Origin of the sequence: Paraburkholderia sp. RL17-383-BIF-A, from assembly GCF_046028015.1 — a bacterium.
GTDB lineage: Bacteria > Pseudomonadota > Gammaproteobacteria > Burkholderiales > Burkholderiaceae > Paraburkholderia.
The window spans coordinates 1-42229 of the sequence record NZ_JARESR010000049.1 but is presented as its reverse complement, the minus strand read 5'-3'; the positions used below and the strand labels follow the sequence as shown (position 1 = coordinate 42229).

The 42229-nt window shown below is 62.6% G+C and carries 39 protein-coding genes and 2 pseudogenes; 19 read left to right on the top strand and 22 right to left on the bottom strand.

Annotation, left to right across the window (positions count from 1 at the left end; translation table 11 throughout):
- The 3 genes and pseudogenes from P0D71_RS33870 to P0D71_RS33860 all read right to left on the bottom strand — a co-directional run.
- Positions 1-1012, bottom strand: a pseudogene (locus P0D71_RS33870) (hypothetical protein); the annotation flags it as partial.
- A 243-nt stretch (positions 1013-1255) separates the two neighbouring features.
- Positions 1256-1918, bottom strand: coding sequence for a ligase-associated DNA damage response endonuclease PdeM (gene pdeM, locus P0D71_RS33865; RefSeq protein ID WP_408483687.1), 663 nt, complete (start codon positions 1916-1918; stop codon positions 1256-1258).
- Entirely contained in the window at positions 1915-4557 is a 2643-nt protein-coding gene (locus P0D71_RS33860) for a ligase-associated DNA damage response DEXH box helicase (RefSeq protein WP_408483686.1), read from the bottom strand. The genes pdeM and P0D71_RS33860 overlap by 4 nt, the downstream gene beginning before the upstream one ends.
- 252 nt (positions 4558-4809) lie before the next feature.
- Between P0D71_RS33860 and P0D71_RS33855 the strand changes: the two genes are divergently transcribed.
- Positions 4810-5211 carry an FKBP-type peptidyl-prolyl cis-trans isomerase gene (locus P0D71_RS33855; protein WP_091807104.1) on the top strand — a complete coding sequence of 134 codons (402 nt, stop codon included), beginning with the start codon at positions 4810-4812 and terminating at the stop codon, positions 5209-5211.
- 112 nt (positions 5212-5323) lie between these two features.
- Entirely contained in the window at positions 5324-5785 is a 462-nt protein-coding gene (locus tag P0D71_RS33850; RefSeq protein ID WP_091807106.1) for a DUF488 domain-containing protein, read from the top strand.
- Positions 5786-5833: 48 nt separating this feature from the next.
- Here P0D71_RS33850 and P0D71_RS33845 read toward each other — a convergent pair whose 3' ends face one another.
- The gene (locus P0D71_RS33845) at positions 5834-6064 is read right to left on the bottom strand and encodes a hypothetical protein (protein WP_091807109.1); all 231 of its coding nucleotides are present in this window, start codon (positions 6062-6064) and stop codon (positions 5834-5836) included.
- Between the two features lie 341 nt (positions 6065-6405).
- Between P0D71_RS33845 and P0D71_RS33840 the strand changes: the two genes are divergently transcribed.
- Complete coding sequence (locus P0D71_RS33840) at positions 6406-7479, top strand: DUF6765 family protein (RefSeq protein ID WP_091807111.1); 1074 nt, start codon at positions 6406-6408, stop codon at positions 7477-7479.
- Between the two features lie 25 nt (positions 7480-7504).
- Here P0D71_RS33840 and P0D71_RS33835 read toward each other — a convergent pair whose 3' ends face one another.
- Positions 7505-7741, bottom strand: a complete 237-nt coding sequence (locus P0D71_RS33835) for a hypothetical protein (protein WP_091807113.1) — start codon at positions 7739-7741, stop codon at positions 7505-7507.
- 54 nt (positions 7742-7795) lie between these two features.
- Positions 7796-8086 (bottom strand): hypothetical protein, encoded by a 291-nt coding sequence (locus P0D71_RS33830; RefSeq protein ID WP_091807115.1) that lies wholly within the window; start codon positions 8084-8086, stop codon positions 7796-7798.
- Between the two features lie 509 nt (positions 8087-8595).
- On the opposite strand from P0D71_RS33830, the gene P0D71_RS33825 reads away from it, so the two are divergent.
- From P0D71_RS33825 to cls, 3 genes are all read left to right on the top strand, one after another.
- A complete protein-coding gene (locus P0D71_RS33825; protein WP_408483689.1) occupies positions 8596-9483 on the top strand; it encodes an H-NS family nucleoid-associated regulatory protein in 888 nt (295 codons plus the stop codon).
- 22 nt (positions 9484-9505) lie between these two features.
- Positions 9506-10003: a hypothetical protein gene (locus P0D71_RS33820; protein WP_408483685.1), complete on the top strand. Its 498-nt coding sequence runs from the start codon at positions 9506-9508 to the stop codon at positions 10001-10003.
- Positions 10004-10151: 148 nt separating this feature from the next.
- Positions 10152-11414 (top strand): cardiolipin synthase, encoded by a 1263-nt coding sequence (gene cls / locus P0D71_RS33815; protein ID WP_408185142.1) that lies wholly within the window; start codon positions 10152-10154, stop codon positions 11412-11414.
- Between the two features lie 12 nt (positions 11415-11426).
- Here the strand turns inward: cls and P0D71_RS33810 are convergent, their stop codons facing one another.
- From P0D71_RS33810 to P0D71_RS33780, 7 genes are all read right to left on the bottom strand, one after another.
- Positions 11427-12344, bottom strand: coding sequence for a hypothetical protein (locus P0D71_RS33810; protein ID WP_408483684.1), 918 nt, complete (start codon positions 12342-12344; stop codon positions 11427-11429).
- A gap of 56 nt (positions 12345-12400) precedes the next feature.
- Complete coding sequence (locus P0D71_RS33805; protein WP_408483688.1) at positions 12401-13168, bottom strand: MetQ/NlpA family lipoprotein; 768 nt, start codon at positions 13166-13168, stop codon at positions 12401-12403.
- A gap of 23 nt (positions 13169-13191) precedes the next feature.
- Positions 13192-14274 (bottom strand): formylglycine-generating enzyme family protein, encoded by a 1083-nt coding sequence (locus P0D71_RS33800; RefSeq protein ID WP_408185145.1) that lies wholly within the window; start codon positions 14272-14274, stop codon positions 13192-13194.
- 7 nt (positions 14275-14281) lie between these two features.
- Positions 14282-16228 (bottom strand): arylsulfatase, encoded by a 1947-nt coding sequence (locus P0D71_RS33795; RefSeq protein WP_408483683.1) that lies wholly within the window; start codon positions 16226-16228, stop codon positions 14282-14284.
- Between the two features lie 159 nt (positions 16229-16387).
- On the bottom strand, positions 16388-16930 hold the full coding sequence (locus P0D71_RS33790) for a hypothetical protein (RefSeq protein ID WP_408483682.1): 543 nt from the start codon (positions 16928-16930) through the stop codon (positions 16388-16390).
- A 114-nt stretch (positions 16931-17044) separates the two neighbouring features.
- Positions 17045-17692, bottom strand: coding sequence for a response regulator (locus P0D71_RS33785; protein WP_408483681.1), 648 nt, complete (start codon positions 17690-17692; stop codon positions 17045-17047).
- Between the two features lie 2 nt (positions 17693-17694).
- Positions 17695-19104: a cache domain-containing protein gene (locus P0D71_RS33780; RefSeq protein ID WP_408483680.1), complete on the bottom strand. Its 1410-nt coding sequence runs from the start codon at positions 19102-19104 to the stop codon at positions 17695-17697.
- 259 nt (positions 19105-19363) lie between these two features.
- Between P0D71_RS33780 and P0D71_RS33775 the strand changes: the two genes are divergently transcribed.
- Complete coding sequence (locus P0D71_RS33775) at positions 19364-19561, top strand: DUF3311 domain-containing protein (protein WP_091807142.1); 198 nt, start codon at positions 19364-19366, stop codon at positions 19559-19561.
- Complete coding sequence (mctP, locus tag P0D71_RS33770) at positions 19558-21039, top strand: monocarboxylate uptake permease MctP (protein ID WP_408299980.1); 1482 nt, start codon at positions 19558-19560, stop codon at positions 21037-21039. The genes P0D71_RS33775 and mctP overlap by 4 nt, the downstream gene beginning before the upstream one ends.
- Positions 21040-21197: 158 nt before the next feature.
- Here the strand turns inward: mctP and P0D71_RS33765 are convergent, their stop codons facing one another.
- Complete coding sequence (locus P0D71_RS33765; RefSeq protein WP_091807147.1) at positions 21198-22148, bottom strand: LysR family transcriptional regulator; 951 nt, start codon at positions 22146-22148, stop codon at positions 21198-21200.
- Between the two features lie 310 nt (positions 22149-22458).
- Between P0D71_RS33765 and P0D71_RS33760 the strand changes: the two genes are divergently transcribed.
- Complete coding sequence (locus P0D71_RS33760; RefSeq protein WP_408483679.1) at positions 22459-23904, top strand: putative bifunctional diguanylate cyclase/phosphodiesterase; 1446 nt, start codon at positions 22459-22461, stop codon at positions 23902-23904.
- 55 nt (positions 23905-23959) lie between these two features.
- Here the strand turns inward: P0D71_RS33760 and P0D71_RS33755 are convergent, their stop codons facing one another.
- Positions 23960-25192 (bottom strand): NAD(P)/FAD-dependent oxidoreductase, encoded by a 1233-nt coding sequence (locus P0D71_RS33755; protein ID WP_408483678.1) that lies wholly within the window; start codon positions 25190-25192, stop codon positions 23960-23962.
- 359 nt (positions 25193-25551) lie between these two features.
- On the opposite strand from P0D71_RS33755, the gene P0D71_RS33750 reads away from it, so the two are divergent.
- The 4 genes from P0D71_RS33750 to P0D71_RS33735 are packed head-to-tail and all read left to right on the top strand — an operon-like array spanning position 25552 to position 30283.
- Positions 25552-26349, top strand: a complete 798-nt coding sequence (locus P0D71_RS33750; protein WP_408483677.1) for a DUF3348 domain-containing protein — start codon at positions 25552-25554, stop codon at positions 26347-26349.
- Positions 26350-26359: 10 nt separating this feature from the next.
- On the top strand, positions 26360-28978 hold the full coding sequence (locus P0D71_RS33745) for a DUF802 domain-containing protein (RefSeq protein ID WP_408483676.1): 2619 nt from the start codon (positions 26360-26362) through the stop codon (positions 28976-28978).
- Entirely contained in the window at positions 28975-29622 is a 648-nt protein-coding gene (locus tag P0D71_RS33740; RefSeq protein ID WP_408185156.1) for an OmpA family protein, read from the top strand. Before P0D71_RS33745 ends, P0D71_RS33740 begins: the two co-directional genes overlap by 4 nt.
- Complete coding sequence (locus P0D71_RS33735; protein WP_408483675.1) at positions 29615-30283, top strand: DUF2894 domain-containing protein; 669 nt, start codon at positions 29615-29617, stop codon at positions 30281-30283. The genes P0D71_RS33740 and P0D71_RS33735 overlap by 8 nt, the downstream gene beginning before the upstream one ends.
- 53 nt (positions 30284-30336) lie before the next feature.
- Here P0D71_RS33735 and P0D71_RS33730 read toward each other — a convergent pair whose 3' ends face one another.
- Both P0D71_RS33730 and P0D71_RS33725 read right to left on the bottom strand, forming a co-directional pair.
- Entirely contained in the window at positions 30337-30630 is a 294-nt protein-coding gene (locus tag P0D71_RS33730; RefSeq protein WP_091807162.1) for a TFIIB-type zinc ribbon-containing protein, read from the bottom strand.
- Between the two features lie 84 nt (positions 30631-30714).
- Positions 30715-31467, bottom strand: coding sequence for a TerC family protein (locus P0D71_RS33725; protein ID WP_408185159.1), 753 nt, complete (start codon positions 31465-31467; stop codon positions 30715-30717).
- A gap of 120 nt (positions 31468-31587) precedes the next feature.
- Between P0D71_RS33725 and P0D71_RS33720 the strand changes: the two genes are divergently transcribed.
- Positions 31588-32469: a LysR family transcriptional regulator gene (locus tag P0D71_RS33720; protein WP_091807166.1), complete on the top strand. Its 882-nt coding sequence runs from the start codon at positions 31588-31590 to the stop codon at positions 32467-32469.
- Here P0D71_RS33720 and P0D71_RS33715 read toward each other — a convergent pair.
- The 3 genes from P0D71_RS33715 to P0D71_RS33705 all read right to left on the bottom strand — a co-directional run bounded on the left by P0D71_RS33715 (position 32442) and on the right by P0D71_RS33705 (position 34012).
- On the bottom strand, positions 32442-32903 hold the full coding sequence (locus tag P0D71_RS33715) for a TerB family tellurite resistance protein (RefSeq protein WP_091807168.1): 462 nt from the start codon (positions 32901-32903) through the stop codon (positions 32442-32444). The two genes, P0D71_RS33720 and P0D71_RS33715, sit on opposite strands and share 28 nt — an antisense overlap.
- Positions 32904-33113: 210 nt before the next feature.
- On the bottom strand, positions 33114-33569 hold the full coding sequence (locus tag P0D71_RS33710) for a hypothetical protein (RefSeq protein WP_408483674.1): 456 nt from the start codon (positions 33567-33569) through the stop codon (positions 33114-33116).
- Between the two features lie 122 nt (positions 33570-33691).
- Positions 33692-34012 carry a DUF4148 domain-containing protein gene (locus P0D71_RS33705; protein WP_408299965.1) on the bottom strand — a complete coding sequence of 107 codons (321 nt, stop codon included), beginning with the start codon at positions 34010-34012 and terminating at the stop codon, positions 33692-33694.
- A 186-nt stretch (positions 34013-34198) separates the two neighbouring features.
- Here P0D71_RS33705 and P0D71_RS33700 point away from each other — a divergent pair, with 186 nt between their 5' ends.
- Positions 34199-34390 (top strand): hypothetical protein, encoded by a 192-nt coding sequence (locus P0D71_RS33700; protein ID WP_408299963.1) that lies wholly within the window; start codon positions 34199-34201, stop codon positions 34388-34390.
- A 133-nt stretch (positions 34391-34523) separates the two neighbouring features.
- A complete protein-coding gene (locus P0D71_RS33695) occupies positions 34524-35273 on the top strand; it encodes a hypothetical protein (RefSeq protein ID WP_408300206.1) in 750 nt (249 codons plus the stop codon).
- 93 nt (positions 35274-35366) lie between these two features.
- Here the strand turns inward: P0D71_RS33695 and P0D71_RS33690 are convergent, their stop codons facing one another.
- On the bottom strand, positions 35367-36863 hold the full coding sequence (locus tag P0D71_RS33690; protein WP_408483673.1) for a HAMP domain-containing sensor histidine kinase: 1497 nt from the start codon (positions 36861-36863) through the stop codon (positions 35367-35369).
- Positions 36860-37606, bottom strand: coding sequence for a response regulator transcription factor (locus P0D71_RS33685; RefSeq protein WP_408483672.1), 747 nt, complete (start codon positions 37604-37606; stop codon positions 36860-36862). Before P0D71_RS33685 ends, P0D71_RS33690 begins: the two co-directional genes overlap by 4 nt.
- A 265-nt stretch (positions 37607-37871) precedes the next feature.
- On the opposite strand from P0D71_RS33685, the gene P0D71_RS33680 reads away from it, so the two are divergent.
- The 3 genes and pseudogenes from P0D71_RS33680 to P0D71_RS33670 form a co-directional block, all read left to right on the top strand.
- Positions 37872-39740, top strand: coding sequence for a cytochrome c biogenesis protein DipZ (locus P0D71_RS33680; RefSeq protein WP_408483671.1), 1869 nt, complete (start codon positions 37872-37874; stop codon positions 39738-39740).
- A 53-nt stretch (positions 39741-39793) separates the two neighbouring features.
- Positions 39794-40534: a peptide-methionine (S)-S-oxide reductase MsrA gene (gene msrA, locus P0D71_RS33675; RefSeq protein WP_408483670.1), complete on the top strand. Its 741-nt coding sequence runs from the start codon at positions 39794-39796 to the stop codon at positions 40532-40534.
- A gap of 1212 nt (positions 40535-41746) precedes the next feature.
- Positions 41747-42229, top strand: a pseudogene (locus P0D71_RS33670) (hypothetical protein); the annotation flags it as partial.

Below are 42229 nucleotides of genomic sequence, written 5' to 3'. Positions count from 1 at the left end.
CCATGGTGACGGTGGTCATGGCGATGGCGGCCATGGTGACGGTGGTCATGGCGATGGCGGTCATGGCGATGGCGGCCATGGTGACGGTGGTCATGGCAATGGCGGCCATGGTGATGGTGGCCATGGTGATGGTGGTCACGGCGATAGCGGCCATGGTGACGGTGGTCATGGCGATGGCGGCCATGGAGACGGTGGCCATGGAGACGGTGGCCATGGCGATGGCGGCCATGGAGTCGGCGGCCACGGCGATGGTGGCAAAGGCGGAAGCGGCCCCGGCGCGGGCGGTTCCGGCAACGGTGGCCATGGAGACGGCGGCCACGGCGATGGTGGCAAAGGCGGAAACGGCCCCGGCGCAGGCGGCTCCGGCAATGGTGGTCACGGAGACGGCGGCCACGGTGATGGTGGCAAAGGCGGAAGCGGTCCTGGCGCAGGCGGCTCCGGCAACGGTGGCCACGGAGATGGCGGCCATGGAGACGGCGGCCACGGCGGAAGCGGCCCTGGCGCAGGTGGCTCCGGCAACGGTGGTCACGGCGACGGCGGCCATGGCGGAAACGGCCCCGGCGCAGGCGGCTCCGGCAACGGCGGCCACGGAGACGGCGGCCACGGAGACGGGGGCAAAGGCGGAAACGGCCCTGGCGCAGGCGGCTCCGGCAACGGTGGTCACGGAGACGGCGGCCACGGCGACGGTGGCCACGGCGACGGTGGCAAAGGCGGAAGCGGCCCTGGCGCGGGCGGCCCCGGCAACGGTGGTCACGGAGACGGCGGCCACGGCGACGGTGGCAAAGGCGGAAGCGGCCCTGGCGCGGGCGGCCCCGGCAACGGTGGTCACGGAGACGGCGGCCACGGCGACGGTGGCCACGGCGGAAGCGGCCCTGGCGCAGGCGGCTCCGGCAACGGCGGTCACGGAGACGGCGGCCACGGCGACGGTGGCAAAGGCGGAAACGGCCCGGGCTCCGGCAACGGAGGCCAAGGCCACGGCGGCGGCTTCGGCGGCGGCTTCGGCTCGGGCCACGGCGGCGGCTTCGGCTCAGGCCATGGCGGTGGCTACGGCGGAGGAGGAGGAGGCCACGGCGGCGGCAACGGCGGCAGCAACGGCGGCAGCCACTAACGGCGCTGCATTCGCTCATCGGATGGGGGCCGAGAGTGCGGCCTCCATCCGACACCACGCGGAGCGAGCGAACGGACAACACCCGTCCGCTCGCTCCAACCCGCACCTTCCACGAGCCACCCGCTCAAGAAACCCGAACCCAAAACCTCATCGCACCACTTCGATCAGCCTCTCCTGCACCACCAGAAAAACCTTCTCCCCGGCCACGCGCCCATCTTCACGCGTTCCGCCCGTAAAGCTCCCGAACGCAGGCAACACACCACACTCCACCCCGAACCGGAAACACGGAACCCGCACTGAATCGCGGCGAGTCGCAATCCTGTACACCGGATGCACATGCCCTGCGAGCGCATACGCACCTTCGACTGTCTGCGGGTGATGACACAACGCCCACGGCCCGATTCGCCAAGGCTCCTGAACATACTCGACGCCGAGCGTCGCCGGCAGCGCACCGGCGTGCCGGTCGTGATTCCCCTCGACCAGCACCACCCTCAGCCCGGCATGCCGCGCGCGCCAGCCGTGCAATGCTTCGAGCGTTTCCCGGGCATGCGCCTCGCGCGCATGCAGCAGATCGCCGAGAAACACGAGCGTGGCCGGCTCGAACTCGGCAATCAGAATATCCAGGCGCATCAGATTGTCGGCGGTCGAACCGATCGGCACAGGAATACCGCGTGCGCGAAACACGGCGTCCTTGCCGAAATGCGCATCGGCGACGAAGAGACACCGCAGCGCCGGATCAAAAGCCGCGCGCAAGCTCGACAGCACGAGAGAATGCCCGGCGGTTTCCACCGCCATTGAAGCCGGCTTCATGTGCGGGCCGCCTTCTCGAGTTCGGCCAGCATCCGCTCCACGCGGTCCGCGAGCTTCTCCGTGCTGACCTTTTCCCGCAAGCGTCCGACAATCAACGGAAATGCAAACGGCGTTGGCTTTTTCGGCCGCGTGATGACCACGCGGCTCGCGTTCATGCGTTCGAGCGCGGTTCGAATGCGCCGGGCGTCGAGTTCCTGCAGGAGCACTTCGTCGTCGGCCTGGTTGAGCAGCAGATTGCCGCGATCGTGACTGCGAAAGATTTCATAGAAGAGCCCACTCGACGCCTGCAACTGCCGCGCGCTTTTCTGCTGCCCGGGGTGGCCCTGAAACACGAGTCCCGACACGCGCGCAATCTCGCGAAAGCGGCGCATGGAGAGTTCCGACGAATTGAGACTCGCAAGAATGTCGTGATCCAGATCATCAGGCGAGAGCAGACCGTTTTCGAGTTTCTCCGCCCAATCGAATGGTTGCGCGGACAACAGCTCGAAGCCGTAGTCGTTCATCGAAATGGAAAACGTACCCGGATTTTCACGAGCAATGCGCCATGCGAGCAATGCGCCCAATCCGATGTGCGCCGTTCGCCCCGCAAACGGATAGCAAAATAAATGATGTCCTTCGCGCGATTTCACCAACTCCACCACCAGTACACCCGGCTCGGGCAATGCCGACCACTTTTGCTGCAATTCGAGCAGCGGCCGCACGGCGCGCATTTCGGGTTCGTCGTAGATGCCGCCGGCGGCGCGCGCGAGCATCGTGAGCGTGGCGTCGGCGAGTTCGGAGGAAAGCGGCATGCGACTGCCCGCCCATTGCGGCATGGCTCCGCGCGATGACGTGGCGCGCCGCACCCACGCGGTCATATCCTGTACGCGAATCAATTCGAGTGCGCGTCCGCCAAAGGTGAAAATATCGCCGGGCTTAAGCCGTGAAATAAACGATTCCTCGATCGCGCCGATCCGGCCACCCGAGAGATAGGCGACATTCAAGGTGCCATTCGCGACGATCGTGCCGATGTTGTTGCGATGCCTTCGCACCAGATCCTCGCGCGGCACGCGGTACAGCCCATCGCGTTCGCGCACCACGCGATGGTAGTCGGGATAGGCGCGCAACGCCGTGCCACCGCCTTCCACGAAGCCGAGAGCCCAGTCGAACTCAGCTTGCGTCAATTGCCGGTAGGCGTAGGTGCTGCGAATTTCGCCGTACAGTTCGCGCGCGTCGAATCCACCGCCGATCGCCACGGTGACGAGGTGCTGCACGAGTACGTCGAACGGATTCTCAGGCGTCTCGCGACCTTCTATCTGACGCTTCTCGACCGCCTCGCGCGCGGCGGCGGCTTCGACCAGTTCGAGCGCATGCGTCGGCACGATCGTCACCCGCGAAGGACGGCCCGGCGCGTGACCCGACCGGCCCGCACGCTGCATCAAACGCGCGACACCCTTGGGCGAGCCAATCTGGAACACGCGCTCCACCGGCAGAAAATCGACGCCCAGATCGAGGCTCGATGTACACACAACCACTTTTAGCTGACCGCTCTTGAGGCCATGTTCGACCCATTCACGCACTTCCTGATCGAGCGAGCCGTGATGCAGCGCGATCAGGCCCGCCCACTCCGGCCGTGCTTCGAGCAGCGCCTGATACCACACCTCGCATTGCGAGCGTGTGTTGGTGAACACGAGCGAGGTTCGGGCTTCGCCGATCGCCTCGGCAACGGCGCCGACCTGGCGCATGCCCACGTGGCCGCCCCACGGAAAGCGCTCGATGGTCTCGGGAATGACGGTATCGACGATCAGCGCTTTAGGCAGCGCGCCATGCACACTGGCGCGGGGTGTTTTCACGGGCGCGAGCAAGACATCGGCGGCGAAGGGCAGATTGCCGAGCGTCGCCGACAAGCCCCATACCTGCAATTCAGGCCGCCAATGGGCGAGACGCGCAAGCGCAAGTTGCGTCTGCGTGCCGCGCTTGTTGCCGAGCAACTCATGCCATTCGTCGACGATTACCAGCCGCACGTGCGCCAGCACGTCGCGTGCATCGGGGCGCGTGAGGATGAGCGAAAGGCTTTCCGGCGTCGTGACCAGTGCGGACGGCATGCGCCGATTCTGTCGCGCGCGTTCGGCAGACGACGTATCGCCTGTGCGCAGCCCGACGCTCCACGGCACGGCCAGTTCCGCCGCCGAACTTTGCAAGGCGCGCGCGGTGTCCGCGGCGAGCGCGCGCATTGGCGTAATCCATAACACGGTGAGCGGTTCTGGCTGCGTGCGGGGCGCGCGGCTGCGAGTGCCTGGGGACGCGGCGAAGGCGGCCAGCGCGCCGAACCAGACAGCCCAGGTTTTACCTGCACCGGTGGTGGCGTGCAGCAAACCGCTCGCACCGCGGCCGATTTCCTGCCAGACCTCGCGTTGAAACTCGAATGGCTGCCAGCGGCGCGCCTCGAACCAGGCGGTGAGTTTGTCGGCGAAGGGACGGCGCGCGGCGGTTTCGTCGATGGCAAAAGGTAACGGCTCGAACACCGGCTCGCGCGCGTCGAGCCGCGCCTGCTGTTCGCGGCTGCGCGGAATCCGGCGCGGCCGGGGAGCGCGGCGCCGCTCAGGTGGAGCGGAAGGGGGCGGGATCGCGCTTTTGTCGGAATCAGCCGGCTCGGTCATCGGAAGCGCTCTTTAGCATTGAATCGCGTGTTGGCAAACGGCTCGAATGGGATTTAGTGTGTGGACCGCCGAACCGGGCTGGTGGTTCACAACAGAATCTTCTCAGTTACGCGCCGTTCCGCCCTTGTGCAAATGGCGAGGCTTTGGCTGATTGATGAAGACGCCTTTCGCCGATCATCCGCGCAGTGGTCGTGCTGGTGCGGCAGATGCGATCCGTTACAATGAGGCGCACTACCCATCTGGAGACTCGCTTTGAAATCTATCGTTGCATTGGTCGCAGCAGCTCTTCTGTCTTCAACGGCGATGGCCGCCGCGCCCACCACCGAAAAATTGCCTTCCGGCGTCGTGGTTGAACATCTGACCCAAGGCACCGGCGCCCAGCCTGCCGCCGAAGATGTCGTCAAGGTCAACTACCGCGGCACGCTGGCCAACGGTACCGAGTTCGATAGCTCGGCGAAACATGGCGGCCCAGCCACGTTCCCGCTGAACCGTGTAATTCCGTGCTGGACGCAGGGCGTGCAGAAAATGAAAGTGGGCGAAAAGGCCAAACTGACCTGCCCGGCAGCGACCGCATACGGCGATCGTGGCGTTGGGGTGATTCCGCCGAACAGCGACCTGACGTTCGAGGTCGAACTGGTCGGTATCGTCAAATAAGCACACGACGTGAACCGAGACTGAGCCCCGCTCCGGATACCGCAGCGGGGCTTTTTCTTGCTCGGGGCACTGCGTTTGCCCACTGCGTATGCCCACTGCCAGGTGCCCTGTGATGAAACGCGAAAACAATGCGGTGCCCGTGACCACGATCGGTTTCACCGGCAAAACCGCGCAGGAATTTTTCGATTTGCTGAAAAACGCAGAGGTGCGCACGGTGCTCGACATCCGCCTGAGCAATACGTCGCAATTGGCCGGCTTCGCAAAGAAACAGGACCTGCCTTTCTTTCTCGACAGACTGTGCGGCGCCGCTTACCGGGAAATGCCAGAGCTGGCTCCAGAGCCCGACTTGTTCAAGCGCTACAAGGCCAAAGAGCTGACGTGGGACGATTTCGCGGCCGCTTACGTGGAGTTGATTGCAAAGCGCCGGGTGGAAAACAATCTGGATGTCGATCTATTCCGCTCGGCTTGCCTGCTTTGCAGTGAACATTTACCCCACCACTGCCACCGGCGACTGGCGCTTGAGTACTTGAACTCGCGGTGGAATAGCTGCCTGAAAGTCACCCACTTGTCATAACCGGCGAGCAGACGGCCGCACCTGTGCGCGGCAGGGGACGCCTGGATTTCACTCGGACGGCGCGAAAAGCATCGAGATATATACGATCGTGGACACGACGGTAATACCGACTCCGATGAAAACTTTGGTGCGATTGAATTCCAATCCGCCGTTAATGGCCACGCAGATCCCAACCACGGATGCCAATGTGCCGATCGTGGCCAGTAAGACGTGAATCTTGCTGCGTATCAGCTTGCGGCGCTCCGGACTTGCGCCTTCTTTCCAATTCTCGAGTTTCACAGGACTTGTCCTTTGAGTTAACGTGTAGTGGCCCGAAGCTTTGGACCCGAGCGTGATACGGCCCGGCGTGCCTTTCGCATTACGAATGTTCCCAATGGCACAGAGCATAACCGAGCCGCCAGACCCTGCAAATAACAAATACGAGAAAATGCAGCGCCTGATTGTCACAAGTCTATTTAGTGGCACGGCGCTGTCCGGCCATGAGACAGGATTGCGCGAGTTTTTTTAAAGTTTCATTGAGCCCGGTCGTCTACTATCTACTCATGCGCCGCCGCAATGCCCACCTCGCGCGCAGTCAGGAAGATCCCGTTGTCATTCGCCGCGCGTCAGGAGCGCCAGCCATGAATATCGACTTCCACTACGGTGTGGTCTATATCGCCGCCCGCGTGGCCGGAATGCCGCCCGGCGACGCGCTCACCGTAGCGCATGCCTGCCAATACGTCGACGATGCGACCACAGCGGGCATACTGCGTTTCAAAGGCGGGGAGACATTCGAACGCTTTGCCACCGCGCACAAGTTATTCGACTATGCGACCACGGAGGACGACAAGAACCGCCTCGTGTGGACGCCCTTTCATTTTCTGCCCGCGGCTGAAGGCTCGACCCTCCACGAAAAGGCCGTGTGCCGGCCGGATAGCCCCGTGGCGCGCGAGGTGGTGCGGCGGGCGATTCTGCGGCGGGACACCGAGACCGGATTGCATCGGCTGGGCGTGACACTTCACACTTACGTCGATACATGGGCGCATCAAGGGTTCGCCGGTATCGAAAGTCCGTGGAATCGCGTTCACCTGCTGGAGGCGCAAGACTGCACGCGCAAAGGCTGGCTCGCCCAGCTCAGACTCGCCAGCGAGCATCTGCTCGAGCACCTGGAGGAGGATATTCTGACTGTCGCGCTACCGGTCGGTCATGGCGCCGCGTTGCACTATCCTGACCAGCCGTGGGCGAAATGGCATTACATCGACGGTAGAAACGAGTTTGTCCAGCGGCACAACTTGCCGGAGTTCGTGCAGGCGGCCGAGATGGCGTGCCGCGCGGTGCGTGCCTATCTGACAGGTCGGCAAGATTTCGAGAACGAGGCCGGGTTGCCGGACAATATCAGGGAAGTGCTCACGAATCTACTCGATACCAATCGCCACGAGGACGACGACGAGCGCTTGCGGCACATTTGCCGGGTCGTGAAGGCCGGCGGTATTCCGGGTTTGAAAGAGTCGATTCCGGAATATGTGGCCAAAGGACCGGGCTCCTGGAAGTACCTGGCCACCGGTTTAATGTTCGACGACGACACCGGAGACAAACCCGTATGGTCGGATGCCTTCGAGAAAAGTGATTACCGGTTATTTCACGACGCGGTCAAGCAGCACCGCTTCGTGACTACCCAGGAAGTTCTGCCGACGCACGGACTGCGGATCGCCTGAAAGAGAGCCGCGCGTCGGACCTGGGTTATTCCACTCTGGCTTGCTGACGTTGCGCGGCCTGTTCTTCCGCATGTTTTTTGGCCACGTGCCGACCGACCAGGCAGCCGCCGACCGCGCCGGCCACCGCATGGTGGCCGGCATAGTGTCCCGCCACCCCGCCTACGAGTGCTCCCTTCATGCAGCCGGCCGCGTTTGCCGTGCCGACCGCTGCCGAAGTGAGTGCCACCGCCACGAGGGCGAATTTGATGTAACCCGCTTTCATCTGAAAAGTACCGTCCTATTGAGTGGTTCCAAGCTGGCGCCTTTCGGCGTCATTTCAATACCCGTCCCAGTGGCGTTCACGCCACTCGTGTTCGCGCCAATGCTCGCGCCGCCATTCGTGTTCCCGCCATTCACGACGCTCGCGCCACTCGCGTGCGCGCCAGTCGCCATAACCGCCATAAACAACCGGAACCGGAGCCGGGTCTCGCGCGACATAGACGGGTTGCGCGGCAACCACGCCGACTGGAATGCCGACCCCGACGGCCACATCCACATGTGCCGAGGCCGCCGACGATGCCGCCAGCACTGCCAGACCCAATACCGCGCCCATGATCTTCTTGTTCATCTGCTTTCTCCTTGCGTATCGAAGTGCGATGCATCCGATTGCCTCAGGTCTTGCCCTTACGAATTACCGAGAGCTTTGTTGCTGAGTACGGTTTGGAGTGTAGAAGGCCGGTCCGGACACAGGTGAAACAGCGCTGCGAGATTGGTAACGCGGGATTACGGACGGCAGGTGAGCAAACGGGCTTGAATGACAAAAAAAGTACTGCCGCTCTTTGAATCTTCAAATGCTTGCCTATAGTAGAAGCGGCCAGTGGCGCGATGCACGGCGGGAAATCAACCAGACAGGACGCTTTTGCCGGCCCGGCCGAGATGCAATCGCAGTAGAAGAGAAGGGGGGAGTGGCATACGAAAAGACAGGAAAAGTGTGGCAATGGCGTAATGAACCGAAAAAGTTCGTACTCCACCGCATGCCTGATCGACTCAGGCTCGTGTATATATAGCCACGCCGATCTGCCTTTCTCACGTCATTCGTGGCATAGTTCGATCGATTACCACATAAGGAGCAATCAAATGCCCACGTTAGAGCAAATCCAGGCAAAGCTTAAAAAGCTTCAGGCACAAGCTGACGCCCTTATTGCCAGAAAAGCGCAAGTTGCGGTCGACCAGATTCGCGACCTGATGCTCAAGCATGGCCTGACTACTGAGGATATCGAAGCCCGTGCGAAGGCAAGACGTGCCGCCGGAGGTTTGAACGGTCATGCTGGTAGTGGCAAAGCGAAAGGCGCCAGCGCCGGTAAGGCAATCGCCAAGTATCGGGATCATAAAACCGGTGCGACATGGACGGGCCATGGCCGCGCACCGGGCTGGATTGCCAGCGTGAAAGACCGCACTCAGTTCCTGATCGAAGGCGCGAGCGAACTGAAGTCGGCGGCAAAGGCGGCTGTCACCCATGCGAAAGGCAGCAAAGGTCAGCCGAAAGGCGCGCAGCCGCCCAAGTACATCAATCCTAAAACAGGTGCTACCTGGAGCGGCCGTGGCCCGGCGCCGGCATGGCTCGCCACAGTCAAGGACCGTACGAAGTTCCTGATCGAGAGCGCCTCGGCGGCAGCGGCTGATGTTGGCCACCAGGCTGCAAAGAAAGCGGGCAAAGTGAAGTCGGCGGCGGCTGACGGCGTAGTGAGCAAGAAAGCCGCAGCCCGAAAGGTGGTGGCAAAGAAAGCGGCAACGGCCAAAAAGACGGTTGCGAAGAAAGCTACTTCGGCAGCCGGGAAAGTAGCGGCAAAGAAAGTAGCGGCCAAGAAAGGCGCGGCAAAGCCGGCCGCAAAGAAGAGCGCCGCCACCAAGGCCGCAAGGAAAGCACCGGTCCGCAAGGTCGCGGCTAAAAGCAAAGCCGTCGCGACGAGTGCGACGAGTGCCGCTGCGGCACCGCAAGCCTCACCCGCACCAGCCAGCGCATAAGCGCAACGGAGTTGTGAAGTAGATGACCAGTACGCTCGAATCACCCCAGCAGGAAGACCAGGTCGTCCTGCTGGACGGCGTTCCTCATCCGGCGGAAGATGCCGCCGAACCGTTCATTGTCGCCAGTGCCCGCCGGGTTATTCTCTCTTATCCGATTGCGGAATCCGACTTTGAGCGGTTCGGACCATTCGATGCCGACGACGATCCTTTCTGCACGGTGCTATTTCCTGACACGATATTTCACCGTCTCGGCCCGCCCGGCGACGTCGATCTCGAGATTCATCCGCTCGCCCCGCACGGTCTGATCGGTTACTCGGTTCACGAAGTCACCAATTCGTCGCTTGTCGCCGAACTTGTCGCCGAGCTTGCTGCGGTTGCATCGACGGGAGCCGCAAAGCGCCATTTCGTCATTACCTTCAATGAGTCCACGTTCGAATGCGTGGCGTCGGACTATACCGTGGTCGGCGTTTATGGCGCAGGCGAAATCGCCAGCCGGGAAGCGTTCTCACTCGTCAGGTAGTCAGGTCGAGTAGCAAGGCGCGGGCCTGCAACGGGCACGCGCAATGCGTCCTGCGTGTGGCGTAAAGGCCGGGCCGAGGTCCGGGTTTCCGTCAAACCGCAGGACGCGCATGCAACGCGTCCCGCCGATTAGCATCGAGGCCACACGCATGCTGGCAATTCCCATTACCGCGTTAGTCACGCTTCTGATCATATTGGTGATTGCCAATTTATCGAGTGGCGAGAAGAAGATCGAGCATAAGATCGAACGTCTCTATGCGAGCGACGATCCACAATTTCTGCGTTCAATGGGTTTATTGCTCGGGCCGCCAGTGCTCTCGGGCAATCGCTTCGAGATGCTGCTCAACGGTGATCACATCTTTCCTTCGATGCTGGAAGCCATCCGTTCCGCGCGTCGAACCATCACGTTTGAAACCTTCATTTACTGGTCCGGCGAGATCGGCGAGCAGATTGCGCAGGCGCTCGCGGATAAGGCACGCGACGGCGTCGCGGTGCATGTATTGCTCGACTGGGTTGGGTCATCGAAAATGGACAAGCGCTATCTGAATCTGCTTCGCGATGCCGGCGCGGAGGTGATTCAGTATCACAAGCCCCATTGGACCGGACTTGGCCGCATGAACGATCGCACGCACCGCAAACTGCTGATCATTGACGGGCGTATCGGTTTCACGGGTGGGGTGGGTATTGCGTCGGAATGGACCGGCCATGCGCAAGATGAGAAGCATTGGCGCGATACGCATTTTCGCGTCGCGGGTCCGGTGGTCGGCCACATGCAAGCCGTGTTCATGGACAACTGGGTCAAGGCAACCGGCAACGTGCTCCACGGCCCCGCATATTTTCCCGACATCGAGCCAATGGGCGACGGCCTCGCGCATATGTTCAGCAGTTCGCCCTCGGGCGGCAGCGACGATATGCAATTGATGTATCTGATGGCGATCACGGCGGCCACGCACTCCATTCATCTGGCGAGCGCCTATTTCGTGCCCGACAAGCTGACCATCAACGCGATTGTCGAGGCGGCGAAACGCGGCGTGAAAGTGCAGATCATCATGCCGGGAAACCGGATCGATACGCACACGGTGCGTGAAGCGTCGCGTGCATGCTGGGGCGATCTGCTCAAAGCGGGTGTGGAAATGTTCGAGTATCAGCCGACCATGTTTCACTGCAAATTGCTGGTCGTGGACGAATTCCTGGTGTCGGTCGGTTCGACCAATTTCGATAACCGTTCATTCAAGCTCAACGACGAAGCGAATCTGAACATCTATGACCGCGACTTCGCGAAGCAGCAAACAGCCGTTTTCGCCGACGACATCAAGAAGTCGCAGCAGGTCACGCTCGAAGCATGGATGCACCGCCCGCTCACTGAAAAGCTGATCGAGAAGTTCGTGCCGCTGCTGGATACGCAGCTCTGACGAATCTTCTGGTCAATGATCCGCGCCAGAGAGATAGGCTTCGGTGTTCGATAGGGAAGAGGGCGTGCCGATCTCCGGCTCGACAGCGGGAAGTGGTATGGGAAGCGGTGTGCGAAGCGGTGCGGCAAGAAGCGCTTTCGCGCGTTGATAGGCCTGAGCGAATCCACGCAATTCCTGCGTCACCGGGCGATCCTCCAGGCGGCGGCGCGAGAGCGCTTGCTCAATACTGCGGTCGATCAGCGCGAGCTGGCTGTCGATATAGTCGAGGCATAGCTGTCGGCAACGCGCGGAAATGCCTGCCACGGCCAGCAGCGCCGGCACAATGGAGATCGTCAGAAAGCCGCCCGGCGGAATTCGCGCCAACGCGGCAGGCGACTCGAACAGGTCTTTGCGCAGCGATTCGAATACGGCACGACCCCATATTTCATGTTCTCTTTCGAGATCACGGCGGCGGCGTGCCAGAGCGTCTCTCGCCTTTGCGTCTTTTATCTCGCCTTGGGCGACCATCAATGTCGCGTCCGCGCGCTCACCCTCCTGAATACAATCGGCGCCAATATACGATGCGCTCTGATTGCGCCCGGCGAGAACCAGATGTTGGAGCCTGTCCGGCACGAGCGGATCGAGCGGCACCACTTCGCACGTGAGCGGCTTGCCGTTCAGATGAATGGCGCAGCGTCCATCTTCCGCGAGCGCGGGGCAACGTGCCAGCGACGGGTAATCGTAGCCCTGCGTCATGATGCTGAACGTGTCGCCGGCGCGATGAAGCAGCGTGCCCGCAATCGACTCGAAGGCGGCGCTATCAGCCTCGTCGAGTACGGCTTCGTGCCGGCCGACACGTATGCGTTCGCCCATGTGCCTGCGCGGCACACGGCCAATCGCAATGCAACCGATGAACCGGTCGCGATGCCGGAACAATTCGGGCAACGACATGGCAGGCGGACTGTTGCAACATTTGCCGCACGCCGTGCACGCGAACGAGAAGGCGTTCACCACGGCCGGCGCACCGAATCCTGATAGCGCGTCAGAATGAAATGCGCGACGTCGTTCGAATGGTAAGCCGCCACCAGTTGCGCGACCCAAGGCTGCGTGCGATCGGCTTCGCGTACTGTCAACACGTTGGCGTAGGGCGAACGGGCATCTTCGAGACCGAGGCTGTCGCGCGCCGGGTAAAGGCCCGCGCGAGCCGCGTCATCGCTATCGATTACGGCAAAGGCTACGCTGTTCAATGTGCCGAACAGACGCGCGCGCGGCACCTGGCGGATCCGCAGATTCAGCCGGTTGCTCGTGATGTCGGCGAGTGTCGCGTGCAGACCGGCGTTGTCCCTGAACGTCAGCAGCGTGAAGTTCTGCAGCAGGATCAACGCGCGCGCGGTGCCTTCCCGGTCGTCGGGAATGGCGATCGTCGCACCTCGTTGCAATTGGCCGAGGTTCGTCAGTTTGCGCGAATACAGGGCGACGGGAAACGTCACGGTGGTGGCGACACTGGTCAGCGCATAGCCGTGCTGTTTGCGCTCTGCGTCGAAGCGCGGCTCGTCTTCGAAACTCGCCACATCGATCTGCTTCGCGGCGAGCGCGGCGTCGATGCGCTCGGGCTGGTCGAATACGACCACGTCGAGCGTGAGTCCGCGGCTGCCCGCGACACGGCGCACTTCGTCCATGATCTCAGCGTGCGCACCTCGGCTGACACCGACCTTGATGACTTGCGACGCGGCAGCCTGTACGTGCTGAACCAACGAAGCAGCCAACAGCAGCATGACCGTTGCAAATAGCCGCGGCCTCATGACGCGTCCCTCAACACCGTGCGAAAACCGATATGTGACGCCGGCAAGTCTGCTTCCTGCTGTTCGCGCGACGCTGCCCGGTAACGCACGCAATAGTCGCGCGAGCACAGGAACGAGCCGCCCTTGATGACCATCGGCGTATCGTGTTTGCGGCTGAGCGGCGCGACCGCCGCAGTATCGCCGTTGGTATGGGATTGGTGCGGGCCGCTATAAACGTCCTTGGTCCATTCCCATGCATTGCCGATCATGTCGTAGAGCTTGAAATCGTTGGCGGCATAGCAGCCGACAGGCGCAAGACCGACATGACCGTCCTCGTTTGTATTGAGTACGGGAAATACGCCTTGCCAGTAATTCGCGCTCGGTTTGCCGTGTTCGTCGCGAGGCGCCGTGTCGAGGTCCGCACCTTCGCGGCCCGCTTTGCCCGCGTATTCCCACTCGGCTTCGGTCGGCAGATCGCGGCCGAGCCAGCGAGCGTAGGCCAGCGCGTCGGCCTGCGTGACCATTGTCACCGGCTGGTTCATGCGGCCTGCGAGCGTGCTGCCCGGTCCTGTCGGATGATTCCACGCGGCGCCTTTCACCCACGTCCACCAGGCGAGATCGCGTGCGTTCATTTCGTCGCGAGTCGGGATGTGAAAGACCACGGCGCCGCCTTGACGCTCGGAGTCGCTGACATAGCCCGTGGCTTTGACGAAGGCCGCGAACTGCGCATTCGTCACGTCGGTCTGGTCGATCCAGAAACCGGCGACACGCGTCCTGCCGTCGCCGGCGGGACGCTCGTCTTCGTAACCGAGCTTGCTGCCGAATACGAAGTCGCCGCCATGCAGATGCACCATGCCGGCTTTCGGATCGTCGCGCCACCGTGACGGCAGGCCTGCGTAGCGCTTGCATTGCTGCTCGGAGCCGAGCGCGGCCAACGGGCGCGCCGCGTTGAGGTTGTCGAACGCGCTTTGTTTGCCGCCGCTAAAAACCGCCGAAGCGGCCGTCGCGGCGGTGAAAGCGGCGGCGAACGCAACCGTGGCGATCGCCGCGTAGGCGCCATAAAGCGCCGCGCGTCTTTTCTGCTTGAATCGAACGGTCATTGCGCGCTCAGTAGTAACCGCGCGGACGCAAGGGTTCGACGCCGCCGACGCTGCTCATATAGTTGTTCCACTGCTGCACGAGACCGTCGATGACCGAAGGATTCTGCGTCGACACGTCCTGCGTTTCGCCACGGTCGGCGCTCATATCGAACAGTTGCCAGTGGCCGTCCACGGGGCCGAGGGGCGGTTCGGTCCACAATGCTTTCCAGCGGCCGTCGGCGCTGCGCAGATAACCGCGGCCATACGCTTCGTCGCCGAACGAAGCGGTGTGCACCGCGCTCGTGGCCTGATCGTTCAGCAGCGGCAGCAGCGATTGCCCGGTCACCGGATACACGTAACGATTGTTGTAGACCACCTTGCCCTTGTTCTGGTCGACGCCGGTCAGCGTATTGATGAGCGGCGGCGCGGCCTGCGTGGGCGGCGAAACCTGTGCAACGGCGAGGAAGGTCGCGGTGTTGTCAGTCACGTGCGTGAAGTCGCGCAGTGTCGGCTTCTGGGCGGTCTGACCCGGCAGATGCACGATCAACGGCGTGGATACGCCGCCTTCGCCCGAATAACCCTTGGTCAGCCGGAACGGCGTGGCGCTCACTTCGGCCCAGCGCAAACCGTATTGCAGACGTTGCGCGTTCTGCTTGCCGTTGTCGGTGCCGAGTGCCGAATAGATCGGGTCGGCGGCGTTGGCGGTGTCGGTCGCGGTCGGGTCGGCGCCGGAGTCGATCGGCCAGCCTTCCGCGCCGTTATCCGACTGGAACATGATGAACGTGTTGTCGTACTCGCCGATATCCTTCAGATGCTGGATCAGCAGGCCGATGTTGTGGTCGAGGTTTTCGACCATGCCCGCGTAAATTTCCATATAACGGGCCTGAGCCTTCTTCTCGGCGGGCGAGAGGCTTGCCCACGTCTTATTCACCGTGCCCGGGCCGTAGTCGGTATAACCTTGCGCGGCGCTATGCACGGCGCTCACGTATTTCGCGTTGACCGTGCCGTTGTTCGCGGTGGCCGCGGTGACGACGAGCGTTTCCGATGCGCCGCCATACGGCACGAAGTCGTTCGGAATGATGCCGAGCGCTTTTTGTCGCGCAATGCGTGCATTGCGGATCGCGTCGTAACCGGCGTCGTATTTGCCGGCGTAATTGTGCAGATAAGGTTCGGGTACCTGCAGCGGCCAGTGCGGCGAGGTGTAGGCCGCGTAGGCGAAGAACGGTTTGCCGTCGCCCTTGTTCGAGTCGATGTACGAGATCAGGCGCTGCGTGTAGAAGTCGGTCGAATAGAACACCGCGGGGCTGCCGCCCGTGCCGCCCGGTTGTCCCGGTTGGCCAGGCTGCACGTATTTGCCGTCTTCGGTGTAGTTCTGCGAGTTCGCCGGTTCATGCGCGAAGTGATTGGTCGCGGCGCCGCCGAGCAGCGCGTAGCTGTGTTCGAAGCCCCATTGGTCGGGCGTCTGTCCGCCGCCCGTGGTGCTGCCGACAATGCCCGAACCGATATGCCATTTGCCGGCCATGTACGTGTGATACCCGCCGTCCTTCAGCAATTGCGCAACGGAGAGCGCGCGGTCGTTCAGATAGCCCTCGTAACCCGGCAGCCCTTTGCGCTCATCGGTCGGCACACCCATGGTGCCTTCGCCGACCAGATGGTGATCGGTGCCCGAGATCAGCATGGAACGCGTGATCGCGCAGACGGCGCCCGTATGGTGATTCGTCAGGATGCGGCCCGATTGCACCAACGCGTCGAGGTTGGGCGTGTTGATTTCACCGCCGAACGCGTGGATGTCGGAATAGCCGAGGTCGTCGGCCATGATGTACAGAATGTTCGGTCGTTTCTGCGCGACAACGGGTGCGGGCGTCGGGCCGGGCAGATTGTCGTCGCCGCAGGATGCGAGGACGACGAGGCTGGCCACGGCGGCGCCGATCATGCCGAGACGAAGAGAGGGGCGCTGCGATCGTTGTGTTGTCATTGTTGTGCTGACCGGGTATGTCGGGTCGCCGATGGTAGCAATGACGTCGAAACGGGCAAAGTTTGATTTCTGCGTTGCTATGTTCGATTGTCGATATAGGCGTTGCAGCGTGATACCGGGTATCACGCGCGCTTGGCTATCGGCTGCCGCAGTGTGTGGTTAGTTGCCGGGGTCCAGCACGGGTCGGTTTGGATCTGCAAGCGTTTTGTAGGGGGGCCGTGCAGCGTGCGGATCGTTCGCCGTGTCGTCGATCACGCGCTCGACGTCCGCGGTTTTCGCGAGTTCGGAGAGGAAGGCCTGTTTGTCGAAACCCGGCGCGACGCATCCTTGCACGTAGATGAAGCGGCGTTGCAGCGTCAGCCACAGCGTCGATCGTTCGCGCCAGTGCGTGGCGAAATTGATGTTAGCGAGGCGCCGTTGCACGGCGTCGGCGATCTCCGCGTCGTACAGATATGCATTCGACAAACGGCAGCGGCCTTCCACCCAGCAGCTGTTGCCGCGCTCGATCCGGTAATGGCTGTCGTCGAGCCATTCCTGCGCGGTTTCGAGCGGGCCCAATGGCACCGGACAGTCGCCGATCGCTTTGGAGATCTGAAAGAACGGGTCGTGACCGCGATTGAGGCGGGCCGGTTCGGCGTGCGCGTGACTGGTGGCGAAACAGATCAGCAGGCTCGCCAGCCGCAATGGGATCGAGCGTTTCATCCTCATCAGCTCCAGGTGTCGGGCGTTGAGTGGATCAGACGGAACGACGGCCGTGCTTCGAGTGCAGGCGGTGCTGATTATGCGGCGATTCGCCGGCCTGCGTCAGTCAGGACTTTACCGGCTCGTACGCCGGTTCTCGACCGCGAACTTGATCAACTCCGCCTGGCCTTCAATATCGAGTTTGCGTTTCAGGTTCAGCCGATGCGTTTCCACCGTACGCACGGAGAGATCGGTGCGTTGAGCGATCTGCTTACTCGACAAACCTTCCGCAAGCGCATCGAGAATATCGCGCTCGCGCGGCGTGAGCCGTTCGACGGGCGCCTGCATTGCCGAAGCCTGAATCAGGCGCGCGCCCAGTCCCGCACTAAAGAACTGCTTACCTTCGAGCACCGCGCCGATTGCCTGAATGATTTCGGTGGCGGGCGAGTCCTTGAGTACATAGCCACTTGCGCCCGCGCGCACCGCCTGGGTCACGTATTCGAGATTGTCGTGCATCGACAGCATGAGAACGCGAATCGCCGGGAAGCGCTCGTGAAACATGCCGGCCAGCGCGATGCCGTTCATCCCGTTCATGCCGACATCCATCAGCACGAGATGCGGCTCCGCGCTCGCGGCGAGCGCGAGCGCTTCCTGCGCATTGCCGGCTTCGCCGACGACTTCGAGATTGCGCACCGCTTCGAGCCGCGCGCGCAGACCGTCGCGCACGAGCGGATGGTCGTCGACGAGAATCAGACGGGCGATAGCGGGTGAGGTGTCGTTCATGGTCAGGTTTCCTGCAAGGCCGGCAATGTCGGCTCGGTCGAGCCCAGCGGCACGCGCGCGGTGACGAGGGTGTGGCCGGCTTGTGAGCTGAGCGACAACGTGCCGCCGAGTGCTTCGAGCCGTTCGCGCATATTGCGCAAGCCCACGCCCGAGCGCCGGCCGACGAAGGCGTGCGCCACGTCGAAGCCGCGTCCGTTGTCGGCAATGGTGAGCGTAACGGCGTCGTTCGACACTTCCAAAGCTAACGCCGCGCTCGACGCCTGCGCATGCCGCACGATATTCGTCAGCGCTTCCTGCGCGATCCGGAACAGGACGGTATTGACCGTGTCCGGCAAAACCGCGGCATGGGTATGCGCGATCTGCGTGAAGCCGATCTCGATACCGGATTGCTCGCTGAGTTCGCGCGTGAGTTGTTCGAGCGCGGCGGCCGCGCCGAGGTCGTCCAGCATCGACGGACGCAGCGCGTGGGAAATGCGCCGCACTTCGCGCAGCGTGTCGCCGAGGCGCGTGAGGCTGGTAGTGAGCGCGGCCTCGGCCGCCGGCACGCGCACTTCGCTGCGCTCGAAGCGCGCCAGCGCGGATTCGAGCAGCAGCTTGACGGAAACCATCATCTGGCTGATGCCGTCGTGCAGCTCACGCGAGAGCCGCGCCCGTTCGTTTTCCTGCGACTCCACCACCTGCTGCGCCAGCCGCTTCAGCTTGGCGTCCGCGCTGCGATATTCGGTGACGTTGAGCACGAGCGCGCACAGCGCGATCACGGCGAGTCCCGCCACGGCGATCGTGTCGATCCATTTCATCGTACGATCGATGTTGGCGGCCGCGCCTTCGTCGATATGCGCGAGCGTGCTATCCACGTCGTCGAGATAGATACCGGTGCCGATCATCCAGCCCCAGCGCTCCAGCGGCACCACGTAGCCGAGTTTCGACGCCACCTTGCCTGTCGACGGACGATGCCACAGGTAGCGCACATAGCCGCCGCCGCGCGAGGCCGCGGCGAGCAGTTGCTGGATCGTCAGCGTACCTTGCGGGTCGCGCAGCGCCCACAGGTCGCGCCCCACGAGGTCCGGCTCGCGCGGATGCATCAGCGAGCGGCCATGCATGTCATACACGAAGAAGTAGCCGTCCTTGCCGAAGTCCATTTTCTCCAGGATCTCCAGCGCGCGCGTGCGCAGCATCGCGTCGTCGCGCGCATTGTCCTGGCCGGCGTTGTAGAGCGGCGCGATCGCGGTGGTGGCGAGCTCGACGTAATGCTTGAGCTCGACTTCCTTGCTCGCCATGTACGCAGCCTGCGTGGTCGCGTGCTGCGTCTCGGCAAGCGCTGTGGCTTCCTGACGCACACCGAGTTCGATGCTGGCGATGGCGGCCAGAAAGGGCACGATCGCCAGCAGGACAATCTTTGCTTTGAGTTTCATCGTTGAAAACACAGCCGACGGGCTACGTATTATTACGTAGCCGGCTTACGTAGTTGCGCGCTTGTGAGGACGCTTACGAAGGCGAATACTACATCCCCGCGGCGTAATGCGCCTTGCGGGCGCTCAAGCCTGCCGCCGCGCGCATGGCGCGGCGCAAAGGGCACATCCGGTTTTGCCGTCTACTGTCAGGTAACCGGTTTCCGCGTGCTGCACCACGAGCCGTGGCGCGCGGTTTCAATAATAGACTTAGGAGAAGTTTGTGGAGACCTCCCAACCTGCCGGCCGTTCATGGCTATGGCTGATCCTGCTGATCCCGTATATCGCGTTGTTGTGGCTGCCGTTCTATAACGACACGCGTCCGTCGTTCGCGGGCTTTCCGTTCTTCTACTGGTATCAGTTCTTGTGGGTGCCGTTGACCTCGCTACTGATTTACATCGTGTACCGAGGTGTCAAATGAGCGAAGTGAATCCTGTGAATCCGGTTGCGATGACCGTCTTTATCGCGTTCTTTGTTCTCGTCACCGTGATCGGCTTCTTTGCCGCGCGCTGGAAACGGGGCGATCTGACCCAGTTGCACGAATGGGGCCTCGGTGGCCGCCAGTTCGGCACGGTCATTTCGTGGTTCCTCGTGGGTGGTGACTTCTATACCGCTTATACGGTGATCGCCGTGCCCGCGCTGGTCTATTCGGTGGGCGCGTATGGCTTCTTTGCGCTGCCTTACACGATCATCGTCTATCCGTTCGTGTTCGCGGTAATGCCGAAACTGTGGAAGATCGCGCATGCGAAAAACCACATCACGGCAGCGGACTACGTGCAGGGCGAATACGGCGGCAAGTGGTTCCCGGCAGCGGTCGCCTTGACCGGCATTGTCGCGACGATGCCGTATATCGCGTTGCAACTGGTGGGCATGCAGGTCGTGATCAAGGGGCTCGGCGTGACCGGCGAAATGCCGCTGATCGTCGCCTTCGTGATTCTCGCGCTCTATACCTACGCGAGCGGCCTGCGGGCGCCGGCAATGATCGCGTTCGTGAAGGACATCATGATCTACATCGTCGTGATCGCGGCGGTGTGGCTGATTCCGGCCAAGCTCGGTGGCTACGCGCATGTGTTCGACGCGGCCGATACGTATTTCAAGGCCAAGGGCGGCGCGACCGGCATCATTCTGAAGCCGACACAATTCACCGCGTATGCGTCGCTGGCTTTGGGTTCGGCGCTGGCGGCCTTCATGTATCCGCATACCATGACGGCGGTGCTGTCGTCCTCGTCGGCGAATACGGTGCGCAAGAATGCGATCTTCCTGCCGGCGTACACGCTGCTGCTGGGTCTGATCGCGTTGCTCGGTTATATGGCGATCGCGGCCGGCGTGCATGTGAAATCCGCTTCGGACATGGTGCCGGCGCTCTTCAACACGCTGTTCCCGTCGTGGTTCGTCGGCTTCGCGGCGGCGGCGATTGCAATCAGCGCGCTGGTGCCCGCGGCCATCATGTCGATCGGCGCGGCCAATCTGTTCACGCGCAATTTGTGGCGTCCGCTGGTTTCGCCGAATATCTCGCCTGAAGGCGAGGCTTCCACGGCGAAGATCGTTTCGCTCGTCGTGAAGTTCGGTGCGCTGCTGTTCATCGTGTTCCTGCCGACGCAGTATGCGATCGACCTGCAACTGCTGGGCGGCGTGTGGATTCTGCAGATTTTCCCGGCTATCGTGTTCTCGCTGTACACGCGTCGTTTGAATACGACGGGCCTGTTCCTCGGCTGGCTGGTCGGCATTGTGATCGGCACGAGCCTCGCGATCATTCAAGGGCTCAAGCCGGTATATGCACTGCATCTCGGTGACGCGGTCTACCCGGTCTATATCGGCCTGATCGCGCTGGTGGCCAATATCGTCGTGAGTTTTGTCGTATCGGTTCTGTCGCCGCGCAGAGTGGTGGCTGCAGCCTAAGCCTGACCGACTCACGGTCTGGTCAATGAACGCCGCGGACTTTATTGTTCGCGGCGTTTTTTATTGTGGGTTCGATCTGGACACACGAGCTGACCAGGTATGTCGCGATTAGGCCCGGCGCAGCGCCCGGTTCGTAATGAAAAGCCGCGCGTTGGCCGCTAAACCAGTATTTCCACCGAATGCGTCGCGCGCAGCGTGTCCGGCGTTCGCGACCACGATTCGTCGCGGATCGTATCGATCAGGCAGTCGATAAAACACATCGCCGCAGCGTCCGAAGGTTGACCGGCGCGCGTGATGATCCCGACCATCGACTCGTCGAGCTGCTCCCGCACGGGGATCGCGCATAAGCCCTCGCGGGCCGCGCACAATTCGATGAGCGGCCACGGAAAGATGCTGACCATGTCCATGCGCTTGATCAGCGGCAAGGCGACGGTCAACGAGTGAAGGAAGTGAATACTGCGCGGCGCGGGCAAGCCGTGCTGCAGGAACATCCGGTACGGCGCCTGCCCTTCGGTTTCGGGGTCGAGCGCGACGAGCCAGTCGAGATCGAGCAGATCGGTCAGTGACCGGCTGTTCGCGCGCGGATGATCCTGCCGCGCGACGATGGCGAGGCTCGAAGAAAACAGCGGCCGGTAGTTGAACTCGCAGTTAGTCATCCCTGGTGTTTGCCTGCCGACGAAGATGTCGAGGCTGCCGTCGCGCAAACGCGGGTTGGCGATGGCGATCAAGCCTTCGAAGACGTTCAGCTGGATGTCCGGCATTCTTTCGCGAAAGCGCGCGACCGCCTCCGGCAGAAACGTCATCGCAACCCATGCCGTTACGGCAATCGAGAGTCGCCCGTTTGGATCGCCGCGCATTGAATCCACGGCCTGATGCGCGCGCGCCATCTGCGCGACGATAAGCCGCGCATGGGCGAGCAGCGTCTGCCCGCATTCGGTCAGTGTGACGCCCGACGAAGTGCGGGCGACGAGCTGCATTCGTACGGCTTCTTCCAGATACTGAAGGCTTTGAGTGACTGCAGCGGGTGATGAATTGAGCAGTCGCGCGGCCCCGCGGACGCTGCCCGCGTCCGCAATGGCGACAAGCGCACGTAGCTGGTGAATTTTCATTTTTGATTGTGTGGTTCGTGCGGCGTGCAGCAAAGTGTTCACCTTTGCTTTACGCGTTCACTCGGACGACCCGTTTTCGTGCGGGCGATGCCGGGATATCGTGGCGGCACTGTTACGAATGCCACCCCGAGGTGTTCACGCCGCGCAGCTTGTTCAAGTCTCCCTGCTCCGGCCCTGTCTGTCAATTCGTTATGCGCGTTGGCAATGCGTCACTCGTGTACAGCGGCCCGAAGGGTCGATGCTGGCGCGATTGGTCCACCCCTTTCCGGCCGTTCTCCCCGGACGAAGTGTAAAGTGCAGGAGTGCAAAGATGACTCACCCAGCGACCAACAGCCGCATGCAAGCGCGTGCAAGCGATTCAATCTCCTGTTTGCCTCGCGACGAAGCCGCACGCACCATGCGCTGCGGTGCGAGTACTGTTCAGCCGGAGCCTGTTCACCACGCCGGCTATGCGTTGGTACTCGACTCGCTTACCCGTTTGCACAATCGCGTCTACGTTGCTGAGTGCCTTCAGCATTTACTAAAATCGCCGCGCGCGGCACGCATTGCCGTGCTGTTCGTCAATCTCGATGGCTTCAGCAAGATCAACGATCATGGCGGTTACGATGTCGGCGACTACGTTTTGCGCGACGTCGCGGGCCGGCTCAAGGGAGTGATCGGTGAACGTGGTCTGTTGGGGCGCATCGGTGGCGACGGATTTCTCATCGTCGTCGACGACCGCGGCAACCCGCTGACGATCTGCGCCTACGCGCGCCGGATCTTCGAGCTGTTCACCGCACCGATCGAGGTCGGCGACAGTGAATATTACGTGGGCGTGTCGATCGGCATTTCCCGCTCCTGCGGTGAAGCACGCGACGCAGCCGCACTGATTCGCGACGCCGGTCTCGCGATGAGCCACGCGAAGCAGCACGGCCGGAACCGTGCGCAATACTTCACGGCTGACATGCAATGCGAGCTGCAACGCCGCTTCAGGATCGAAGCGTTGTTACGCGGCGCACGGGCGGCCGGTGAACTCAAGCTCGTTTATCAACCGATCGTCGACAGTGCCTCGGGCGAGACGGTCGGCGCGGAAGCTTTGCTGCGCTGGACCCATAGCGAGTTGGGCGAGGTCGCTCCCGCCGAGTTCATTCCGGTTGCCGAAGAAGCCGGTCTGATGGAGAGCATCGGAGACTGGGTGCTGGAACAGGCTTGCGCGCAGGCCGGGCAATGGCGCTGGAGCCTTGCGCCGCAACTCGCTGTCTCCGTCAACATTTCGCCGCTCCAGGTCAACGAACGCTTCGTGCGGCACGTTGCTGCGTGTCTCGAGCGCAATGGGCTCGATCCATCGGCGCTGCAACTGGAGATAACGGAAGGCATGTTGTTGCCGAATGACCCGGTGGTGTCGGCGTCCACGGCGGCGCTTGCGAAACTCGGCGTCAAGCTCGCCATCGACGACTTCGGTACGGGCTATGCGTCGCTGTCCTATCTGAAGCGCTTCGCCTTGCACAATCTGAAGATCGATCGCTCGTTCGTCGCGGGCCTGCCGCACGATCGCGATTCGGTCGCGATCGTGCTTGCGCTCGTGACGATGGCGCACGCATGCGGCATGACGACGACAGCCGAGGGCGTGGAAACACACGAGCAGGCGACGGCTCTGTTCGAGATGGGTTGCGACATGCTGCAGGGTTACTTCTTCAGTCGTCCTGTAAGCGCGGCGGAATTCGGCGGCGCGTTGTCCGCCGCCGATCTCGGCAATAAATGGTGCGCCGTGCGGTAGCGATCCATAACGAACAATGGAGCTGCCGGTATGTTGCCGCCGGCGAGGCTTGCCGTTAGAAGCGCTCCACGCTGAACGGCCGCGGGTACACGACGGTGGCTTCGCCGGTCATCATTTCGGCGACGAGGCGTCCTGTGATCGGACCTAGCGTGAGCCCATGATGTGCGTGACCGAACGCGAACCATAAACCGTCGTGCTTTTTCGCGGGGCCGATGATCGGCATCATGTCCGGCGTGCAGGGGCGCCGGCCCATCCACGGTTCGGCATCCAGACGTTCGCCCAGCGGAAAAAGCGCGCGGGCGGCCGGTTCGACGGCGGCGAGCTGCGTCGGCGTTTTCGGCGCGTCGAGGTGGGCGATTTCCGCGCCCGTCGTTAAGCGGATGCCGCGTGCCATGGGCGCCAGCACGTAGCCGTTTTCCGCGTCGAGCACCGGCTGATGCAGGCGGGCCGTTCCCTGCGGCGCGTAGTGCATGTGATATCCGCGTTTGACCGCAAGCGGCAAGCGATAACCGAGGCGCGCGCTCGCGCGATCCGACCACGGCCCCAACGCCACGACAGCGGACGCTGCCGAGATCGTGCCTTCCTCCGTATCGACTTGCCAGCCTTCGCGAAGCGTATCCGCATCGCCGATAAAAAACCGTCCGCCCAGCGTTTCGAAATACTTCGCGTACGCGGTGACGAGTGCGTTCGGGTCGCTCACGGAATCGGATTGCGGATAGCGCACGCCACCCACGAGCGTCTTGTCGAGATCGGGCTCGATCTGCTGCAGGCGGGCGGCGTCGAGCGTTTCGAACTGGACCTCGTATTCCCTGTGCCAACGTTCGGCGACAAGCGCTTCCTTCTCGAGAACCGCTTCGGTGCGAAACACCTTCATCCAGCCGATCGGGCGCAGTAGCGCGCTTGCGCCGGCGTCGGCGGCTAGCGCACGGTGCTCGCTCACGCAATGCTCGATCAGCGTCGCATACGACTTCGCAATGGCGGCGTGCCTCGACGGATGAGAGTTGCGCCAGTATCGCCACAGGAAGGGCGTGGTCTTGAGGATGGCGTCGGCATGGTAGCGAACGTCCGGTGACTGATTGCGCGCGTAGCGAAGCAACGTGCCGAGTCCACGAGGAAACGCATAGGGATAGACGCCTTCGCGCTGAATCAGGCCTGCATTGCCGAACGACGTCTCATTGCCTGGCAGTTTGCGATCCACCAGCGCGACTTGGCGGCCGCGTTTCTGCAGATGCACGGCAATGCACACGCCGACAATGCCCGCCCCGAGCACAACCGTATCGAATTTCATTCTATTGACGTGCCTCGCCTGAAGTCACTTTGTTCGAAGATTTCCGCGATCCGATCGTCCGACATTCGGGTCGCGCGGCGCCGAGCGCAGGCGCAATGAAGCGAACGTTTATCTTACATGGAGTCGTCCGGATCTCAGGCCGAACCCGGCATCACGCAGCGCATGCGCAAGAACCTTGCGGCGACCGGGGGGCGTCGCGCTTCAGCGCGTTGCGCAAGCGGCTGGAGCAGCAGGCTGGAAGGCCCGTCGGCAGGGCGTTCGGCACGATCCAATGCCTCTTGCGCACGGCCGACGGATCGCACGGCAGCCGCCCCGGTCCCGTCAGCGTGTAAACTGCTGACTTTTTTGACTTCGGTGGTATGTTGCAAGCCCCCCCGCGCACCGCGCTCAGCGGCCCGGCGCTCATTCGCTTACTGGCTCGCCTCGCGGATGCCGACATTCCCGAATCCAGGCAATCGCTCTCGGACCGGCTCAGCCAATGGCTCGGCTGGACCGACGCCATTGCGCTGTCCTCGGCGCTGAACGGCAATCCGCCTGCTGTCGCGGCCGGCGGTCGAGTTTTCGGCAGCGCCGAAGAGGCGGACTACGTGCGCGCGCGCAGTTCGCTGGCGAAGGCGATCACGGGCGACAGCGTATTCGCTGCCGCGCGGCGCCATGGACACGGGCATGGACACGGAGCCGCGCACGCGCCGTCGCGGATTGCGCCCACGGAGCCGGCGGCCGACTACGCGGTTTTTCGTCAGCGCTATCTCGCCCTCCAGCAGTCGATGGAAACGGGCATCGGCAATCTGCGCGGCCGTCTGCGAGCCATGCTGGCGGCCAGAACGCCCGCCATGGCGCGGCTCGCGGTGGTGGATGCGGTCATGGAGCGCGCCCTGAGCGAACGTGAGCGCAATCTGCTGGCTGCCGTGCCCGGGCTGCTCGCGGGGCACTTCGAGCGCTTGCGCGCGGCCGAGCAGGCGGTGCTTACCGCCGCCGAGGCCGAGGCTGCGGCCTCGGGCGACACCGCAAGCAACGCCACCGGCGACGCAACGCCGGTCACGCCCGGCGCATGGCTGAACCTGTTCCGCAAGGATATGCAAAGCGTGTTGCTTGCCGAACTGGATATTCGTTTACAACCGGTCGAAGGGTTGCTCGCCGCCCTTCGCGCCAGCTAACTGGGACACTATGTCCAGATATCGTATTGATCTCGTTGTGTTTCTGGCTGGTCTGGCCGCTGTGTGCTGGATCGCCGCCGGCTACGCCGTTTCGAACCCGTTGGCGTTGGCCGTCACTCTACTGATCGGCGCTTGCTACGTGGCGGGCGCGCTCGAATTGCACCGCTACCGCGAGGCCACTGGCACGCTGACGCGCGCCGTCGCGGGGCTGTCCGCGCCGCCGCCAAGCCTCGGCGCATGGCTCGAGCCCTTGCATCCCAGCCTGCGCAACGCGGTGCGGCTGCGTGTCGAGGGCGAGCGCGTGGCCTTGCCAGGTCCGGCGCTGACGCCTTATCTGGTCGGCTTGCTAGTGTTGCTCGGCATGCTGGGTACGCTGCTCGGCATGGTGGCCACTTTGCGCGGCACCGGCATGGCGCTGGAGAGCGCAACCGACCTGCAGGCGATCCGCGCCTCGCTGGCCGCGCCGGTCAAGGGTTTGGGCTTTGCGTTCGGCACCTCGATTGCGGGCGTGGCGAGTTCCGCCATGCTGGGGCTGCTGTCCGCGCTGTGCCGGCGCGAGCGCCTGCAGGCCGCGCAGATGCTCGACGTGAAGATCGCGACGACCTTGCGCATCTACTCGCAGAGCCATCAGCGTGAAGAAGCCTTCCGGCTCCTGCAACGTCAGGCCGAGGTGATGCCCACGCTGGTCGACCGCTTGCAGACGATGATGGGGGCCATCGAGCAGCAGAGCCTCGCCTTGAATGAGCGGCAGATCGCCAGCCAGGAGGCTTTCCACGTCCGGACCGAGGCCACTTATACGCGCCTCGCCAGTTCGGTCGAGCAGTCGTTGAAGGCGAGCGTCGCGGACAGCACGCGTGCCGCCGGCGCGGCGCTGCAGCCGGTCATGGAGGCCACGATGGCCGGTCTCGCGCGCGAAACGGCCGCGTTGCACGAGACCGTCACGCACGCCGTGCAGCGGCAACTGGACGGACTGTCGAGCGGCTTCGAGGCGAGCACCACGACCGTCGCGGACATCTGGAACAAGGCCCTTGAAGGGCATCAGCGTTCGAGTGAGGAACTGGCGCAGCACCTGCGCGACACGCTGGATCGCTTCACCGGTACGTTCGAACAGCGCTCGGCCGGTTTGCTGGACGGCGTCGCCGCACGCCTGGAAAGCGCGGTGGGTGGCGTGTCGCAGGCCTGGAACGAGGCGCTGTCGCGCCAGGAAAGCGTCGGCGAGAAGCTTGCCGCGAGCAACCAGCAAGCCCTGGCGGCGGCTGCCGCGACGTTCGAGCAGCACGCGGCGTCCCTGTTGCGCGGCGTGGGGCAGTCGCACGCGGAGTTGCAGACCGAGTTGGGCTCGAAGGACGAACAGCGGCTCGCCGCCTGGACCGAGGCGCTCGGTGCGATGGCGGCGACGCTGAGCAAGGAGTGGGAGCAGTCGGGCGCACGCACCGCGAGCCGTCAGCAGGAAATCTGCGAGACGCTGGCGCAAACCGCGCGCGACATCTCGGTCCAGACGCAGGCTCACGCGAGCAACACGATTGCCGAAATCGACCGGCTGGTCCAGGCCGCGGCGGAAGCGCCGAAGGCCGCGGCGAACCTGCAAGCGGAGTTGGCCGCGCGGGATCAGCAACGGTTGGCAGCGTGGACCGACACGCTTGGCGCGATGGCGGCGACGTTGAGCAAGGAGTGGGAGCAGTCGGGCGCACGCACCGCGAGCCGTCAGCAGGAAATCTGCGAGACGCTGGCGCAAACCGCGCGCGACATATCGGTCCAGACGCAGGCGCACGCGAGCAATACGATTGCCGAAATCGACCGGCTGGTCCAGGCCGCGGCGGAAGCGCCGAAGGCCGCGGCGAACCTGCAAGCGGAGTTGGCCGCGCGGGATCAGCAGAGGCTGGCCGCCTGGACCGAGGCGCTCGGAGCGATGGCGACGACGTTGAGCCACGAATGGGAACAGGCGGGCGCGCGCACCGCGAGCCGTCAGCAGGAAATCTGCGAGACGTTGGCGCAAACCGCGCGCGACATTTCGGCCCAGACACAGGCACACGCGAGCAGCACGATCGCCGAGATCGGGCAACTCGTGCAAGCGGCTTCGGAAGCACCCAAAGCCGCCGCCGAAGTCGTCGCCGAATTACGCCAGAAACTCTCCGACAGCATGGTGCGCGATACCGCGATGCTGCAGGAGCGCAGCCGCTTGCTCGAAACGCTGGAAACGCTGCTCGACGCGGTCAATCACGCATCCACCGAGCAGCGCACGGCCGTCGACGCGCTCGTCGCCACTTCGGCGGATTTGCTGGAGCGCGTGGGGACACGCTTCACCGACAGGATCGAACTCGAAACCGGCAAGCTGGGCTCGGTGGCCGCGCAAGTCACCGGCAGCGCTGTCGAAGTAGCGAGCCTCGGCGAAGCGTTCTGCGCCGCCGTGCAAGTGTTCGGCGAGTCGAACGACAAGCTGGTCGCGCACCTGCAGCGTATCGAAACCGCACTCGACAAATCGCTCGCGCGCAGCGACGAACAGCTTGCGTATTACGTGGCGCAGGCGCGGGAAGTCATCGACCTGAGCGTGATGTCGCAGAAGCAGATCGTCGAAGACCTGCAGCAGCTCGCCGGGCGGCGCGCGGCAGCCGGAGCTGAAGCGGCATGAGCGAGGACATCGACGGCGGCGTGGAGCAGGTCGCGCCGATCTGGCCGGTTTTTGGCGACCTGATGTCGGTGCTGCTCGGCGCCTTCGTACTCATCCTGGTGGGCGTCATTGGCGTGCAACTGGAGCTGTCGAACAAGCTGGAGCAGGAGGTCAAGCAACGTCAGCTCGAAACGCAGCGCCGCAAGACGCTGGAGCAGGCGCTCGCGGGCCCGCTCGCGGCCGGGCGCGTGACACTCGTGAATGGCCGCATCGGCATTAGCGGCAATGTGCTGTTCGCGCTGAACTCCGATCAATTGCAGCCGCAAGGGCGGGATCTGCTCAAGAGTCTGGCCGGGCCGCTCTCGGCGTATCTCGGCGCCAATGACGAGATCCTGATGGTGAGCGGCTTTACCGACGACCAGCGTTTGCGCGAAGGCAACCGTCGTTTCGCCGATAACTGGGAATTGTCGGCGCAACGCGCGTTGACGGTGACGCGCGCGTTGATCGACGACGGCGTGCCTGCCTCGTCGCTCTTTGCGGCCGCGTTCGGCTCCGGCCAACCCGTGAGTTCGAACGCCGACGAGCAGGGACGCGCCAAAAACCGGCGCGTGGAAATCGCGCCGGTCCCGCGACCGTCGTCTTCCACGGTGAAACCTCGTGAGTAAGCCCGACAGCGATCCGGCAAACGGAGCCCGGGCGACGCTCGACGCGTGGCGCGCGCGCGGCGCCGATCGTCTGGATCCGGTCCGCTTTCATTTCATCGAGGCGCTGGCCCGGCGCGCGGCCGGCCACAGCGGCGAGGCGCGACGGATTCTGGATGACCGGTTAGCCGGTCTGCTGGAAGCGTATGGTGGGCAGATCGAACGTTCAGAAAGTTCGACGGACGATGCCGACGCCTTAAGGCGCGCGGACCGCACGGCGTCGTTGCCAGACGAGCCCGCGCAGGCAACGCTGAAGAGCCTCGTCGACTCCATCGCGAGTCAACATGCGCTGGCGACGAACGGCTCGCCGCGATCCGCCTCGTACCCGGAACTGGCGGAACTCGATTACTTCAGGGAAGTCTGGTCCAAAGTCCGTACCGAGAAGCAGATGCGGCAGTCGCTCGAGCAGGTGCCTGGCAACGCCGGTCCGCTGAACTCGAGCAGCCTCGTGCATCGTGCGCTCTCGCTCATGCGCGAGGTATCGCCCGGTTATCTCAAGCAGTTCCTCTCCTATGTCGACGCCTTGTCGTGGATGGAGCAGATCAACGGCGCCACGGCGCCGGTGGGTAAAGAGGCCCCGCGCGCCGGTACCCCCGGCAAGAGCGCTCGCGGCAAAGCACGCTAACGGTGGCGGCGACGGCATACTGCCGGCGCCTTTTTCATCCTGACTGGCGCTGCTCAGTCGAAATCGAACACGTCGAAAATCGAGCGCTTTTTCTTTTGCGTCCGATAGTCCGTTCGACGATCGTCGTACCCACGGTGGCTGTCGTACGAGTGTTCCCGATCACGGTGGCCCTCACGACTTGCGCGTGTCGCGGGCGCCGTGTCGAGGCTCGCGGCGTCCTGCGCGATCAGCTTGTCGAGTTCACCGCGATCGAGCCACACGCCGCGGCAGTCCGGGCAGTAGTCGATTTCGATCGAGCGGCGCTCGGTCATCAGCAGGTCGGTGGTCTTGCATACAGGGCATTTCATGGTGTCGCTCCTCAAGAGTAGAAAGGCATCGAACGCTCGATCGTGCGAGCCGTCCGATCCGTCAACAACTTCCCGCGCTATCGGTCATTCCCCGGTGCTGGGCACGCGCTTCGACTTCGCGCGGCGCACCAGCATGTTCATCGCCTCGACGAACGCGGAGAAAGCCATCGCCACGTAGATGTATGTTTTCGGCACGTGTGAGCCAAAACCTTCAGCAATGAGCGTCATGCCGATCACGAGCAGGAAACTCAGCGCGAGCGTGACGATGGTCGGATTACGATCGATGAAGCGTGACAGCGGACGCGCTGCGAACAGCATGACCAGCACCGCGCTGATCACCGCGATGAACATGATCGGCATATGGTCCGTCATGCCGACCGCCGTGATGATGCTGTCGACCGAAAACACGATATCGAGCAACAGGATCTGGCCGATCGCGCCTGCCACGGTCAACTGCACGGTGCTGCTCGCGTTGCCGCGTTCTTCTTCCGCATGCACCACGTGGTGGTGAATCTCACGCGTCGCCTTCCAGACGAGGAACAGACCACCACCGAGCAGGATCAGATCGCGCCACGAAAACGCATGGCCGAACAGCGTGACGGCGGGCGCGGTCAACTGGGCAATCCAGGCAACCGTACCGAGCAGGCCCAGTCGCAGCACGAGCGCGAGCATGATGCCCAGACGCTGCGTGCGGGCGCGTTGCGCTTCCGGCAGCTTGTTGCTGAGGATCGAGATGAAAATCAGGTTGTCGATGCCGAGCACGATCTCCATCACGACCAGCGTGAGGAGCGCTGCCCATGCAGCAGGATCGGAAGCGAGTGTGAGCAGAAAGTCCATGGTGTCCGTAAGCGAATGAATGCAGGTAACGTCGGAATAGCGTCATGATCGCCGCCACCGAATTTCGAATAAATCAGTGATAATCTGATCGTTATATCGATTTTTTCGAAGTGTTACGCCATGCTCAACTACCGTCATCTGTACTATTTCTGGATCGTCGTGAAGGAAGGCGGCTTTGCGCGCGCGGCCGAGCGGCTCGATATGGCGGTTCAGACCATTAGCGCGCAGGTGCGCGAGCTGGAAAAATCGATCGGCCGCCAGCTGTTGAAACCGGCCGGGCGCGGCGTCACGATGACGGAGGCCGGCGAGACGGCATTCAATCGCGCGGAGCAGATTTTTCAGATCGGCGAGGCGTTGCTCGACGAGATGCGCGAGGCGGGTGGGGAAGGCGTGGCGCGGCTCGCGGTGGGTCTTTCCGACGGCATTTCAAAGCTCGCGGCACACGCGCTGCTGGCGCCGGTGCTCGGCACGCCGTCGCTCAGGCTCTTGTGCCACGAGGGTGAGCATGCGGAGCTGATGTCGGAGCTTGCGCTGCACAGGCTCGATCTGGTGCTCGCGTGCCAGCCGGCGCCGCACAATGCCGACCTGCGCGTGTTGAGCCAGCGCCTTGCGGGTTCGCCGGTCGATTGGTACGGCCCGGCGGAGATGGTCCGCAAGTCCGCGCGCGCGGGCTTTCCGCAGTGCCTCGCAGAGGTGCCTCTGCTTCTGCCCACCCGGCACGCCGCGTTGCGCGCACGCCTTGACCGGTGGTTCGAGGCGCAAGGCATCCGGCCGCGCATTGTCGGCGAGTTCGAGGACAGCGCGTTGATGGCGGTGTTTGCCGCGCGCGGCCTCGGCGTATTCCCGCTCGCGGAACTGGGCGCGGAAGACCTGTCGCTGCTGCGAGGCCTGCGCTGGCTCGGCCGCGCGGACGGCGTGATCGAAGAGATCCACGCCATCCGGTCGCGTCGCGGCCAACATCACGGCCTGGCGTCTCAGGTGGTGGCCGGCGCGCGGTTATAACTACGCAGCACGTGCGAGGGGAGGCCCTGACGTCGCGCGGCAGGCGTCAGATTGGGGCCCCACGCATTCAATACGGCGGCAAGCACGGCGATTTCACCGTCCGCCAGAAAGTCGTCGGCGACCGCCACGGCCACGCATAGGCGAATCACCTTGCGACGCAGCGCGGGATCGTCGATCTCGTCGATCAAGGTCGTCAGCATGGCCGGATCGAGATGACCCACCGGCGGCGCAAACGAAGGCTGTGCGACCGAGTGATCCTCGCATAGCGTCTGCACGATCTGCTCGAATTGTGCCGGTGCGAGACCGAGTTCGCCGGCAATATCCAGTCTGTCCAGCACACGCTCTTCCGAGCTGCTAACGTGGCCGTCGGCGGTGAGAGCGAGCGCGACGATGCGTGCTGCGGCTTGCGGGCTGTTACGGGGATAGGTGCGCATGATAGGGTCCTTTCGCGGATATGTCCGTAGTGAAGATGAACCCAGTCTGCGGCATTCAAGGGATCGAATAAACTTGCCAATTGCGAAGCAATGGTTCGGAAAAGACGAAGCTTTCCGGTTAGCCAATCGTGCTGGATGCGCTCGACGGGTCACCGATGAGAAGTTGAAGTTCCTGCCTCCTCACCGGGGAACCATGCGGCCGTTATCGATTTAAAGCGGATGTAGCTTGCCGTTGAGGTCCATCGACCACTTCGAGCCATCGCCGAATGTGAGGACGCCGTTCATCGCGTCGATATGCGTCGGTTTGCCGACGGGCTCTTTCGTTGTTCCTCCGACAATACGAGCCATGTCGGAAGAGGTCATTTCTTCGTTGCGATGCAACTCGTCGATCTTCAGTTCTTTCATGACGTGCTCCTTGAGAAAGATTATTTGGTTGAGCACGTTGATGAGTGCTCGGCTAGTCATAGCGCACAGGACGTGCCAGTTTCGCTTTTGCACCGCCAAGCCGCTGATAACAAAGGAGATGCCGGCGATTAACCGCATACGGCGAAGGTGCCGGGTGGTGCGGCTAATCCAACAGTCATAGGCTTGGGTGTCGGTTGAACGACAACAGGCTTTACGCGGAGGAGGATCCACGTCGAACAGGGCGCGAATGATCGAATCCACGCTTCGAAGCAGATCGCTCAGCGCTGCGCTTACTGCCTCTACGCCGATCTCTGTTTTTGCCGGAGCGGCGTCAATCGAAGGGCGAGCCCGCTTTCCGCAGGTTCGCCCATCCAGAATTGCCGTTAATGCATCGGCATGGTCTGCATTGCCGGCGGGTTGTCATTGAGCGCATTCTTTTGGGCTGCGTGCATGGCGGCGACTTTTCTTTCCGCTTCCTGAATGTCGGCGGGATAGTCGTTGTCGTCGCCTCGGGACGGGTCATATCCAGCGGCTTCCAGTTCCTCGAGTTCATGGCGCACTTCGGCGCGCGTGACCTGGTGCGTGCCGGGCATGGCAGACGTTTGCGCATAGACCCCGGTCGAACTCACCAGAAGGGCGGCGCTCACGACGAATGCGCCAGACAGGGCCCGCGCGGCGAGCCGGTTCAGCGAGATCAGTTTCATGTCAATACTCCTCAATGTGCGAGCGCAATGTTCGAACTCGACGTGAGCCGGCATCAGCACGCTCTGAACCGGTAAACCGTCGGAATGGATTTCTTATTCCGGGTGACGTGTTTAAAAGGAGAGCGGGAATAACCACGTGAAATGCGGCGTCTTACAGTCGTGAAGACACGAATTGGGGGTGCTCAAATGGACATCATCGACATGGCCCGTCAGTCAGGAATGGCGGTTATTCTCGACGGCCGGATAGGCCGGGAGGAATACCACAGCGTTTGCGGTTCACTGTCGGCACTTCAGAAATTTGCCGACGCTATTCGCCATACGGCGGTGAACCGTAGAACGGACGACAACCGGCAGGAACGGTCTGCGCGTGGGGCCTGACATGTTTCGAACACGTAACCCCGCTGGGACGACACCGTGCCCGGCTGACTATCCGCGAGCCGCCCGACGCGAGACGATATCGGTGCTGCGTCGGCCGCCGGGTTTGTCCGTGCTCAATGTCAGGGAGTCGACCGTGCATACGTTACTGCGCCGTTTTCAGCTCGTGTCCGGCGTGGTTTTGCTGATCTACCTCTTTCTGCATCTGGTCAATCACGCGCTGGGGATCTGGTCGCTGGATCTTGCCGGGCGCGGTCTCGTGCTGGCACTGCGGTTGTGGCGCAGCGTGCCTGGTACCGTGCTTCTGTATGGCGCGGCGTTGCTACATTTTTCGCTGGCGCTGCGAACCATCTATGGGCGCCGCTACTGGACGCTTCCGCTCACTGAATGGGTTCGACTCTGGGCGGGACTGAGTCTGCCTCTGCTGCTCATCCGGCATGCCGTGTCGACCCGTCTTGCGTCATCGCTCTATGGTTTTGAACCGAACTATGAACGCATTCTGATATCGCTCATCACTAGCGGCACGCAAGGCTTGCAGCTCGCATTGCTCGCGCCGGGCTGGTTGCACGGTTGTCTCGGACTGTGGCTGCGCATGCGTCATCATGCTATGGCGCGCCGCGCGAAGCCCGTTCTGGTTGCGCTGCTCGTTCTGTTGCCGCTGTTGTCCGCCGCGGGCTTTATACGAATGAAGCAGGCGGTCATGGCGATCAGTGCCGGGCCGTTGCAGCCCGATTCGAAACTGATCGCACATCAGGGCGCGCTCGATGCATGGCGCCACTACATTCTGCTGCTGTATCTGTCGCTGCTGATAGGCGCGTTCATCGCCGGTCAGCTACGCAACTGGCAGGAGCGTAGGCGACTTGCAAAGACAGCGATTAACGTCTGATTGCCGGGCATCGTGAAAGGCCGCTGCCGCTACGACCATGCCGACGGTCTCAGGTGCGCGCGCGTTGGCGGCAGCGAGTTCTGCTGCGATCCGTCACAGTGGCAGGCCCGCGGTGCTCGCCCTGACGGCAGCCGTAGGCAGCTCGAAGCAGAAAGTCGTGCCCGTTCCCGCGGTGTCGACCAGACGTATCTGGCTATGGTGCAGTTGCAGCATGCGCTGGACGATCAGCAACCCGAGCCCGCCGCCACGATGCGCGCCGCCGGCGCTGAATGGCCGTTCGAACAACCCCTCGCGCTGCTCGGCTGGAATGCCGGGCCCCGTGTCGCTGACCGTGACCGACACGTTGCCGTCCTTGTGCGCGAGATCGATTTCAATCGATCCTTGGGCGGGTGTGTGGCGAATCGCGTTATCGAGCAGGTTGGTCAGCACGCGTTCGATCATGCCGAGGTCAGCGCAAACATTCGGCAGACGCGGCGAAATAACCGCTCGCAACTGAATGTGCCTCGCCTCGGCCGGCAACTCGAACTTCTGAAAGACGTCCTGCACCAGATCCGTTAGCGAGAATGGCTCGAGCGCAGGTTGCACGTTGCCGTGTTCGAGCCTGGCCAGTTCGAACAGTGCCTGGGCGAGCCGTCCCACCTTGACGCTTTGCGCGAGCGCGATCGCCAGATAGCGTTTGCGCTCCGTTTCGCCGAGCGTGTCGGACTTCAACGACAGTGTCTCGAGGTAGCCGTGCAGGGAAGTCAACGGTGTGCGCAGGTCGTGCGAAATATTGGCGATCAACTCGCGGCGCTGCTGGTCCTGCCGCGTCAGCGCGCGCCATTGTTCGCCGATGCGGTTCGCCATCTGCGCAAAGGTGGTTTCGAGCACCGCGATTTCGTCGCGCGGTCCGGCTGCCGAGGAGCGCGGCACGTTCGGCTGGGTGTCGGGCTCGCCCTCCGCGTCGAAGCGGCGCATGGCGTCGGTGAGCCGGCGCAGCGGCCGCGTGATGAGGCCGAATGCCGTCAAACCGGCAAGCAGTCCCAACAAGGCAACTAGCGCCATCGACCACAACGTGGTCCGCAACACGGAACTGGCCGCCACGCGTGCGGCCAGTGCGTCGTGTTCTTCGCCGAGCAGGACCACGTAGATATACCCGGACGGCGCCTGGCCGCTCAGTTGCAGCGGCGCGGCGCTAAACACTTTCCTGCCGTCGGTGCTGCGCGGGTCGTCGCCGAGAATCGGCAGTGCCTCGCCCGCGATGAATTGCCGGATTGGCTTCAGGTTTACCTGTTCACGCTTGACGTGTCCGACAGGCGCGTCATCGCCTTTAATGCGCCCTTGATTGTCGAGCAAATACACCTCGACACTCGGATTCACCATCATCAGTTGCCCGAACAGTTGCCGGACCGCGTCGGGCCGTAAGCCGTTCGCGTCCATCAGCGTGGTGCGGCGCGCGATATGGTCGGCGAGATTGCGCGACAGGCTCTGTATGACCTCCTTTTCGTGCAGATCGCTTGAACGGATTTGCAGGAAGGCCGACGCGCCGCAGCATGCCAGCAACAGCACGGAGAAAACGAGCGAGAGCCGCTGGGTCAGCGTCAGATTCACGATGCGTCCTTCTGCGCGCCGGCGGGCGCGGGTGTGTCGCCTGGCACGGCGAGCTTGTAGCCGCGACCCCAGACGGTCAGGATGCGCTCGGGTTGGGCCGGATCCGCCTCGATCTTCGCGCGCAGCCGGTTGATATGGGTATTGACAGTGTGCTCGTAGCCTTCGTGCTGATAACCCCACACTGCATTGAGCAGGTCCATGCGCGAAAACACTTTGCCGGGATGTTGCGCGAAGTAATACAGCAGGTCGAATTCACGCGGCGTGAGTTCGATCGGCTTGCCGTCGACGGCCGCCTCGCGCGTCAGCGGATCGATTGCGAGCCCGGCAATCCGCAGGCTGCCGCCTTCGATCCGCGCATCTTTCGCCAGGGCGTCGACGCGGCGCAGCAGGGCCTTGACGCGTGCGACCAGTTCGAGCACCGAGAACGGTTTGGCGAGATAGTCGTCAGCGCCCAGTTCGAGGCCGAGAATCCGGTGCACTTCGCTCGAACGTGCGCTGGTGATGATGATCGGCGTGTAGCGCGTCATCGTGCGGGCGCGCCGGCAGATTTCGAGGCCGTCGACGCCGGGCAGCATCAGATCGAGAATCAGCGCGTCCCAGCCGCCTTGTTCGAGCAGGCGTAGCCCTTCGTTGCCGTCGGCGCTGTGCACCACTTCATAGCGCTCGTCACGCAAATGAAGACTCAGCACGTTGGCGATGTCGACGTCGTCTTCGACGATCAGGATGCGCTTCGGATTGTCCATGGTGGGTTTCAGCGGCGGTTCAGTGCGCGGTTGAGAAGCGGGGCCGGGCACGGCCGCCGGGAAAGGCGGCCATTGCGCCATTGTGCAAAATTTCCGGCCCGCGAGTTATCACATTTAATTTAACTTTTCGTGAGGACTTCGACATCGGTGGCGCTCTAGCATGTGGGCACTTTCCGCAATACCAGGCCCTGAATGAACTGTACGCCGGCTGACGCCCGAGCCCGCGTGCTCACTGTAACCGTCTACACGAACGTTCGGAACTGACATGCTACTCATCGTTCTCGCCTATCTTGGCGGCGCCCTCACCATTCTCAGCCCATGCATTCTGCCTGTGCTGCCGTTTGTTTTCGCGCGCGCCGATCAGCCGTTCGTGCGCAGCGGCTTGCCCTTGCTCGCCGGCATGGCGCTCACGTTCGCGCTCGTCGCGACGCTTGCGGCGGTGGGCGGTGGCTGGGTCACGCAGGCCAACCAGTATGGCCGCTGGCTGGCTATCGCGCTGCTGGCGATCTTCGGGCTGACGTTGTTGTTCCCGCGCTTCGCCGATCATTTGATGCGGCCGCTCGTCAGCGCCGGCAATCGTCTGTCCGATTTCGCGCAGGCGGATGGCCACCAGGTCCGCGCGGGGTCGTCGTTTCTGCTCGGCATTGCCACCGGTCTGCTCTGGGCGCCGTGCGCCGGGCCGATTCTCGGCCTCGTGCTGACCGGCGCGGCACTGCGCGGCGCGAGCGTGGGTACTACGTTGCTGCTGGCGGCTTATGCTGCCGGCGCGGCGACGTCGCTGGCGGTGGCGCTCCTGATCGGCGGCAAGGTGTTCACGGCGATGAAACGGTCATTGGGCGCGGGCGAATGGGTCCGCCGCGGAATTGGTGCAGCGATGTTGTTCGGCGTAGCTGCGATCGCGCTCGGATTCGACACCGGCGTACTCGCTCGTGTTTCGACGGTCGCCACCGGCGGTCTCGAACAGAAGCTCGTCGACACGCTTTCACCGAACGCGGCGCCGGGCAAGTCGCCGGTCGGCGAGAATCCGGCGCACGTCTCCGCCGGCGGCGCGATGAGGAGCGCCAACCCGGCGACGCAAGGCGGCGCGGTGGTCGAACCGGTCTCCGCCGCGATGTCGGGCGGCGCGATAATGCGCACCGCCGCCGCTGCGGCGCCACTGCCGGTCGAGGGTGTGCTGCCTCCGCTGAACGGCGCGGTCCAATGGCTCAATTCGCCGCCGCTTACACTGCAGGACTTGCGCGGCAAGGTCGTGCTGATCGATTTCTGGACATACTCCTGTATCAACTGCCTGCGTTCGCTGCCGTATGTCAAAGCGTGGGCGCAGAAGTACAAGGATCAGGGGCTCGTCGTGATCGGTGTGCATGCGCCGGAATTCGCCTTCGAGCGTAATATCGACAACGTGAAGAAGGCCACGCATGACCTGGGGGTCGACTACCCCGTTGCGATCGACAACAACTATGCGATCTGGCGTGCGCTGAATAATCAGTACTGGCCCGCGCACTATTTCGTCGACGCGAAAGGGCAGATTCGCTATCACCACTTTGGCGAAGGCGATTACGCGGAATCGGAAAAGGTGATCCAGCAACTGCTGGCCGAAGCGGGCCACGCGAATGCGTCGAATATCGCAATCGGTATTGCGAGCACCGGCGCACAAGGCGTGCAAGCCGCTGCCGACAACGCCGATATGCAATCGCCGGAAACCTATGTCGGTTATCAGCGCGCGGAGAACTTCGCGTCGCCGGGCGGGGCGGTCGAGGACAAGGCGCACACGTATGCAGCGCCGTCGCAACCAGCCGTGAATGACTGGGGGTTCGCCGGTTCATGGAACGTGGGTGCGGAGCAAGCCACGCTCGTCGCCGCGTCTGGACGTATCGTGTATCGCTTTCATGCGCGCGACCTGCATCTGGTGCTCGGGCCGGGTAAGGACGGCAAGCCAGTGCGGTTTCGTGTGAGTGTCGACGGTGCCGCGCCTCGCGCCTCGCACGGCACCGATGTCGCCGCTGACGGCAGCGGCATCGTGACCGGGCAACGTCTCTATCAACTGGTGCGGCAAACCGGCCAGGTCGAGGACCACACGTTCTCGATCGAGTTTCTCGATCCGGGTGTGCAGGCATTTGCCTTCACATTCGGTTAAGCCGACGCGAGCGGCCTGACTCAACTTCAAGCTGATCCAAAGGAATGACCATCATGCATACGATATCCACCCGCACCGCGTCGCCGCGGAAACGTTTCTCCGTTACTCGACTCACAGGTCTCGTTGTAGTTGCTTTGGGCGTTGTGGCCGCGCAGCACGTCGCGCATTCGGCTGAAGCCGCCACGAAGATCCCGGCTCCCGTACAGGACGAGAAGGGCGTTGCAACGCATAGTGAAACGGCGGTGCTGGCGGGAGGCTGTTTCTGGGGCGTGCAAGGTGTGTTCGAACATGTGCGTGGCGTGAAACAGGTCGCGTCCGGTTATAGCGGAGGCGCGGCTTCCACCGCGCAATACGAAACCGTCAGCGACGGCGATACGGGACACGCGGAGTCGGTGCAGATCACCTACGACCCAACGCAGATCACGTATGGGCGATTGCTGCAGATATTCTTCTCGGTTGCGCACAATCCCACAGAGTTGAACTATCAGGGCCCTGACCACGGCACGCAATATCGCTCGGCGATTTTCCCCGTGAATGCCACGCAGCGCGGTATTGCGCAGTCGTATATCGCACAACTGAACAACGCTCATGTGTTTGCTGCGCCGGTCGTGACTCGTGTGGAGGACTTCAAAGGCTTCTATACGGCGGAAAGCTATCACCAGAACTTCCTCGCGCTGCATCCGAATCACCCATACATTGCCATTAACGATTTGCCGAAAGTGGCCGACCTGAAGCGCATGTTCCCGGATCTGTATCGCAACGATCCCGTGTTGCTAGCTACGGCGGCGCAATAACATGCGTGCAGTTGCACGCAGCGCCTGACGAGTAATCGTCTGGTTCTTGTGTCTTGAGGCTCGCGGCGGACGCGAGCCTTTTTGTATTACCAATATAAAAATTGCACAGGTGAAGCGCTGAGGCTGAACGGTGCCTTTAATAAACTGACGAATCAAAGATTTGCGTTTTACGCATTGCCGCGAGGCGGAGTTTTTCCATTCACCCTCGATTCGAAAATCTCTGCCCGGATCATCTCGTAGTTTCTTGCTCTTATCACTTATCGCCCTTGAACCCCGGCACGTTACGCGGATGAAACGTTTATAATTCGTCTGCCAAAAAGTTCTGTAACTAATACCGGGCATGCGGTCGAGCACCGTTTTTCCTGTAACAGTTACGGTAGTGGTTGCCGCGCGTCGACGGACTGATTTTTGTACGCGAAGCGTGCTGGTGGAACGCTGCGCGCACTTCGATTTCGACAGCACGCTGTCGCTCGCCGACATTGAGGCGAAGGTGGCAGACCCGCACGGATCAATTGTTTTTTGGTTCCGAACCCGACTCGCAAGACGAGGACACACCTCGATCGCTGCCGAGACAACGGGTTCACGTCAATAATGGACAGTCAACGGTATACGAAAAGAAACTGGGTTGATTATTCGTCATCCTAAGTGTCTAAGTTGTTCGTGTTGGTACGAGTTTTGTTTGTCAACCATGAGGTGCGCCGGTCTGTCAGCGCGAGCCTCGGCAGATGTTCCAGTTGCTTCGGCGACCTGCATGACCCCCTTGTGGCGTTTTCCCGGTCGGGTGACCGGCGTAGCGCTTTGCGTCGCTCAGGAAAACGCTTGATTTTTTCACGCAAGCGGTGCGTGCGGTTTGATTTTGGTGCGTGTCGCGTTCGATCCACTGTGTCGAAAATCCATGCGTAGTAGCGGGTAGCGGCTTGTCGAGGGATTACTTCTCGACAGAATAGTAAGCATAACGTAATAAATAGAAGTTGGGCCGACTCTGGGTTGCAATGTTGATCGCGCCGCTATTTGGCGCTGGTCAGCCTGCGCGCACGGCGAGTAGGTCCGCCACGAATAGCAGTACATCGAAGCTTTAGCTTCGTCAGCAATGAACGCGGTCGGCGCGTTCTCAGGTTCACCTCTCTCTGTACTCAATAACGCCAAAGCGGGACGACTGGTCGATCTTGCTGAATCCTCGGGGAAAACCTGCTTTTAGCGAACTTACGGACAATGACGAGATACTTGAAACTATTGGGAGTTGCATCGGCAACAGTGTTGGCATCGTTTGCGGCGCAAAGCGCGCAGGCTCAGGCAAGCACCATCACGGTCTCGGGACAGCAATACAAGTTGTGCGCCCAGGAGAATGGCAACTGCTCTTTCCTCGGAACGGCCTCGGTGGTGTTTGGTGCGGTTCCGCCCAACGCGCCGTCGGTGATGTTGACCGCGCCGCATACGTTCAGCAATGGCGTCGGGTGCTATGTCGGCGCAGTGTCGCAGACCGACCCGGCCTATGGCTACGGCAAGTCATGCTGGATTAAGGCGGCCGCTGCAACACCGACGCCGACTCCCACGCCGACCCCGACGCCGACCCCTACCCCGACGCCTACCCCGACGCCGACGGCCACCCCCCCCCCCCCCCCCACACCCGCCACCCAACCCCCCCCCCCCCCCCCCCGCCCCCCCCCCCCGCCCGAGGCCACCCGCTTACAAAAC

Coding starts and splice junctions, on each gene's coding strand:
- pdeM (WP_408483687.1), bottom strand. CDS start 1,918: ATGAAGCCGGCTTCAATGGCGGTGGAAACCGCCGGGCATTCTCTCGTG.
- P0D71_RS33850 (WP_091807106.1), top strand. CDS start 5,324: ATGAAACGCGAAAACAATGCGGTGCCCGTGACCACGATCGGTTTCACC.
- P0D71_RS33745 (WP_408483676.1), top strand. CDS start 26,360: ATGTCCAGATATCGTATTGATCTCGTTGTGTTTCTGGCTGGTCTGGCC.
- P0D71_RS33805 (WP_408483688.1), bottom strand. CDS start 13,168: ATGCTGCTGTTGGCTGCTTCGTTGGTTCAGCACGTACAGGCTGCCGCG.
- P0D71_RS33740 (WP_408185156.1), top strand. CDS start 28,975: ATGAGCGAGGACATCGACGGCGGCGTGGAGCAGGTCGCGCCGATCTGG.
- P0D71_RS33755 (WP_408483678.1), bottom strand. CDS start 25,192: ATGAAATTCGATACGGTTGTGCTCGGGGCGGGCATTGTCGGCGTGTGC.
- P0D71_RS33790 (WP_408483682.1), bottom strand. CDS start 16,930: ATGAAACGCTCGATCCCATTGCGGCTGGCGAGCCTGCTGATCTGTTTC.
- P0D71_RS33825 (WP_408483689.1), top strand. CDS start 8,596: ATGCCCACGTTAGAGCAAATCCAGGCAAAGCTTAAAAAGCTTCAGGCA.
- P0D71_RS33700 (WP_408299963.1), top strand. CDS start 34,199: ATGGACATCATCGACATGGCCCGTCAGTCAGGAATGGCGGTTATTCTC.
- P0D71_RS33860 (WP_408483686.1), bottom strand. CDS start 4,557: ATGACCGAGCCGGCTGATTCCGACAAAAGCGCGATCCCGCCCCCTTCC.
- msrA (WP_408483670.1), top strand. CDS start 39,794: ATGCATACGATATCCACCCGCACCGCGTCGCCGCGGAAACGTTTCTCC.
- P0D71_RS33725 (WP_408185159.1), bottom strand. CDS start 31,467: ATGGACTTTCTGCTCACACTCGCTTCCGATCCTGCTGCATGGGCAGCG.
- P0D71_RS33810 (WP_408483684.1), bottom strand. CDS start 12,344: ATGTCGTTGCCCGAATTGTTCCGGCATCGCGACCGGTTCATCGGTTGC.
- P0D71_RS33785 (WP_408483681.1), bottom strand. CDS start 17,692: ATGAACGACACCTCACCCGCTATCGCCCGTCTGATTCTCGTCGACGAC.
- P0D71_RS33800 (WP_408185145.1), bottom strand. CDS start 14,274: ATGACCGTTCGATTCAAGCAGAAAAGACGCGCGGCGCTTTATGGCGCC.
- P0D71_RS33795 (WP_408483683.1), bottom strand. CDS start 16,228: ATGACAACACAACGATCGCAGCGCCCCTCTCTTCGTCTCGGCATGATC.
- P0D71_RS33780 (WP_408483680.1), bottom strand. CDS start 19,104: ATGAAACTCAAAGCAAAGATTGTCCTGCTGGCGATCGTGCCCTTTCTG.
- P0D71_RS33835 (WP_091807113.1), bottom strand. CDS start 7,741: ATGAAAGCGGGTTACATCAAATTCGCCCTCGTGGCGGTGGCACTCACT.
- P0D71_RS33765 (WP_091807147.1), bottom strand. CDS start 22,148: ATGAAAATTCACCAGCTACGTGCGCTTGTCGCCATTGCGGACGCGGGC.
- P0D71_RS33830 (WP_091807115.1), bottom strand. CDS start 8,086: ATGAACAAGAAGATCATGGGCGCGGTATTGGGTCTGGCAGTGCTGGCG.
- P0D71_RS33720 (WP_091807166.1), top strand. CDS start 31,588: ATGCTCAACTACCGTCATCTGTACTATTTCTGGATCGTCGTGAAGGAA.
- P0D71_RS33680 (WP_408483671.1), top strand. CDS start 37,872: ATGCTACTCATCGTTCTCGCCTATCTTGGCGGCGCCCTCACCATTCTC.
- P0D71_RS33840 (WP_091807111.1), top strand. CDS start 6,406: ATGAATATCGACTTCCACTACGGTGTGGTCTATATCGCCGCCCGCGTG.
- P0D71_RS33715 (WP_091807168.1), bottom strand. CDS start 32,903: ATGCGCACCTATCCCCGTAACAGCCCGCAAGCCGCAGCACGCATCGTC.
- cls (WP_408185142.1), top strand. CDS start 10,152: ATGCTGGCAATTCCCATTACCGCGTTAGTCACGCTTCTGATCATATTG.
- P0D71_RS33705 (WP_408299965.1), bottom strand. CDS start 34,012: ATGAAACTGATCTCGCTGAACCGGCTCGCCGCGCGGGCCCTGTCTGGC.
- P0D71_RS33750 (WP_408483677.1), top strand. CDS start 25,552: ATGTTGCAAGCCCCCCCGCGCACCGCGCTCAGCGGCCCGGCGCTCATT.
- P0D71_RS33760 (WP_408483679.1), top strand. CDS start 22,459: ATGACTCACCCAGCGACCAACAGCCGCATGCAAGCGCGTGCAAGCGAT.
- P0D71_RS33820 (WP_408483685.1), top strand. CDS start 9,506: ATGACCAGTACGCTCGAATCACCCCAGCAGGAAGACCAGGTCGTCCTG.
- mctP (WP_408299980.1), top strand. CDS start 19,558: ATGAGCGAAGTGAATCCTGTGAATCCGGTTGCGATGACCGTCTTTATC.
- P0D71_RS33730 (WP_091807162.1), bottom strand. CDS start 30,630: ATGAAATGCCCTGTATGCAAGACCACCGACCTGCTGATGACCGAGCGC.
- P0D71_RS33685 (WP_408483672.1), bottom strand. CDS start 37,606: ATGGACAATCCGAAGCGCATCCTGATCGTCGAAGACGACGTCGACATC.